Here is a 57,671-nt window from a genome sequence, read left to right as displayed (position 1 = left end):
CCCGAGAAGGACCGCACCCATCACCAGGGCCAGACCCGTGCGGGCGGGTGTTCGGTTGGGCGGGAAGAGGAGTCGCTCGATCCGCTGCGTCACGGCCAGCCCGGCGGCGCCCAACGCCGCCACGGGGGTGGCTAGGGGCGCATGGGGAGATGATGAGGTCGGGGATGGCAAGATCAAAACGAGCAGGGCATCGACCACGGTGTCGGCACTGTGGCGGCGGGCGGCTGCGTCATCGGCGCACATTTCCAGGAGACGGGCAACCTCGGCCGCGCCAGCGGTGAACAGCCGCACGCGGGACAAGACCTTGCTCAATGCCCCGGTCAGAGCCAGAACCAGATGGTGACGTCCGATCAAATGGGCGCGTTCATGGGAGATCACCGCGGCTCGCTGGGCGTCATCGAGAACGTCGAAGGCCGCCCGGGTCATGACGATGGTGTGGGGGCGACTGGCCAGGCAGTACACCCCGCGCCGGTCGCTATCAATGACGAGCGCCCCGCCAGGCCCAAGTGGAGTGTCCCCAGCAGCGAGTCTGACGGCCCGGACGTGATCGACGCCGCCCCGATGGGCCCGGTGTAGAACGTTCACGGCGCGAGCGGCGAGCACCAGCACCGCGACAGAGCCCATCACCGCCAAGACCACAAATGTGACCTGCAGCAGATCGCCGTACCCGCCGCGGGCGATCAATCCAAGACCGGCCACGCAGCCCGTCAGCACGGAACCAATCTGACCCCAAGAAACGACGATCTGATAGGAGAACAACGCCAAAGCGCCCACCCAGGCCACCACGACGGTGGCCATCACCGCGAGCCAAGCGCACACACCAAGGCGGGGTGCGGCACCGTTGCGAGTGGCGCGCGAGAGCAGTCCCGGTCCCAGCACCGTCAGGGACACGGCGTAGACGAGCAGACACACGGCAATGTTCACGTCGTCGTCATACCCTGCCGCGACGACGAAGGACGTCTTCGAGTCCCGCCAATTCCTCCGGGCTCATCTCTCCCACGAAGTGCGTCAGCACAGCTGCTGTTTCGTGTTCGCCGTCACTGAGGGCTTCGCGCATCAGCCCGGCGATGTGTTCGGCGTGGCTCAATACGGTGCGGTAGCGAAACGCCTTGCCCTCACGCTCGCGATGCAAATGACCCTTGCGGTGAAGATTCTCCATCGTCGACAGCACCGTGGTGTACACGATCGCACGGTCGGTGCGCAACAGTTCGAAAACCTCCCTGACCGTGCCCTGCCCGCCCACCGACCACAACCGCGCCATCACCACGGTCTCGAGTTCGCCGAACACCCGCACACCATCACCTACCTAATTGCCTACTGCGACTGAGACATCTCCTTGAAGCGGGGGGGGGCGGAAGAACGGTGCGCTTTCCCTGTCACCGCTCGCCGCAAAGGGACACCGGTTACATCTCCCCGGTGCAACACGGGCACGGTTCCTTCATGTCCATGTCGGCGCAACACGTGCAGTTGTCCATCGGCATCGCCATCATGGCCTCGTCGCAACACCACATCAACGGCTTCGCGCCGCCAGCGGTGTAGGTGACCGCCATGGGGTCGCCGCCGGTGACATCGAAGTAGATCTTGCCTGTTGAGGTCTGGCCTCGTGCCAGCGTTGCGCCGGAAATGCCCTGCGCGCTTGCCACTTGCCAGAGCACCGGGTAGCTGCCCCCGTCATTGGTTGCGTTGAAGTTAGGAATGATGGGTGTAGCGGTCCCGGAGATCGCCGTGACCGCACCGCGACGGCGTCGATCCGCGAGTTTCTCGCCGATACGACTCTCCAGACATATCCGATGGCTAGGCATTACACCGGCAAGAACAAGGAAGGGCTGGAGGTCCTGGCCGCTAACCAGAACGTGGCCAATCCTTTTGACCTCTCTCCTCAGGCGTTCGGTGCCGTGTTCAACCGGGTGCGCCGGTTCTATCAGCTGTCCCTCGTCGACTGCGGACCCGAGATCGAGCATCCCGTCATGCAGTCGGTGCTGAGCCGAGTCGATTCGCTGATCATCGTGGGCACCATGAACTTCGACGGTGCCGCCGCCGCGGAGACCACCATCAAGTGGCTTGCCGCCCGCAGCGAGTACCAGGGGCTGCTACGCCGGTCGGCACTGGTCCTCAACGACGTATACGACAACGCGGACAAGGACATCCTGGCCAAAGTGCGCGAAACGATCGGCCAGGCCGTCGGCGGGACGACGGTGATTCCGTGGGATCCGCACCTGCGTGACAGCGCGCAGCTGGACTTTCCTGCGCTGCGTCGCCGCACCCAGCTTGCCTACATCGAGTTGGCGGCATGGCTGTCGCAGGGCTTTCGTAGTGGGCGAACGGCGCTGCGGTGACTTCGACACGAGACGCCGCGCTCAGCACCGGCACGGCAGAACAAACGGAGCAGCTTCGCCAGGTGCTGGTTGCGTTGATGGTCAACGACATTCAGATCGCGATGCGTCTGGACGCCGCTGCTCCGATTGGAGTCCAGACGCCGGCTCTGGTCGACGTCCTCAATACCCGCCTGGCCGAGCTTGGCCATCAGCGCCTGTCGGTGCGCCCCACCGATACCAAGACCGCACGGGGCCGGTGGGCGCTGTGCTGGGTCGACGGCACACCACTCAAGCCGAAGCGCTCCCTGAGTGAGCAGGGAGTGTTCGATGGGGCCACGCTGTGGCTGCGCTTCATCGACGACACCGAAACGCGGCTTCCGGTCATCGAACACGTGACCAGTGCCATCCCTGCGGAACTGCGCAAGCGCTGGCCATCGGTGACGCCGCCCTGGGCCGCCCGCGTGGGGGTCGTCCTTGTCGCAGTGGCGATGGCGCTGGTTCTCGCACTGTTGCTGCGGTGGCGTTACGGGCACGACGACGCGCTGGCGAGCTTGGCTGCCGGTGTCTGCGCCCTGGTGCTCATGATCGCGGCGACCGTCACTGGTATTCGGTCCTCGCGCAGCCGACGAGCTGCTGGCGATCTGCGCAACGTCGCCCCCGATCGCGCGGAGACGATCAACGCCGAGTCGTTCGTTGCGGACACCCTATTGGTGTTGGCCGCAGTGACGACGACCGTGGCAGCCGCAGCCGCGATCCCTGGGCCACTGGGCGCTGTGCATGCCGGACTCGGCGCAGCGATCCTGCTGGCGGCCGCCATCCTGGTCATGCGGTTCACCGGGCGCCACGTCGCCCTGTGCACTGCGGTGGTGGTCCTTAGCGCCGCGACGTTGACCGCCGGCGTTCTTCGGATGCTGCTGATGACTTCTGCGGTCACGCTGCTGGCGTCGATGCTTCTCGTCTCGCTAATCTGCATCAAACTGGCACCGGGCTTCGCCCGCACGCTGGCCAACCTGCGGTTGCCGGTGTTCCCGTCGTCCACCGGGCGGTGGATCTTCGAAACCCGGCCCGACCTCCCCAGCGCCGTGGTCGTCCCCAGCGGCAGGGCTCCGGCCCTGGACGGCCCGGAGTCAGTCCGCAGTGTCATCATCTCGGTGGACCGCGGTCATAGCTTCCTGACTGGACTGCTCGCGGGCTTCGGCACGCTGCTGCTCATCTGCGCCACCGCGCTGTGTGATCCACATATCGAAAGGCGTTGGCTGCCTCTGGTCGTCGCCGGGACCAGCGCCGCGGCCGTTCTACTGCATGCCCGTTCCTATACCGACCGGCGTCAATCAACGCTGCTGGCGGTCTTGGCGGTCGGTGTGGGGCTTGCGGTCCCGGTACGCTTCGTGATCGAGCTGTGGAACACCCCGGCGCTGCTGATCGGATGCGCCGTGCTGCTGGTGCTCACCGCCGGCGGGCTGATACTGGCGGCGATTATCCCGTCGCACGTCTACAGCCCGATGTTCAAGCAGATCGTGGAATGGGTCGGCTACTTGCTCCTGGTCGCTCCGTTCCCGCTGGCGTTCTGGCTCATGGGCGTGTTCTCCGCGATCCGGTACCGCTCATGAGGGCCGTCAACGTTTTTCGCGCGACATCGTGCACCGTCGGGGCGATGCTGCTGGCGCTTGGGCCCGCGCTGGCCACCGCTCCGTCCGCCGGTGCGGTGAACCCGCCAGTGATCGACCCTGGCGCCCTGCCAGCCGATGGTGATCCCACACCACCGGAGCCCATGAAGCAGGGGGCGTACTGCCCGCGCGTCGGCACGCTCCCCGACACCGATTACCGCGTACAGCCCCGCTACATGGACATGCTCGACCTCGCCGACGCGTGGCAGTTCGGTCGGGGAGCTGGCGTCAAAGTGGCGGTCATCGACACCGGCGTCAACCCACATCCGCGCTTGCCCAACCTCATTGGCGGCGGGGACTACGTAGTCGACGGCGGCGACGGCCTGCAGGACTGCGATGCGCACGGCACGATCGTGGCCGCGCTGATCGGTGCGGCGCCAGCAGACGGCAAGACGCCGTTACCGCCCGCACGTGAGACACGGCGACCCGAATCCGTTCCGACCTCTGAGGCACCGCCGCCACCCCCGCCGCCACCGCCGCCGCAAACGGTGATCGTTCAGGTGCCTCCGCCTCCGCCTCCACCGCCACCACCGCCGCCGCCGAATGCTCCGCCGGCGTCCTGGGAGCAGAGCACCGGTGGCGCGTTGCAGGTGCAGCTGGTGGATTTCCCCTCACCGCTACCTGCCCAGCCACCGCCACCACCGCCCGCACCGGTCATCCCACCGCCGGACGCTTTCAGCGGGATCGCTCCGGACGCGGAAATCATCTCCATCCGGCAGTCCTCACAGGCCTACAGCCCGGAGAACTCGTTCGGCAACGAGGACCCGGTGACCCGCCGCAAGGCCGGCGACATCGAGTCGATGGCGCGGGCGATCGTTCACGCCGCGAACATGGGCGCGCAAATCATCAACATCTCCGAGGTGTCGTGCATGAGCGCCCTCGATGTGATCGACCAGCGCGCACTGGGAGCCGCGATCCGCTACGCGGCGGTGGATAAGGACGTCGTGATCGTCGCTGCCGCGGGCAATACCTCGAACAAGGACTGCAAACAGAACCCGATCTACAACCCGCTGCAACCCGACGATCCCCGCGACTGGGACGGCGTCACCACGGTGGTGACCCCGGCCTGGTTCTCCGACTATGTGCTGACCGTGGGAGCTGTCGACGCCGACGGTAATCCGCTGGCCGACTTGAGCATGGCCGGTCCGTGGGTGTCGATCGCCGCACCGGGGACCAACATCGAGAGCCTCTCCGCTCGAGATGACGGACTGATGAACGGTGTCGAGGGCCAGGACAAGCAGCTCGTCTCGCCGGCAGGGACCTCATTCTCGGCTGCGATCGTGTCCGGTGTGGCCACCCTAGTCCGACAGAAGTATCCCGATCTGACGTCTCATCAGGTGATCAACCGGTTGATTCGCACCGCCCGCCCGCCCGCTCGCGGCGTCGACAACCAGGTGGGTTACGGCATCGTCGATCCCGTCGCGGCCCTGACCTACGACCTTCCCGATGGTGATCCCCGGCCGCCGGAGCGCATCGCCGAATCGCTGGTGCTTCCGCCGCCGCCGACCGAGCGTGACATGTCAGGGGTGTGGATCGCGCTGAGTGCAATCGGAGGCGTCGCCGTGCTGGCGGCGGGGGCTGTGGGAGTGGCAGCAATCGTGCGAGGTAGGGGGGCGCAGTGAGGTCAACGTTTCCGCTGGGATTGAACCTGGCGTGGTGGCGAGTGCTGCTGGCCTTCATGGTGACCGTGGCCCTGCTGGGCATCGGTACGCACCTGTGGCACGGCCCGGTCGCCCTAGCCGCACCGATCACGTTGGCGGTCATCTTCGCATGCCTGCTGTTGCTGACCTGGCGTCACGGCACCCTCGGCGCGCTGCTGGGCCGGCGGCTTACCCGCCGCCGTGCCGACACATCAGTGGCTGAACCGGTGATCTCGCACCGCCTGCGGTGGACCACTGAGGAAGTCGCGATCCGTGGTGACGAGTTTGAAGCGTTGGCGGTCGTGGCTGTCGACGGCCCGTCGCACAGCCCTTCTGTCCTGGATCAACATCAGGTCCAGTCGGCAGTGCTGCTCCCAGTCGAGGTCGTCGCCCATGCGCTGCACCAGTTCGATGTGAACCTCGCCGGCATCGACATTCACAGCGTTGGGCGCCGCCGGGCAGGTGAGGCCCACCATCACTACGCCACCACCTACAGCGGAATCATCTCCGACTACGCCGCGGTGGGTGCCCGCCAGACGTGGTGTGTGCTGCGGCTGCGCAGCGTCGACAATGCCGGCGCGATCGCCACCCGCGATTCGGTGGCGGCCACATTGGCGGCATGCGCGCGACGGCTCGCCGTCGAGCTCAACGCTCATGGATGCCCGTCCCGGCTCGTCGACGCCGCCGAACTCGCCGAGATCGACGAGGCGTTGACGGGGCCGCTGGGCAACGACCCCCAGGCGCACTGGTCCGGGCTGGTGCACTCGGCGGGGGTGGTCTCCAACTACTGGATCTCGCCGCCGGACATCACGACCGCCACCCTGGATCGGTTGTGGTCACCCGATACCGACGCCACCCTGACCTCGATTCAGCTGCGTTCCGCCGCTGATGGCGGCGTCGCCGTAGGCGCTCTGGTCCGCTACGCCACCGCGGGGAAGCTCAAGGAGGCACCGCTACGAGGCCTGAATCCGATGTCCGGACAGCACGACCGCGCCGTGCGCGCGACCGTTCTGGACCCTGCACTGCCCGAGCTACGGCTGCCGCACCGTGTGCTGGGGGACAGCGAGGTTCTTCGCGCGCCGATCGGCGGGACGGGCATTCTGGTGGGCACGACCGCGACCCGTCATCCCATGCTCGTTCCCCTTGGCGATGCTTGCCCCGGCAAGCAGTCCTCGGTGACCGTCGCCGGCGAGCTGGCGCTGCTGATGCAGATCGCGATGCGCTCTGCGGCCATCGGATATCTGGTGGCCGTGGTGTCCGATCAGCCAGCGCGGTGGCGTAACGCGTCTGCGGCGGGGTTGCGCGTGGTGCGAGACCTACCCGACACGCTGCCTGACGGCGGCCGCGCGATGATGGTGGTCTATGACCTCGCGAGCACTCCTGCCGTGCATCCCAGCGCCGCGATCACCGTCCGAGCGGTGGAGCGGGGAACGGCCAGCGTCGCTGACGTCCACCTCGAACAGGACTCCAACAGCACTGCGGTCATTCGCACCGCGGACTTCCGGTACCGGCTGCACATCGACGTCCAAGCGGAGCGCAACCTCATCGCTGCCGTGACCCGTCGAGTGGCGTGACCGGCCCGCCGCCAACACAATTTTCAGAAGGGATCCTCCGGCGATGACGAGCACACAGGCTGCCACCGACGCGGCACGTAATGCGATGGCCAAGGGCTTGCTGGCGTCGGGCATCAGCGTCGATGGCGTCATGGCCGGCAGTAACCCGGCGGTGGCCGCTGAGATGTTCAAGAAGGCCACTGTGCTCGACCCGGGAATCTGCGATGCCTGGCTTGCCCGCATCGTGGCCGGCGACGACAGTGTCGACGTCGTGGCAGCGGCGTGGGAGGCCCGCGAGTCCTACGGCTGGGAGATTCACCGCCTCAATCTGCGCGGAACATCATTTCGGCCGATGGTCTCGGATGGGCTCTTCCTGCGCCTGGAGATCACCTCCCGCGACGCGCTGCGCTCCGCGCTCGCCGTGGCGCTGATACGGGAGAACCGTTTCGCCCAGGCCAATGCGCTGCTCTCCGAAGAGACTCCCAAGGATCCGTTCGACGCCGACGCACACGCCTATGCCCATGGGTTGCTGCACTTCCAAGCCAAGCGGTGGCCCGACGTGCTGGCGGCGTTTTCCCCTGACCGGGTGTGGCGGATGCCCATTTACGGTGCGGCGGCCTCGGCCATGGCCGCAACGGCCCTCGCCTCGCTTGGAGTGTTCGAGGACGCCTACCGGCGTGCGCAAGAGGCCGTTAACAGCGACCTGGCCCCCGGTGCCGCGACCGTGGCGCTCTACACCCAGGCGATGTGCCTGCGGCACCTCGACAAGGCTGACGACGCCAATCAGCTGCTGCGGCGGGTGTATTCAAGGGATTCTCAGTTCGCCCTGGCCCGCCAGGCGCTCGACGACCCGACCATGCGCCTGGTGCTGACCAGCCCGGAGGCGATCGAGTCCCGCACAAATCCGTGGGATCCCGACAGCGCTCCGTCACCGGAAGCTGCTGAGGCGGCCAAGCATTCGGCCGAAGCAAGTGTTCTGCTCGCCGAAGGGGACGCGGAGCTGAACGCCATGCTCGGCATGGACGCGGCCAAACGTGAGGTCAAGCGCATCCGGTCCACCACAAAGGTCAATCAGCTACGCAGCAAGGCGGGCCTTCCCGTACCAGTCAGCTCGCGGCACACCCTACTTCTGGGCCCGCCCGGCACCGGCAAGACGACGGTCGCCCGCTCACTCACCAAGCAGCTCTGCGGACTCGGTGTCCTGCGCCGCCCCACGGTGGTCGAAACTCGACGCTCGAAGCTTCTCGGCCGGCACATGGGCGACGCAGAAAAGAACACCGAAGCCGTGGTGGAGGGCGCGATGGGCGGTGCGCTGTTCATCGACGAGATGCACAACCTCTACGAGACCGGCTACTCCGGCGGAGACGCCTACGGCACAGCGATCCTGGAGACGCTGCTGCCGTACCTGGAGAACGACCGCGCCCAGTTCGTCGTCTTCGGCGCCGGCTACCCCAACGCGATGGACCGCATGCTCACCGCCAACCAGGGCTTACGCCGACGGTTCCCCACGGTGATCCGCTTCGAGTCATACAATCCCGAAGAACTGTGGCAGCTCACGCAGCTGATGGCCGCTGAGTACAAAGACGTCCTCGCCGACGACGTCGAAGCCACACTTCGCCCGGTGTACGAACGGTATTACCTGCAAGAGAACAAGTCACCCGACGGCGACGTGATCCGCGGGACGGACTGGCTGGGTAACGCAGGCTTCGTCCGCAACATCGTGGAAAAGGCACGCGATCACCGCAACAACCGCGTCGACAACGAGGACCTGGACTCCCTCCTGGCCCAAGACGAACTGCTGACCGAGGCACAGCTGCTGCCTTTCCAACAGCTCATCGCCGAAGACATCGCCGAAGGCGTCGCGGCCGCAGTGTCCGATGCCCAAGACGACCAGATCCTGTAGTCGGGCGCGGCCACACGCGCAGGCTCCTGTCAGGGAATCATCGCAGGTCAAAAGCGGTCCGGCCGATTCGCTGCACGGTCGTTTCCTACGGTGAAGCTCATCCGCACGACACCCGCGCGGACCGGATGAGAAGGACCCCAGCCATGGATACGATCACTACCGACCCGAGCATCTTCGTCTTCGACATCGCGCCGAGCCGCCTGATGCCCATGAGCGCGGATTACTACCGCGAGTGCCAGATCGCCGGCGCGGGCAGCGTCGAGGTCGAGCTGCACGACCACAGCGTTGTCATCGTCTCCGCTACTCGCTACCTGCCGGCCGATGCTGATGTGGCGGCAGTCGTTGTCAACGACGTGTTGCAGGTGCTCTGCACCCGCACCGGCCGCGACGCGGTCATCATGCGCGAGTTCACCGACTGGACCGCCTACACCGTGCGGCGGTCGACACGGTGAGGGAAGTGACGTTGTGAGCGACCTCAGTCCCGAGGACATCGCCCTCCTGGAGGCTCAGGTGCCGGTGGGCCTTCTCATGTCGGCCGACGAGACGATGCGCCTCGTGCGCGTGACCCGAGGTGTCGTCGAGGCGCACGTGGGACGTGCGGCCGAGTCGGTCACCACCGCTGACGGGCTGGTCTTCTGGTTCGACACGGCGGCCGACTGCCTGGCGGTGAATCGGATGGCCACGCTCAACCTGCTGGCGGTGTCGGAGTTCTCGCCCCGAACAGTGCCGCTGCTGCGTGGCCAGGTGTTGATTACAGGTCAGCTGGGCGGCCAACCCGATGGCCTGACGCACCCGCAGATGAAGGCGTTGCGTCGGGAGCCCGGCCCCGTGTGGTGGGTGAACTGGGTGATGCACGTGCGGGTGGAACGCGATGAGCAGCGACGCCGTCGGGTTTGACCCACTTGCAGTGTCACAGCAGAGTGTGGTGGCGGGCGTGTGGTCTGCTGGCCGTAGGGCATGTGGTGGGTTATCTTCGAGTCAGCGTGGTCCACGCTGAACCTCTGATGGCCGTTCCCATGCGCGGTCACGACGAGAGGCAAGGGGGCAACTGTCTCGGATCGTTGGTAAAAGTCCCGTCCTTCCCGGGCATCGATGGTCGCTGGGGGCTCGATGCGCCGGGGCAATTGACGAGGACTGACTAATGACTCTCAACAAGGGTTTCAAGAAGCGGGTTCGCGCACGCGCCAGCAAAACCGGCGAATCCTACACCGCTGCACTGCAACACATGCGCAACGAGTCCGCATCGGCGCCGACGTCAGGACCCGGCCCCGACCACCTCGGGCGCATCGATCCGAACTTTCTTGACGCGCTGGCCGCGGAACGGATTCCCACGCCCCAGCCGATTCGAATCGCGGTGGCGCAAGCCAATTCTACGTCCGACCCCCGTGATCGAACCGCGTTACGCGAATCCGGTCGAGTTATCAGGTCCCTGATGGATGAGGCCCATGAGCAGGGAGCGGTGTTGATTCATTTCGGCGAAGGCACCCTTTGCGCTCCGGGTAAGCGAATCATGTCCAGCGACCCGGACCGGCTCACCGATGCTGATTGGTCGCGTTTCGACTGGGTTGCTCAACGACGTGAGCTTGAGCTGATCGTAAAACATGCCGCCAACTTGGGGTTGTGGACGGTCGTTGGTGCAGTCCACCAACTCTCGGCACCTCGCAGGCCGCACAACAGCCTCTACGTGATCGATCGCCATGGGCAGATCGTCACCCGGTACGACGAGCGGATGCTGTCGTTCACAAAGGCCAGCTATATGTACACCCCTGGCTCCGGTCCGGTGACCTTCGATATCAATGGCGTTCGATTCGGGTGCGCACTGGGCATGGAGTCGGTCTATCCGGAAGTCTTCATGGCCTACGAGAAGACCGACGTGGATTGCGTACTGTTTTCCAGTCATGGCCCAAATGCATCATTTTCCGTGCAGGTCCAAGGCCACGCCAGCACCAGCAGCTTCTGGGTCAGCTACGCCACCACATGCTCGACCGAGGAGAGGGACGCTGCTGGCGTCGCCGGCCGCGACGGTTACTGGCTAGCTCGCTGCACCGGAGATCAGCCAGCGATAGCGTTGGCCGAGATCAACGGCGACGAACAGAACTTCGCTCGCCCGTGGCGACGCAAAGCGCGCGGTGACTCGCTTTGGCCGGTTCCAATCTCATCGAGGATGACCCCCTTGCAGCCCGGGACACGTTCTGACTAAGCGTCGGGTTCGACGACGTCCACCTTGACCACCCTCCAGCCATCCCCGCCGTGGGTTCCTTTCCGCGACCCGGGGGGCGGCTCTCAGAAAGCGTCAACACCGGTCATTGCTGGCAAGGATGGTGTCCGCTTCGACGAAGTAGTACTCGGCGTAGCTGCGCTCGATAGCGGTGCTGCCCGGCTCCAGCAGGACGGTGGCGGCGCTGTCTCGCGCTGAGAGCGCGTATTGGGTGCGGCGGTGGCTGGTGTCGGAGTTGACGGCGCTGTGGATGTCTGCGCGAGCCATGGCCAGGGCTTGGCTTGTCGACATCGCGGCGGCATGGACGACAGTGCCGGTCATGAGCGGTTCCTTCCTGACACGGGCGGGGGAGCATCATCGGGGCTGGGACGGCTGGCGGGTTGGCGCTGCGGACGGGGATTAGACGAGACGGGCGCTGCCGGAAGCTGGGTGGTGCCCGACCGCCGCCCGGCCGGCACCTGCTGCTGGGTAGTGCCGTTGGGGCGCTGGCCGTCGGGGGAACCGAAGTTCGGGAACCGCTGGTCTTTCCCGGATTTCGCGCTTCGCCCGCGCACCTTGGAGGCTGCGCCCATCGCGACAGCCGCCGGGATGGCCACTTCGGGAGCTAGCACGGTCGCTCCGGCCTCTGCCGCCCCGGCAACACCGGCTGAGCTGCCCGCAGCCCCTCCGGCTGATGCTGCGCCTCGGGTTGCGGTGGTCGCCCCTAGACCCGGTGGGCGAGTCGCCTGCGTTGGAGCGTTAGGCGGGCGCATGTTCTGACTGGTGGGTCGTCGAGCTGGTCGACCGGCGGCAGGTCGGCCCGACACCGGCGCGTGGGTCGATCTCTGACCCGCTTCGTCGTCGGTGACGGAGGAACCGGAGAACCGTTCCCGCGCCCGACCTCCGAGGTCGCGACCCTGGGTGACGGCGTCCTGGCCGCGCTTGTAGCCGGAACTGCCGAAGTGCACCGCCTGCTGGACGGTGTGAACGAGGTCTTGCCGGGTGGTGTCGTGCAGCAGTTCCCTTTTCAGCCACCAAAACACTCCGGTGGCCACCGCCGACCACAGCGCGACCAGAACGAGCATGGCGACTGGGCTGGTCATTCCGACCTGGGATGCGAGTCCTCCTGGCGTGACGGTCTTGAGGATGAGCAGGGCGGCCACGCAGGTGTAGAGCACGTAGACGAACACCAAGAAGGCGTGGCGGAAGAACTGTTCGAGCCGGCGGCGGGCGCGTCGGCGGGGTGCGCCGTGGATCATTGCCGGGCCGGCCGCGAAGATCGCCATGATCGCGTTCATCAGCGCCGCACCGCACACCATGATGTAGCTGTAGGTGACGTACAGGACGAAGATGGCGAAAAACAGTCCCAGCACACCGAATCCGGCGCCGAGGGCGAAAATACTGCCATCTATGCTCTGTGCATACTGCAGCGCCTGGGGTGCTCCGCAGCCCTCCATGGCGTGAGCGGGTGCGTCGCGGACACCGCTCATGATCGCTGCCGACCAGTCCTGGCCGCAGCTGCCGATGGAGTCGACCGTCATGCCGAAGTTCCAGATTTGCAGGGGCGCACGAAGCAGTGCATCGGCCAGGACATTGGTCAGGTGGCCGAGCTGGGCGGTGGCGCCCCCGCTGGCGATCGGGCCGTTGTTTGCAGCTGCTTGGGCGACACCGAATCCGAGCGTCCTAGCCTGGTTGAGCAGGCCATCGTCGCCGGTCAACTCGCCGAGTGGATCTCTGGTCAGCCACAGACCCAACATGCCAATTGCGAAGGCACTCAGTATGATTGCTGCGCCGTGGCCTCGCCGTCCGTGCCACAGGATGTGGAAGGCACCGACGGCGATGCCCAGCGCTAAACAGATTTCGAAGAACCGGAGATCGACGAGCAACTGCCGCAGAGCTTCGAGGATCGGTGCGAACCAGATCGCCAGCCAGTACAACCAGGTGCTCGACATCGCGAACTTCAACAGCCACAGCACCGCGGCGATCATGAAGATGTACACCGAGGCCTGGGCCTGCATCCAGCTGGCGACGGTTTCATGCGTCAGCCCTGAGGTGATGGCGTGCGCTCCCCAGCGCACCCACGAACCGGGGTCGATGACGCTGACGTCCGGGCCGCCCTTGGTCAAGGCTTCCATGGTTTCGACGGTGGACAGGTAGTAGGCGCCCACGGGCACTCCGTAGCTGTCGGTGATGCCCGTCCAGTTCAGCGCCGCCGACATGGTGGCCGCGGTGGCACGTGGCGCCGCAATCAACGCCCACAGCGCGAGCAGGTGGGTGGTCAGCCAGAAGGTCAACACCTGCCGCAGCCGAGGGTGGACGGCAAGCTCGTATCCCACCCGCTCGGCGAATGCGTGGGTAGGGGCGGGGCGCATGGCGAGCGTGGCGGTGCTCATCACGCTGCGTCCTGATCGGGGGTGGTGTCGTACGCCCTGTGAAGGCGCTCATCGGACTCGCGGGCGATGCGGATGGCGCCGAGCCGGCGGAACTCATCGACCATGAAGGCACGCCCCTCCAGCTCACCACGGTCATGGCGCACTGCGGCCCCGTCGTCGTCGAAGTCTTCGTCGAACGCCGTGGGGTCTCGCATCTGGTCAGGCGGGGGTTTGGCCAGAAAGAAATCCTTGAACTCCGGATACTCGTCGAGCGGCAGTCCGACGCTGTCGGCCACCGCACGGGCAATAGCCTCTTTCTCGAATGGGACGATCAGCTGTTGGGTGATGAACTCGTCACCCATCAGCGCGAGGTCCAAGGGTCAGACTCACGATTTCGAGGAAGGCGGCGGGTCGGCCTTCCTCTACGACGTCGAACACCTCGTCACGAACAATCACGTAGTGCAAGACCTGGTCGACCCCATGTACGTTCAGCTTCCCGGCGCGCAGCAGACCGAGGCGCGGGTCGTCGGGCGCGACCCACTGACCGATCTGGCGGTCCTTCGCGTAGACCCGCAATCTGCTCAGCCACTGACGATTTCGCCTGAGGGAGCTCGACTTGGCGAACTCTGCTTCGCATTCGGCAGCCCACTCGGCGAGTTCCCAGAGAGCATCAGCATTGGCATTGTGAGCGGCCTGAAGCGGAGCCTTCCCACCGGCGACAAGCAAGCGATCTTTGACGTCATCCAGACGGATGCGGCGATCAACCCGGGGAACTCCGGCGGACCGTTGGTGAACGTTGACGGTCAAGTTATCGGCGTGAACACGGCAATAGTCCCCGAGGCTGACGGCATCGGCTTCGCCGTTCCCGCCGACACCGTCGCCGAGGTCGTCCACGAACTCATCACCTACGGAGCGGTCGAACGCGCGTCGCTCGGAGTGAGCGTCGCACGTCGGGTCGTCGACCGCGCACCCGGTGGCCATGCTCTCGTGGTGACCGCTGTTCGCGATAATTCAGCAGGCACCTTCGAACCCGGTGATGCCATAGTCGCTGTCGGCGATCGCGACATCCACTCCCAGAACGATTTACTGCGCGCATTGCGGCGAGACGTCGCCAACAGAAAAGTCACGGTCGTGGTCCTGCGTGGTGACCACGAAGTCTCGATCGAGTGTCGGCCACGCAGCGTGCGAACTTTCGGCTGATCGAAGACAAAGATCATCGACCTCTTCGAAGTGCCACCCCGATCCGGCAATGCATGCACCATCGAACGTTCCATCCCACTTCAAGCATGTCGGAGGTATGTAACAGTTGCTCATGGTCCCCACTGGCGAATGCCCTCATGATTCAATTCGCGCAGAGATCCAACAGATCCTGATCGACCACCCCCGCACCCGCTATGCCAAGGTGCTGCTCGGCATGCTGCGCGGGCTTACCGACGCCGAAATGGCGAAAGAGGCCGCCGAAGCAGGGGAACCGATCAGTGCCGACAGCATTGCCAATGTTCGCAGGTTGGTTCGCTTGTCCATGGACGACAAACTTGTGCCGGCTCCGTCTGATGCCGAGGGGCAAGCTGGACTTTATCGCGAGCTGCTGAACTACCGGCGTTCACCTGAACTGACACAACACATCAAAACCAAGCTGGCGAAGCTGCGGGAGCTAGACCCCAAGATTCTGCTGACGCCTCTCGGTCATGTCCATCTCGGCGCGAACGATCCCTCGAAGCCAGAGAAGCCGGAAAAGGTTTGTCCTTACTGCTTTTTGGTGCATGCAGGAGAGTGCCCATAAGCACCAGACTCGGTGTTACCCCAGCTCACCTCCCGTGTCTCCAACGGGGCGCGGGCTATCCGGCATCAGACGTCGGAGCCACTCGATAAGTGAGTTACTCGGAAAGCACGCCACGCCTCTGCAATCTCAAGAACCCGGCGCACAAGGTCGAAACATGCCGGCGCTGCCAGCGATTGCTCCGCAGTCCGGAAGCTCGCAAAAACCTTCGCGAAAAGAGAAAGGCGGATCGACGCACTGAAAAGGAGTATGACGCGAAGCGCAATCCGATTCGGGTCGTGCAAGGCGGGCTAGGGTCCGGCAACAAGTAAAAGGGCGCGGCGCGAGGTCATGCTGCCGGATACATGCCATCTGATCCGGAGCAGGCAGTCGATGGGATTTCACGGCACGCAGTGCCTGCCATCCCAATTGAGCAGTTCCGCAGTCTAGGTGCCCTTTGGCGCAGGAGCGCATGCAGTCCATCGTGGCGTAGGCGCAAATACTCTTGCCGTCCGCTCTGGGGCCTACAAGCTCGACTTTGATCAGGTCCCGGCCCAGTTCGCGGAACCCTTAAGCACCGGGAATTCGAACGCCCTGGTACTGCCGGAGGATCGAGTTTCGGCTGACCAGACCGAACGAGCTACCACTCCCCGTCAGCGACTACGTCGGGGCTCACCCCACCGATGGTGACCACTGTCTTCGGATCGATGGGAACAAACGGATCCTCCTTGGTGCCGAGCTTTTTGCCGACGCTCTTGACGTTCGACAAGATCTTGGACGGTGCGAGGTCCTGCGCGTCGGCGTCGTAGTAGTCGAACCAAGGCAACCCGGCTTCTACGTAGGCGTCCCGGTCGACCGAGGTCGACGGCGGCACCTCTCCGGTGATCGCGGTCCACTGCGCGGCCGAGCACAGGTGGACGAAGACCCGCCGGGCGCCATCCTCGTCGTAGTCGGCCAGCGGGCGATCGTCGGCGTACACCTCTTGACGCATCCGGCCGCCAGCCCCCAATCCCATACTGCTCCCCGAGGGCGCCGGCAGCGGTCCGCCATCCGCAAGGTCCTCGCAGCACATCACTTGCAGCGCCTGTGTGGCGTACCACGCCGCCAGCGCCTGCTCGGTCAGAGCGACAGCACGGAGTTGCACGCCACCGTGGGTCTCCTCCCCCGTCACCTGTCCTTCGACTGTGGCGCCCGAACCGAGCGGCACGGCAACGAACTGGCGGATGAACCCATCCCCCGAGTTGATGCCGTCCAGCCAGGGCTGCTGGGGCAACGCCACGTAGTTCTGCGGGTCACCGACGAGGTGATCGATCCACGGCAAGCCGCTAACCGCGCACACCTTGCCCACGCCAATCTGCAGCGCTGCGGGCTCGGAAGCGCTGAACGACAGCCACATCGCCTCGCGCTGGTAGACCGGCAGCATCAACCCGCCACGAACTAGCCATTCGGCTGGTGCGGTATTGGGTAGTCCGCGACCCGCCGCAACGGAAACCGGCCCAGACCCGGCGGCAGCGGATGCAACCCCGTCTCGGGGATACGCAGCGTCCTCTGAAAACTCACCGTCACTGGACCCAGCACCAGCTTGTCGCTGACGATCTTTACCGGCGCGCTCTGCGTCATGACTACCTCCATCTAGGCGTACTGCACTATGGATAGCACCAGGCACTGACACCTTGGGGTCGCGCCACAGGCCTGGACCCCCGATACCTCCACCTTGCACCACCTCGACATTCACCCAGGTATCGGACGGTGCGCAAGGCCACCGGTGTCGAATCTTTTCAGATTCGGTCGGATTGCACACTCGCGGTGCGAGTTCGGAGACGCAATTCGGCTGCGCTGCATGGAAAGCGTGTCCTGCACCACCCGCCGTTAACGGGCGTGGCTCAACTCATGGAACCTAACTGCGTCTGCCCGAGCGCGATCAGTATCTGATTAGTCGCGTCCCGCACCTGCGCAACAAACTCGTTCTGACCCTCGATCGCGAAAGCTTCTCCATACGACCAGGTTCTGAGGATCTGGATGCCTGGGCGCACGTGGACCTGAATGCCGGCTTTCTTACTGTCCAGCCACTGGTGAAGGCTTTCCTCTTCGATGGCGGGGGCGTACCGGCGCTCCACCAGCCACTGGAAGAAGCGTGGACCGGCTATCTCATCGCGGGTTCGACCGCCAGCGCGCCCGTCGTGGAAATCGTCGACCCACTGCTGCAAGTAGTCCTCTGCGGACAGCAGTCTGGTCGGAAACCAGCGTTGAAGAGGTTGGGCAAAGCGATGCGCAAGTTGAAAGTTGGGCTCGACAGTGAAACCGTCGTTCTTGTTCAGTTCGAGGAGGGCGTCGGCTCTGGCCGGATCGGAATAGATATATGTGTATTGCGGCTGGAGTTCCGCCGGCCAGACACCCAAATGAACGTACTTGTCGTCAAAGAAAAGAGCTGCGCGGTCGGCACCGCGGACGTGATCGGCGGCGAATTTGATTGTGACGCCGGGCAACAGCGGGTCTCCCCGCGGGATAAGCGTTCCTTCCACCGCGCTGGCTTTCGGGGAAAGCCCCGTCGCCTTCTGGAGAATCGTCTCGAGTCGATGCAGGGCGTTTGCCGGGTCGGCCGGTATTGAGGTCGATGGCAGTGATGGCATTGGAGCGGATCTCCTTGGGGCAATGGTCGCTGGCTCGGGTGGGCGGGCATGCCTGATGCCGCTGTCCCAGCCGATCTCCCATCCCGCGCTGGCGTCGAAGTAGTCGGCGTACGCGATGGGTGGCAACTGGAATTGCTCGACAAGACGCATGAGTTCGGCGAACCAGGAAACGTAGGCGGGATCGTCCTCGGTCGGAACGGTCCTAGGAAATGCGTTCAGGATCAGGTCGGCGACCGATTCGGGTCTGGTTGTCACGGTCACCTCACTCCCGGCGAATTCGGTAAGTCCGCCCGTCGAATACTGCAGTGCGGTGTCGAGGTCGATGACGTGCGGGAAGCTCACATGGTCCATCAGATTGTCAGCGGCGGTGATAGCGACGCGCCAGTACATCCCCGAGGAACTCATTCCCGGCATAATGCGCAGCCGGTGGTAGCCCCGCTGATGCAGGACTCGAACCCCTTGCAAGATGCGGATCGGGGTCTTCGAAGCCAACTGCATCAGTACTTGCTCGTGCACCTCGGTCGAATGCCACCAGTCGCACATCCTCGACACGAGTATTGACGGTGGCAATGGTTTCAACCGCTGCCGCGATGGCGTCCCGCCGCGGCCAGCCGAAGGCGCCTGTACTGATGAGCGGAAAGGCGATAGTTCGAACACCGAGTTCGTCTGCGACCTCCAAGGCCCGGCGGTAGCAGGACTCCAGCAGCGAACGGTCTGTTTGCCCAGTGTTGTAGTTCGGGCCGACCGTGTGAATAACCCACCGGGCAGGCAGGTCGCCTGCTGTCGTCCAGCCGGCGTCACCTGTAGCCAGTCCGTTCGGGAACCGCTCGACGCAGTCGCGCAGGATGGCGGGGCCTCCCGCGCGATGAATCGCGCCATCCGCGCCGCCACCGCCGCGCATAGCAGAGTTCGCGGGATTAACCACGGCATCGACCTCCTGCGCGGTGATGTCGCCACAAACCGCGGTGATTGTCGGCACGCAGAACAGTATGCATCTGGGCACCGACGTCAATGTGGTGGACGGCTACGGCGGCGACTGACTGGCCCCGTACCCGTCCGTGACCAGCCCGGCATCCCTTCGGGATCTTCGGTCACCCCTGGTCGCGGTTAGCTGCAAAATTGGCGCTGAGCGGTTTGCGCTTTATCTCTGCTGTGCACTTCAGCAGATGCCGTCGGCGAGGGGTCAACTGCAAAATGACAAGAGGAGCCGGAATGTCACCCGGTAATCACCACGCCGCGCGACCCGCCAGCCTTCGAATTGAAACTTCAGGGGTTTGGAGACCCTGTAGGGATCTGCGGGTAGCGCAACGGTGATGAACTCGGCGATCGCCGCAGCGACTTTGTGTGGTAGGCGTTGCAGCGCCCAGTCGGCTGCCGGCGAGAGCCGAACCGACCACGAAGCATCCGGGTCGCTCACCGTAGCCCGTAACGACGCCGAATCTCCTCGCCGCTGACCGTGTTACCCGCGGCATAGTCAGCATCGGCCTGGGTCAGTTCCTCGGCCAGGCCCGGAGTCCGCAGCGCGTACAAAGTTTCGTGGAGCGACTCGAGGTCGTCAGCGGACATGATGACCGCGGCCACCCGGCCGTGGCGGGTGATCTGAATGATTTCGTGCGTGGTGTCGGCCTCGTCGACCAGCGCCGACAGCTTGTCCTTGGCTTCCGACAGTGGAACTTGCTTCATGCCGATATACTAGCCGCAACTATAGCCGTATAATAGCCCGTTATTTAGCCGATACGCTCTGTTAAGTACGGTGATCCACTGCATATTGCATCAGATGAATCATGGCCTGACTTCTTTGGCGCCGAAGGCGAGTTGGGCGAGCACGGTGCCGGTGGCCTGGCACAGTCCGCTGAGCAGGTGGACCAGGTTGCCGGCTGCATCGCGCGCCGCCGGCCTCGAAACCCTGCGCCCCGAGCCCAATTCGTCACTGTGACGTTACCGCCGTGGTGCAGCGTCTCCCGTTCGTCCAGCCCACAGCCGTGCAGATAGCAATGATGTGGATAACGTTGGTTTCCATCTCTTCTCTGCGAGGCTGGTGTCGTACCGCAGCAGACAGATCCTGGCTACTCCTTCGCAGAAGGCGCCGTTGAAGCTACCTCCGCGCGCCACCGGCTGTCGATGAGATCCCCGAATGGTTCCAGCAGTTCTCGGACCACCGGCAGGCCAGTAAACCCTCGGCGCACACGGTGAAGGCCTATCGGCGAGACTTTATCGCCATCGCCAAACTGCTCGTAGACGGTGAACCAACCCAGCTCAGTCTAGCTGACATAACCCGCGTTCGATGCGTGCAGCATTCGCGGCATTTGCCGCCGATCACGAAGCTGCGTCGATCCGGCGTTGCTGGCCCACATGGAATGTGTTGTGCACGTTTCTCTACACAAATGAACTGTTGGCGGCCACCCTATGCAGCTCGTTGGGCGCCCGAAGTTGAAGAAGCCGCTGCCGAAGGCGCTCCCCCGGACCCTGGAGGCGCTGCTCTCTGCTGTCGCGCAGGAATCCGATACTTGCCGAACAGACTGCGTCACACCTATGCCACGAGCTCGCCACCTCCAATGTCAGCGTCTATACTTCATGAAGCATCTCGGCCACAAGTCGATGACGACATCGCAGCGCTACGTAACGGCCGCAGTATCGAAACCCGAAGTGCTGCAGCCCAGAATCAGCTGTACTCGCTAATCACCGGGCCCAATGCCGCCGCTGGTCGATCATCGAGCGGAGCGGAAGCTCGACGGTCCTGACGTCTGGATGGCCGCCCGGTCGCTCGCCGGCGCGGTTACGCGGACCACGGCTGGCAGATCCACATGGAACGATGAGTTTCCCACGGTGCTCGCCGCCCACTCTTCAGCGGCGGCCAACTGATCGGCGGACACGCTATGGCCGCTATTCAACGACTACCACGGCCAGAGCTGACCCCCAAGCTGCTCGGTCTGCCCGACAACGAAACCACGAAGGCGACGGTCGCCCAGCCGCCCGCCACCGGCGACGGCCGCGCACTGGTGATCCTGCTCGCAATGGTGCTCGGCCACCACCGAGGGGGCACAGCCAAGGACGCCTGGCGCGCCCCAGGACATCACCAAGACCTACCCCAACGGTGCGCCTACGACAGCCGTCACAGCCCCTACCGTGCTCCGCAGGACACCGCCATCGGACGCCGCGATTCGCACGGCCCAACCGGCGTCGTTGGGCAGGTCGCTCACGCCGAGGTATGCACGTCTATCGCCGGTCAGAACAGACAGCGACTCCAGCTGGGGTGTCAATGCCGTCATCACGGTGTCGAGTTCGGTACCGACCACGTACACGGTCGCGAAAGACGTTGGTGCACGCCGCACGCGAGGCATTGCATCCAGATGCTGCGCGTCCAGTGCCAGCATGGTGCCGTTCGCCCCGGTGATCTCGATAGTCGATTGGTAACCGCCGAACAGGTCGTCGGTGAGTTCGGGATGCAACACCACAGCATCGACGAGAACAGCTCGTCCGCCCGGCATGACGCACATTCGGGTGCGTTGCCGATAGTGAGCGTGCGGTACGAGGATGCGTGGGGCCGCGTCGAGGAGCAGTCGGCTGGTCGCATCGACCTCTAGGTCGGTTTCTTCGATGGCCGCGTCTCCGCCGGGAACCCCGGTCACCATGGTTGCGCCCTGGCCGCGTACCACCGCCGATCCGCCGTTGACCACCTCGATCCGCTGCGCGATGAAGTCGCTAGGAATGATCGTGCCCGCGGCGTTCTGAATGGTGACCGATCCCACCCCCGGCCGGCCAGGGTCGGGGAACACCCTGCCGGTCAGCAGCGGCCACCGATAGCGGCGCCGGGTCAACACCGTGCGACCGCCGACATCGGCGAAGGCGAGGTCCAGGGCGACGCCGACGCTCACCCGAATAGCACGTCCCGCTCGAGCACGTCCATCACCGCGTTCACTCCGTCACCACCACGGGCACTGATGGCCACGACGGGGCGGCCGCTGCGGACCTCGTCGGCTTCCTTGAGCATCAAGGGCAAGTCGACGCCGACGTACGGCGCCAGGTCGACTTTGTTGACCACCAGTAGGTCACACCGCAGGACGCCCGGCCCGCGTTTGCGTGGAATGTCGTCGCCGCCGGCGACGTCGATCACGAACAGCCAGTAGTCCACCAGGTCCCGAGAGAACGTCGAGGCGAGGTTGTCACCCCCGGATTCCAGCAAGATCATCTCGGTGTCGGGAAAGTCGGCCTCCAACGCGTCGGCTGCGGCGATGTTCAGCGACGGGTCCTCGCGGATCACGGTATGCGGGCAGCCGCCAGCTTCGACGGCGCGAACCCGCCGCGGGTCGATCAGGCCAGACCGGCGCACGCGTTCTGCGTCCTCGGCGGTGACCAGATCGTTCGTGATGACCGATACGACGCGGCCGCGGCGGGCGAACCCGGCCAGCAATGCCTCCACGAGCGCTGTCTTGCCGGAGCCGACCGGGCCCCCGATGCCGATGCGGGCCGCCTTCAACGTCATCGCATCATGAACTTCCTCGAGAAGGGCAGGGTGGCAGGTGGTTCAGCGGTGAGCAACTCGCCGTCGGCCCGGACGTCGAACGTCCGCGGGTCGACCTCGACATGTGGCAGAGCACGGTTGCGGACCATGTGTTTCTTGCGCAGTCCTCGAACTGATTTGATCGCCAACACGTTCTTGCGCAGGCCGAGCTGTTCGGGCACACCGGCGTCGACCGCGAGCGAGGACATGAACACGAAACCCGATGCCGCTGCCGCGTCACCCAGCGCGCCCCAGTTCGGGCGCTGGATCACCGGCTCTGATGAGGAGATCGACCCGGCCGCGTCGCCGAGCGCCGCCCAGGCGATGAAGCCGTTCTTGAGCACGGTCTTGGGTTTGACGCCGAAGAACGCAGGCTGCCAAATCACCAGGTCGGCGACCTTGCCAACCTCGACGGACCCGATGTGCGCGTCCGCGCCGACCGAAATAGCCGGATTGACGGTGAGTTTGGCGATATAGCGCTTGACCCGTTCGTTGTCGGCAGCGGCCGTGGCCTCCTCCGGCAGCCGTCCGATCCGCTCCTTCATCACCGCGGCGAGCTGCCAGCAATTGGCGACGTTCTCGGCGACTCGACCCATGCCCTGGGTGTCGCTGCCGAAGATGGAGATTGCCCCCATGTCGTGCAAGAAGTCTTCGGCCACCATGGTCTGCGGGCGAATCCGCGCCTCGGCGAAGGCGATGTCCTCCGGCGCTTCCCAATTCATCAGGTGGGCCAGCATCGTCATCGGCACGCCCTCGTCGAGGCCGCCCAGGGTGTACGGGTTGGTGGGGTTCGTGGTGCCGGGTATGACGTTGTCGTAACCGACGCAGCGGATCAGGTCCGGGGCGTGCCCGCCGCCCGCGCCTTCGACGTGGTAGAGATGAATCGTGCGGTCGCCGATGGTGGCCATCGTGGTCTCGGAGAACCCGAACTCGTTGATCGAATCGGTATGCAGGTGCACTGCGAAGTCGGCGGTATCCGCTGCCACGAGCGTCTTGTCGATGATGGCGGGTGATGCCCCGAAGTCTTCGTGGATCTTCACCGCGCCCGCCCCGGCGGCCACCATCTCCAACACGGCGGCCGGATCGGACGAGCCGCGCCCGAACGGTACATAGTTCATCGGCGTGTACTCGCCTGCCTTGAGGAACATGCCCAGGTTGCGCGGCCCGCCGGTGGCGACCTCGAAGGTGGGACCCAGTGAGCCACCGATGAGCGTGGTGGTGCCAGTCGACAGCGCGTGCTCGGTCTGCTGCGGCGAGATCAGGTGCGCATGTGTCTCGATGGCGCCCGCGGTGACGATCATGCCCTCGGCCGGAATCGGCGTAGTGGCGGTGCCGACCACCATTGCCTCGGTGACTCCTGGCATGACGTCGGGGTTTCCCGCCTTGCCGATACCGACGATGCGGCCGTCGCGGATGCCGATGTCGGCCTTGACGATGCCGCTGACTGCGTCGATGATCACCGCATTCATGATCACGTAGTCGAGGGCACCGTCGGACACCTTGGTCGTCGGCCGGTAGCCTTCGCCGTCGCGTACCGACTTGCCTGCACCACTGAGCAACTCGTAACCGGGCACCGTGTGATCGTGTTCCACCTCGACGAAGAGATCGGAGTCGGCGAGCCGGATTCGGTCCCCCGTCGTGGGTCCGAAGATGCGGGCGTAGGACTCACGGTCGATCGAAGTCACAGTGCGGCCCCGAGTGCGCCGTCGGCATCCAGTGGTCCGTTGACCAAACTTGAGAACCCCTGTGCGACCCGCGCACCGGCCATGGGGACCAACTGCACGTCGACCGGGATGCCAGGTTCGAACCGGACGCCGGCACCCGAGGGCACGTCGAGTTTGTGCCCCCAGGCTGCGCGCCGGTCGAACTCCAGCGCCGGGTTAGTCTCGAAGAAATGCGACTGGCTGCGGACCTGAATGTCGCGGTCGCCGCGGTTGACGACGGTCAACGCCATCCGCTCGGCGCCGGGGAACAGTTCGACGGGCTCATCGCCGACGATAACCTCGCCGGGCCGAAACCCGTTCTCACCAAGAGCTATCGGGTCGATCAGCGTGACCAGTTTGGTGCCGTCGGCGAACGGCGCGTCCACCGCGACGATGCGCACCATGTCCGGCACGCCCGGTTCACACTGATCGGCGCGCAGCAGCGACGCGGCACGGTCGATGACCTCGTCGTACGCCATGTTCTTGCGGGCCGCGAGCATGACCTCGTCGGCAAGCATCGCCACCGCTTCCGGGTGGCTCAACGGGATGCCCTCGCGCAGGTTGCGCCTGGCTATTTCGGCAGCGCTGAACACGGTGAGGCGCTCCATCTCGGTGGGTGTCAGGTTCATGGGGCTCCTATTACTCGCGGAAAACTAGCTGGCGAACAGGCGCGCGCCGTCGCCGCGGCGTTGGGCGGCAATCTCGGCGTAGGCGGTGAATGCGGCGGGGGTGCTGTGGGGCTGACGGCCCAGCAGATCGAGCATCAGTGGAGTCAGGCCGGTGGTGATGCGCTGCGCGCCGAGGTGCCCCACGATCCCGAGACGCAGTGCCGCACCGGTGATGCCCGATACAACCTGCCACGCCACGACGGTTTCCGCGGTCTTCAGCGTCAGGTCCGCCGCCCGCAGGCACACCGCGTGCGCCACCGACAGGTGTCCGAGCGCGGACCCGGCAAGCACCCGGTCCCGGTAGTTGGCCACCGCGTTGTTGGACGCGGGTTCGAGAACCGCCGCGAACGTGGCGAGGGTCGCCGCACCGGCACGCCGGGACGCCTCTCGCAGCACCGACATGGTGGCGATCGCCTCGGCCATGGCGTCGACGACGGACGGATCCTCCGCCGTCCAGGCTCGACGCATCAGCACCCGGTCACACCCGTGCCACCGGCCCTCCAGCTGTTCGGTGGCGAAGGCGCTGACGTCCTCCTCGCCGAGCACCAGGCCGTCGCGGTAGGACCCCTCCAACCCCGCCGAGAACGCGAACCCGCCGGAAGGAAAGCCGGTGTCGCCGAACCTGATGGCAGCCAGCAGCTGGGCGGGCTCAGTCATGGGCCCGCCGTACCCACTCGACCCTGCCGCTCGCCAGTAGGTCGCCGATCCGCGCGGCGTAGGCCGATTCCGGCCCTTCGAGGTGGACGACCAGGATGCCCTCGTGTTGATCGGTCTTCCAGTGCAGGTGCCCTGCAAGGAAGCCCAGCCGCAGTGCCGCCGGCAGGTCGGCGGCCCGTAGCGTCATGGTCCGCGGTGCGCCGGCGCGCACCACCACGGCGCGTTCGGCTTCGAGGAGCAGGACGGCTCCGTCGGCGAGTGCGGCATCTCGTGGCAGCGCCACTGCGTATTCGGTACCTGCGTCCGAGGTGACGCGAAGCCGTCTACGGTCGAGATCCTGGACGTCGAGATGCACGTATTCCACGGCGTGCCGGTGACGCAGTTCGTGCAGCCGGGCGGCGACGGCACCGTCGGAGACCCACCCGACGATGCCGTCGAGGATCTGCGGACCCGTCGCCATCGGCGAGGTCGCACCGCCCACTACGCGGCTCCGGCGAGCACTGGTGCGATCTTGCCGACATTGTCCGAATACTGTTCCAGCGCATAGCCGACCTGCAGGATTTCGGGCTCAGCGAACGGCTTCCCGAGGATCTGCACGCCGAGCGGCAGCCCTTCGGACGTGAAGCCGGCGGGCACCGACAGCGCCGGTAGCCCCGTGATGTTGGCCGGCGCCGAATAGCGGACGTACGCACCCGTGGCACCCTCCACGGTGCCATCGGGCCAGGTGATGAACGGATCGGCACGCAGGGTCGCGGGCCCTACGACGGTCGGTGCCAGCACCACGTCGATCGCGGAGAACATCTGCTTCCACGCCGCCTGCATCGAGGTACGCAGCCGGAGCGCGTTGACGTAATCGGTGGCCAGCTGCGCGGCCCCGGTCTCGAGCAGCGTACGGACTTCGTCGGTGAACTTCTCCGGTGACGTGCGCAGGTAATCCTGATGGTAGGCGGCGGCCTCGGGCATCATGATGGCCCACTCGGTGGCCAAGATGAGGTCGGCCATGGGGATTGTGACCTCGACCAGCTCCGCCCCAAGGCTTTCCAAGAGTGTGGCGGCGGTCGTGGCGGCCGCTGCCGCCTCGGGGTCGAGTTGCTCGGTGTAGAAGTTCACGGGGATGCCGATCTTCTTCCCCGCGACCCCAGCGCCGATCTGGCTCACCATGTCGGGTACGGGCACGTCAACAGTGGCCGGATCGCGCCGGTCGTAGCCCGACATCGCGGCCATCACCAGCGCTGCGTCTACTACGTTGCGGCTCAACGGTCCGACGTGGTCGAGCGACCACGACAGCGAGGCAACCCCGACGCGGGAGGCACGTCCATAGGTCGGCTTCAACCCGACGGTGCCGCACAGCGCCGCCGGTATGCGGATCGAACCGCCGGTGTCGCTGCCCAGCGCGACGGGCACTACGCCCGCCCCGACCGCGGCACCCGAGCCGCCGCTGGAACCGCCCGGTGTGCGGTCCGGCGCCCAGGGATTGCCGGTGGTCGGCGTGGTTGCCCCGTAGGCGAATTCGTGGGTGTGGGTCTTGCCGATCAGGATCATGCCGGCGTCGTAGAGCTTCGCGACGGAGACGGAGTCGACGTCGGGCACGTGCTCCGCGCGTTGCGCCGAACTCGAGGTGGTCTTCACGCCGGCGGTGTCGTAGAGATCCTTGACGCCGAGCGGGATGCCGTGCAGCGGTCCGCGGTAGTTGCCCTCACCGATCACCTTCTCGGCGATGCTTGCCTGCTCGAGCGCGATCTCCGGTGTGGTGGTGACGAATGCGGTCAGGGTGGGCTCAGTCTCCTCGAGCCGCGCCAGCGACGACTTGACGACCTCTACCGGCGAGACCTCCTTGGCCTGGATCTTCGCCGCCACCTCGAGCAACGGCAGTTCGTACAGTTCCATGGGTGTGCCTTTCGTGGTCTTGTAGTCACTGCCAGCGGGCATTGAAGCCGACGGCCGGTACGGTCTCGCCAAGTCCCTCCACGGAGGCCCGTCGTATCAGCGCGAGTGTCGACGAGTAGATCTGGTAGTTCGCCGTCAACCGCTCGGGTGGCACGGTCAGCCCGGCGTAGTCGAAGGCCGCGGCCATGGCTGCCTCCGAGGGGACGAATTCACTGACGGACATGGGTTCTCCCTAATTCGTTGGTTTGGTGATGTGAGGCAGAGCGGGAAGCGGCTTGTCGACGCATCCGGCGAGCGATTCGAAAGCCCGCCCGGCACCCAGTACCGTCGCGTCCGCGCCGGGTGGGCCCATCAACTGCAGACCGATCGGAAGGCCGTCGCTGCCGAATCCCGCCGGTACCGTCAACGTCGGCATCCCCGTCACGTTGGCAGGCACGGTCAGTGCGTTGATGCCGTCCAGGATGGGGACGGTGGTGCCGCCGAAGTCGACTTCGGTCGATCCAAAGGGTGGCGCGGTCATCGCGACGGTCGCCGACACCAGCAGGTCGACACCCCCGTCGAACATCGCGGTCATTCCGGCGATGACAGCGGCGCGGGCGCGTAGACCGGCGAGATAGTCCACGCCTGTGTAGGCCGCCCCGACGGCCAACGCCCTCTGAACGTCCGTACCGAACTCTTCCGGCCTCATCCCCGTCTGAATCGAGTGCCACGCGGCGGCCTCGACCCCGCAGACCACGTGCACCACCTCAGGGCACAGTTCGACGTCGTTGAACCTGACCTGGCGGATGATGGCGCCCGCGGCCTCCAGGGTGCGTACCGCGGCCACGAAGGTGGCGGCCACGTCAGGCGTGAGCCGGTCGCAGAAGTACGGTTCCGCGACGCCTATCGTCAAGCCCTCGAGCCCACGGGCGAATTCGCTGCGGAAATCTGGGATGCGGGCGGTGCTGCTATAGGGGTCGCCTGGATCGTGCCCGGCGATGACTTCCAGTAGTGCCACGGTGTCGTCGACGGTGCGGCCCAGTGGCCCGGTGTGGTCCAGGGTGAAACTCAGCGCACTGACCCCGCGTCGGCTCACCATGCCGAACGTCGGCTTGTGACCGGTGACTCCGCACAGCGCGGCGGGGATGCGGATAGATCCACCGGTATCGGTGCCGAGCCCCGCCGTCGTCACTCCGGCGGCGATAGCGGCACCGGTGCCACCGCTGGAGCCGCCGGGAATACGGTCCAGCGACCACGGATTACGCGTTGGCGGAGTGTTGACCCCGTAGGCGTATTCGTGCGTGGCGGTCTTACCGACGATGATCGCCCCGGCCGCCCGTAGCCTGCGCACCGCCTCGGAATCCGCTGCCGCCAGGTGTTCCGGAGCGCCGAGGGAACCGTTGCCGGTGCGGTAACCGCCGACATCGTAGATGTCCTTCACGACGACGGGAGTGCCCCACAGAGGTCCCGTCGGCCCGGTTTCTCGCTGCTGTTGCGCGACAGCAAGGGCCTCCTCGGCGAAGACGGCGGCGAACGCCTCGATCTTGTCCTCGGTCTGCGAGATCCGCGCCAGGGCTCCGCGGACGGAGTCGACGGGATCGAGATCCTGCAAGGTCTGGCTGCTCGCCGTCCGATCAGTGAAAGTCTCGGTCATCGGTCCCCCATCATGGCTGCTCCGGCCAGTTCTGGTTCGAGTACGGCATCCACGAGCTTGCGGGTGATGTCTGTTTCCGGATTCGTCAGGAGGCGATCGACAGGGCCGGCCTCGACAAGTTTCCCGTGATCGAGCACTCCTGCGTGTTCACACATGTGCTCCACGAGAGCGAGGTTGTGGGTGATCATGAGCATCGTCAGCTTGCGTTCGCGCTGAAGGTCTTTGAGTAGGTTCAGAATCTGTGCCTGCACCGACACGTCCAGGGCTGCGGTCGGTTCGTCGAGGACGACGAAGTCCGGGTCGGTGACCAGGGCACGGGCGATGCCGAGCCGTTGGCGTTGCCCACCCGAGAACTCGTGAATGTAGCGGTCGTAGTGCGACGGCAGCATCCCCACCCGGTCCAGGAGGGCGAGTGTCTTGTTCCTGGCCTCGGCGGGTGATGCGGTGCGGAAAAGCTTGAGCGGATACGAAATCTGCGCTCCGACGCTGCGGCGCGGGTTGAACGCCGATCCAGAGTCCTGGAACACGATCTGGATCTGCCGACGGTAGCGTCGCAAGTCGAGATCGGACAGGCCGACGAGCTCATTGCCATCGAAGGTCACCGACCCCGACGTCGGCGTCTCGAGACCCATCACCATACGGCCCGTGGTCGTCTTGCCAGAGCCGGATTCACCGATCAGACCGAACGTTTCGCCGTGTGTGACGGTGAAGCTGATGGAGTCGACGGCGACGAATTGGGCGCGTTTGCCGTCCTCGCCGCGCACGGAGAACACCTTCTTCAAGTCCTTCACCCGGATCAACCGATTGTCAAGCGACATATTGCTGTTCCTTCGCAGAGTTCGCGCTGGTCTCGCCATGGAACTCGAACAGTCGCCGGTCGGCGCGCGCCACCGAGCGGGTGGCGTCATCGAGGCGCAACCGCGGGACCGCACGCATCAGCCCCTGGGTGTACGGGTGTGCCGGCTTGGTCAGCACCTGGTCGACGGTTCCTGACTCCAGCACGTCACCTCGGCGCATGACGGTCACGTCGGTGCAGACGTGGGCGACGACACCGAAGTCATGGGTCACCAACAGGATCGACGTACCGAGTTCGCGGTTTATGTCGAGCAGCAGATCGAGGATCTGCTTCTGCACTGTGGCGTCCAGCGCGGTGGTCGGTTCGTCGGCGAGGAGCAGTTCCGGCCGGCACGACAGCGCGATGGCGATGACGACGCGCTGGCGCTGACCGCCGGACAACTCGTGCGGATAGGACTTCATCCGTCGCTTGGGGTCGGGCACCGCGACCAGGTCGAGAACCTCTAGCGCCTTGGCCTTGGCTGATGCCTTGTCCACGCCCTGGTGCAGCCGGATGACCTCCATGAGCTGCGCGCCGACCGTGAACGACGGATCCAATGCCGACAGTGCGTTCTGCGAAACCAATCCGATGTGCGGACCACGGATGGCACGCATCTCCTTGTCGGTCTTGTCGAGGAGATTCTCACCGCGGAAGAGGATCTCGCCGCTGGTGATCTCGGCACGGTTGGTGAGCAGTTGCAGCACCGCCAGCGAGGTCACCGACTTCCCCGAGCCCGACTCGCCCACCAGTCCCAGTATTCCGCCCTCCTGGACGCTGATGTTGGCATTCTTGACTGCGTGCACCACACCGCCATCGGTGTGGAAGTCGACGGACAGGTTCTTGACATCGAGTGCGTTGTGAGTGGTCATCAGCTGGTCTGCTTCCTCGGGTCGAGTGCGTCCCGGACACCATCGCCGATGAGGTTGAAGGCCAGCGAGACGCTGAGGATGAGAAGACCCGGGATGGTCGCGACGTGGTAGATCCCTTCGAGGAGCACGTTCTTGCCATCTGCGGTCATGATGCCCCAGTCCGGGGTGGGCGGGACCACGCCGACCCCGAGGAAGCTCAGCCCGGATGCCACCACGATCATCAGGCCGCACAGGGTGGTTGCGTACACCAGCAGTTGAACGACGACGTTCGGCATGAGTTCGCGGAACATCAACAGCAACGGGTTCGCGCCGTAGGCGCGGGCCGCCTCCACATAGTCCTTGGAGGATTCCTGCACAGTGGCTGTGTAGGCGACCCGGGCCATGTACGGCACGAGGGTGATCCCGATGGCGAGCATCACATTGCCAAGGCCCGCACCCAACACCGCCGACAAGGCGATTGCGAGCAGCACGAGCGGGAATGCGAACAACACGTCCAGTACCCGCATCAGGGTTTCCCCGGCGCGGCTGCGCTGGAAGCCGGCGAACAGGCCGATCAACAACGCCAGCGGGAACACCACCAGTACCGGAACCACCGCCACCGTCAGCGAGTTGCGACCGCCGTAGAGCAGCCGGGTCCAGATATCGCGGCCCTGACCGTCCAGGCCAAGGGGGTGGCCGTCGGTGCCGAGGCCCGCGAGCCGGTTCACTGGATCACCCGCGACCGGGCTGTACGGGGTCAGCAGTGGCGCAAAGATGGCTGCCAGCGCAATCAATACCAGGATGATCATCGACGCCACGGCCCACTTGTCGCGGCTGAATGCGCGAACAGCCAACTTCCACGGTGGTTTCGGAGCTTTCCCCTCGGAGGGCGCGTGCCCGCTCGCCGACGTCTTGCCGGCGCCGATCATCGAGCGGCCCATACCGACCACATCCGTCATCGCACTCATTAGTGCGCCGCCCTTCTCGTCCGCGGATCAAGTAGGCCGACCGCCGTGTCGGCAAAGAGGTTGATGATCACGAAGGCCAGCGCGATGAACAGCACACCGGCTTGCACCACGGGGATGTCGCGCTGGGTGATCGAGGTGTACAGCTGCTGGCCCAGACCCGGCCAACCGAAGACGACTTCTACGAACACCACGCCACCGAGCAGGTAGCCCACCTGTAGACCGACGATGTTGACGATCGGCGGCAGCGCGTTGCGCAGGGCATGGCGCCACAGCACTGAGGTGGTCGACAATCCTGAGGCGCGCAGCGTGCGAATGTAGTCCTGCTGGAGGATGTCGACCATCACACTGCGGGTCATCCTGGCAATCACCGCCAGCGGGACCAGTGCCGCCGCGACGGCCGGCAGGATGAGATGTGCCAGTAGATCGCCGAATCCGCCGGGAAAGCGTGGGCTGTACATACCGGAGGTCGGCAACCAGCCCAGGCTGATGGAGAAGACTCCGATCAGCAGCAGCCCGAACCAGTACACCGGGACGCTCGCGCCGGCCAGTGAGATCACCATGGAGGCACGGTCAAAGATGCTGTACTGCTTGTGGGCGGCGATGACACCTAGCGGCACGGCGATCACGATGCACAGCACCAGCGCGGCGCCGGTGAGGATCAGAGTATTCGCGAACCGCGGCACCATGATGTCAGTGACGGGGGCGTTGACCGTCAGGGACCGGCCGAGGTCACCCTGCAGCAGCCCGCCGAGATAGTCGAAGAACTGCACGGGCAGCGCCCGATCCAGCCCCAACTCGGTCCGCAGGGCTGCTGCGGTCTCGGCCGTTGCACCGGTCCCGAGGATGGTCACAGCCGGGTCGCCCGGCACCATCTGCAACAGCAGGAACACGATGAGACTGACCCCGAACAACACGATTAGCGTTGCGCCCAAGCGAGTCCCGACTACCCGGGTCATTGTTCCAGCCTCACTTCGGTCAGGTCGTACCACTCTTCGCTGGCCGAGACGAAACCGGAGACATAGGGGGCCAGCATGTAGGGGGCCTTGTCATTGACGATCGGGGCCAACGCGTGGTCGTCGCTGACGATGTTGTTGGCCTGTCGCCAATACTCGTCGGCTTTGGCGGGATCGAGCGCGGTGATCGCATTGTTCATGGCTTCGTCGAGCTGCGGATTGGAGTAGTAGCCGACATTGGGGCCGTCAGGTGCTTGCAGTTCAGAGGATGTCGCGATGTAGAGCCAGTAGGGGCTGGTCATGCCCCAAGACATCTGAGCCATCCCAACGCCGTCCTGCATCCCGCGCGCCCAGACCCCAAGATACGAGATCCATTCCTGCGTTTGGATGGCCACCTCGATGCCGATCTCCGCGAGGTTCTGCTGAATGAACTCGGCCATCTGCGCAGGCATGATCTGCCCGGAGCCATCGGTGGACGTGATGAGCGTGGTCTGGAATCCATCCTGCAGGTCCACCGACGCCAGTAGCCGCCGGGCCTCGTCCAGATTTCGTTCGTAGGCATCCCTGCGCTCGACGTATCCGCCGGCCGACATTGCTTGGACCCCATAGGCGGGAGTCACCGAGCCGCGCAGCAGATCGCGCGCCATGCCCTCCCGGTCGATGGCCAGGTTGATCGCCTGGCGCACCTCGGGGATCGAGGTGTACTGATCCTTCATGTTGAACGACAGATACCAACTGTGCGGCGGGATGCCCTCCGACAATTGGTATCCCTCGGCCACGAGATTGTCGATGCTGTCGGGGTTCGGTACCGCGATCATGTCGACGTCACCGGACCGCAGCGCCGCCGTCCGCGCCGACGGGTCGGGCAACGGCCGGAACACCACGCCGTCGATGTAGGGCACCTTGCCCCAGTAGTCGTCGTTGCGTACCAGGTCGATGCGCTCGCCCCGGATACGTTCGGCGAACTTGAACGGTCCGGTGCCCACTGGGTGATCAGCGATGTCGTCGCCATAGGCCTCGAGCGCGGTGGGGCTCATGATGGCCGTCGACCCGTTGCCACCCTGGGTGAGCATTCGCAGGAACTCCGAGAAGGGCTGCTTAAGACGAACATTTAGCGTGTACTCGTCGACGCTGGCGACCGACTCCACGAACTTCCAGACGAAGCTGGTCTGACCACCCGCCTTGGCGGAATATATCGGGGACTCCTTATCCCACATCCGACGAATGTTGTACTCGACCGCCTCCGCATTCAGCGGTGTGCCGTCGTGGAACTGGACACCCTGGCGAATGTGGAATATGTAATCGAGGCCGTCCGCGGAGACATCCCATGACGCGGCCAGTCCTGGCTTGAGCGGCGGAATGGTGGCCTCGGCTGAGGGGATGGTCAGATCCTCGTCCACGAGCGGTTCGAAGATCTGCCGGTTGATGCGCCAAGACACCCAGCCGCCGGCAACCTGCGGATCGAGAAGGTCCGCTTCGGATTCGATGGCGACGACGAACGTGTTGCCCGTCTGCACGGGTGGGCGCGAGCACCCTGCGATCACGGTGAAGGCGCACGCGGCGACCACGCACGCCGCGAAGAGACTCCTCATTTTGTGCCGCATCACGTTTCGGGTCCTTGCTCCATCCGTAGTCCTCTGGGTAGGTGAAGCCACCAGCCGTTGTGTGCACTGCACCCCGGTGGTCGGCGATATTCGACGAGAACGAACTCCACGCTAGGGGTTCTGGAGCTTCACTACCATCCGTCAGCCGACGTATTTGGCTGTGTCCGAGGGCATCATGTGGGCGTGCCGACCGCCCGGATGACGAAGAGGGTCACCCAGGCGTCGGACTGATAGGTCAGAGGGCGGCTATGCTCCGCGGCACGGCCGCCGAAGTTATGTCCCGTTGCAGGTCGACAAGGCCGAGTTCCGTAGCGTACACGGCGGCGGCCACCCGGTTGGCCACACCAAGCTTGCGCAGCACCCGCTCGACATGGGTGCTCACCGTGCGCGGCGAAAGGAATAGCCGGTCACTGATCTCGGGGTTGGACATCCCGGCCCTCAGCAGCACAAGGATTTCCTGTTCGCGGGGCGTCAGTCGGGCGCGCGCGCAGGCCCGCAGTCGCGTCACGTACTTGGTGAACAACGGCCTCGCGGCTTCGACCATGCACCGGTTGCGTGCGGAGAACTCGGGTCGTTCCATGTTGGCCTGGCACATGCCGACCACGTCACCGGCGCCGTCGTGCAGCACCATGAGGAAACCGTTGGTGAATCCCTCCGGGCGCAGCACCTCGGCCCCGCTGTACGAGTCGGGAAATTCCGGTACGTCCTCCCAGTCCGTTATGCGGTCGTGGTCGGAGAACTGCTTCCTGAATTCCGGCATCGACTGGATGTCGGAGGAGAGGTGCCGGGCTACGGCCTCGGAATAGCCGACCGACTTGACGAGGCTGAACCCTTTGTCCCGTGGCGTCTTGAAGGCGAGCAGAAAGGTGTCGCACCCCGTCTCGACACGAATGAAGTCGATCGCGCCGCAGATCCGCACCTCAGCGTCCCCGGAGACCATCGCGGCGGCGATGGACGCAAAGTCAGGAGTGTCGATCCCCGCACGGGTCATCTCGTCGTTCTCCGTCCAAACTGACATCTAGTGCTCTGACCACTAGTCGACTACGAAGGGACGTCGGAAAGGTTCGGGATCTGTTTCGATGCCGTTAAGGCCGCCGTGACGTCGCCCACAGTTCGGTGCTGATCGCTGAGGCATCGATCGTCGGTCGGCTGCCCACGGTGCAGTGCCCACACGACGGTACTGCGGGTGTGGCCTGCTGGGCGGCTCAACGCCGCGAAGGTGTCTCCTCCGAAACGCACCATCGCCAGGTTCGGCGGCACGGCGCTCGTCTCGGCGTCTGTGCCAAGCGCCCTGGCTACGGCCAAGGCGGCCCGCTGCGGCGTCGTCACCCAGTTGCCGGGCACCAGCTGCGAGCCCGCCGCCACCGGCACCAGGGTCCCCGGCGCATACGGGTCAGGGATCACCAGCGGTACCGGCTCTTCCAGCGTCACGTTCACGAACAGCAGCGGTCCCCGTTGCGCGAGCGGCATCTCGACGGTTCGGCGCCCATCGCCGACGAACTCGGCTCGTGCGCGTCCGGTGGGGTCGGTGTTGCGGTCAAGCACCCCGGCGTCCGCGCTGAACGCACAGGCCAGGTGGGGACATCTGACGTTGCGGGTGCTGCCGCAGTGCATCGGAATCGACATGCATCCACCGAACGGTCTGGCGTTGAATGCTGCGACCAAGCCGTCGCCGGTCCGTCGCACGTGGGCGGCGTGATGGCCGATCGTCGCGGGCAGTACCGCACCCACCTCGGTGAGCTGCTCGACGAACCCGACGCACACCCACGTCGCGGTCCAATCGGTGGTGTCCGCGCTGACGTGCCTGCCCGTAGACACCGGTTCCAAGAGCATGTTGGGCCGTGCCGCGGCGCGAGTCATCAGTGTGACGACTCCTCGGGCAGGTGAAAGTTAAGCGCCGGGGTCGACTCGAACCTGCCTCGGGGACGAACCTGCGACGCATCGGGCGCGGGCAGCGGTCCGTCGGCCATGAAGTGGTCGAGGACGTTCGAAGTCAGTTTCGAGATGTTGTTGTCGTATCCGTTGTGCGAGAGGCTGCCACAGTATGAGATGGAACTGAACGCCCACACCCCGCCGCCGTTCGGGGTCTCGTGGAACGCCATGTCGGCACGGATGCGCGGGTTCTGGGTACCGGTGTGCCCGGGAGCGTTGGTCAAGATCAACTCCGTGACCGTGAGGTAGGCGTCGGTGTGCAAGCCTGCCGACGTCGCAACGAGCAAGGTGTGCGGCGGCGACCCGAGCGTGGTGTCTACAGTGTCGAGTTCGGCGCCTGCGGCGCCGCCGCCGACCAGCCCGAAGTCGCCGAGTCGGTCGTCGTAATCGATTCCCTCGAACGCCCATGCCACTCGGGGATCGTCACTTTCAGGTGTGCGCTTGAAGTAGGTCGAGATGTCGAATCCCTGCGCCACCATGGATGTTCCGCTGACGGCTGCCATGTCTCGGCCGAGAAAACGCCACATGCCACCCAGCCGGCCGTCGCTCTGGTGGTGGTACTCGCCGGGCTGCGCTTGCCAGGGTCTGATGCCGGACTCGCAGCGTCGCAGCTCGGTGACTTCACCGCGGCCGTAGGCTGGATGGAAGGTGTGCCGCCAGTAGAACCCGTCGCCGCCCATGTACATCAGGCGGCCGCCCCGCTCCTTGTAGGCGTGGACCGCGTCGAGATAATGGGCGTCCTTGTGCTCGGGGTGCGAGCCGGTGAGCAGCACGTTGTAGCCCTCGATCCGCTCGAGCCCGTCGTAGCTGATGTCCTCGTCAGTGATGACGTCGAACTCGTACCCCAGTTCCGTCAGCCAGTCGATGAGGTGCAGATCCGCGTTGAACTGCCACGGCGACTGGGTGAGCCACGAGTCGTACTTGGGCCGCACGTTGAGGACCGGGCGCAGTCGCGACGAGATGTGCACGCCCGAGCCGTCGCTGTGGGTGTCGTACAGCGAGTACCCGTACTCCCGGTGGACAGAAAGAAAGATGTTCTGCGGCTGCAGGATCGGCGTTCGATACAGCAGCGCCTCGACGCTGCCGAAGTTGCTCGCCTGGTGTTCGTTTGCGTACGCCATGTAGTCGATGGTCGACATGATGACGGCGATCTTGGCCCGCGGCTTGCCCAGTGGGGGCCGCACCATGAACGGAACGTAGTCCTCGTCGCCGTCGTCTGTGCTGAGCTTGATGGCGTAGACGGCGCTCGGTAGGTCGTCCGGCACCGCGAGCGTGAAGTCCAGGTCCCAGCGGGCGTCGTCCACGTCGTCGTCGTGGAAGTGGATCGCGCCATATTCGCGATGATCGACTTTCCAGGACGTCTGGGCGCCACTCCAGTCGTGACCCGTCATGCCGCGGGCGGGCATGCCGACGAGTTCGCCGTCGAGCCGATAGGGCCCGCAGTCGACGATCGTCCGGGTGGGGATCTGCAAGCCAAAGTCCCATGCGGCCACCATGGTGGCCCCGAGGTCGGGTCCCGGTCCCACACCGCGCCGTTCGTCCATGCCCGGCGCCGACCCGAGCTTCATGGTCTCGATCTCGAGCCGGGTGAGCACGCGCGAGCACAGTCGCGCCGCGTCGATCTTGCCGTTGTAGTGATCGGTCATCACCCAGCCGTGCGGTTGTCGGCACGCGCCATCTGACTCGGGCCGGGTGGGGTGCGCACCGAACGTGAACGGGGCCGCGCTGTGCGCGATGGAGTCGTCGAACGTGCTCTCGACGGGCTCCGGTCGCGGATCGAGGGCATAGCGGATTTGCGGTTCGTGATGTAGAACCGCGCGTCCCGTCGTAGCGTCGAACGTGGCTGCGATGAAGTGCCAGGCTCGGTCGCGAACCGGTTCGGCAGACGTCAGGAATTGGTCGTTGATCCGTAGGCACACCCGGCCCTCGAGGTCGAGGAACAGGCCATAACCTGTGCCTTCGGCCCATTTGCCGATGATCATCTGCTCGCCCGGAGACCAGTACCCGTCAACCTTGGTCGGCATGGTCGGCCAAATCCAGCACTGCAGGGTGAAGCTGTCGACCCGCAGCGGGCCGCGGTCGAGCACCATGCCGTAAGAGCCGGCGTGAATGGTCTGGGATCGGCCCGGGTAGGTGCCGTTGACCGGTGACTCGATGAGTTCTTCCTTGAAGCCCGGTCCGCTCGGATGGGTGTCGCCGTGAATCAGCTTGACCAGTTCTGCGCGGTAAGCGGTCGACCCGTCGCAGTTGACGAAGAAGTCGACGGTGCCACCCTGCTCGACCGACCACTGGCTGCCATAGCCGGTGAGTCTCAGCATGTCCGGGTAGATGTCGGTGGCCGTCATGCCCAGTTCTCCCCTCGGGCCTTCCAGGCCGGGGTGCAGTGCTCCGGCATCCCGTCCTCGGCGGGGTACTGCTCCAGCCGCTTCGCGAAGATCTCCGCCTGTGCGGCCTGCTCGTCGGTGAAGACCCGGTCGTCGACGAATTTTGGTGGCACACCGCGGATGCCGGAGAGTTTGGCGATCCGCCATTCCCGCTCGGGCTTGGTGCAGATGATCACGAACTTGCCGCCGAAGGCACCTGCAGGTTGCATCCGCATCCGGGTCAGAACTCGGTCGAGTTGCATGTCGTCCTGGATCCCGCCGTGCGCGCCGATGGCGGTACCCGGCCCCTCGGTGCGCACGACCGAGAAGCCCGGTACCCCGTGGAAGTCCTCGACGCTCGCATCGATCGCCTCTCGCATCTTCTGCCGGGTGGCGTCATCCTGAGGAATGGGGATCATGTGGTTTCACGCTATGGGGGCCAGTGGGTGGGCGCCATCGGGTGAATGACGGATCTTTCGGCGGCACGCTGATTGGGGTCTGAGCTACACCTCGGGCGGCGAATTCGACTTTCGACGTTCGATCTCGACCAAGAGGTCCCCGACGTGTGGGGTAACGGAGAGACGAGCACGCTGCGCACTTTCATCGAAGGTGCACGCGGCAAGACGCTCCGGGAGGCCATCGCCACCGTCGACACGCACGCCGGCCTAGTTCGTCGGCTCGCCGGACACCGTCGCGGCGAAGATGGGCGAGGCCATGGAGGAAGTCGGTGGCGACGGGTTCCTCCTGTCTCCGACAGTCACCCGACGAAACATCGCCGAAATCGCCGACGGGCTTGCCCCCGCTCTGCGCAAGCGGGGACTGATTCGAGACGGCTATCACCACAGCACCTTCCGCGAAAATCTACTGGAGTTCTAGTTTGTTCCGTGTCTATCCGGCCGTCCGGTGTTCCCCATCCAACGTCGGCAACCGGCGTAATACACGAGGCACCAACGCGACGCGGATGTGTCACGCAACACCGATTCACTAATATCAGCGAGACGCGCCAGTGAGTTGCCGTGACTCGGTCAAGATGACCCAAGCAGGAGGCATTGGTGTTCCAGAAAACACGCCCGATAGGCAATTCGCACGATCCCACCGGCGGCTGGGATCGCCGCACCTTCCTGAGAGCCAGCGGAATCACCATCGGTGGAGTCAGCCTGGCGGCACTCGCGGCCGCTTGCGGCGCAGGCGGTGGAGCGGGCGGCGGTTCAGGCAGCGGCGACACCCTCACCCTGAAGATGCCGTTCCTGGCCGATATGCAGGTCCCCGACCCCGACATCATGTACGAGGGTGAGGGCGCCCAGCTCATGGAGTTCGCCTACGAGGGATTAGTCCGCTACAAGCCCGGTTCCGCGGAGATCATCCCGGTACTAGCCAAATCGTGGACGCTCTCCCCCGACCAACTGACCTACACGTTCACGTTGGAACCCGGCGTGAAGTTCCACGATGGAACGGCCGCCGACTCCATGTCCTGGGTCAAGGGCTTCGAGCGCCGCGCCGACGTCAACCAGGGACCGGCCTACATGGTGGCCGGTGTCGCCAAGACCGATGCGCCGAATGCCACCACGTTCGTCGTCACGCTCAAGGAGCCCAACAGCGCATTTATGCACTACCTAGCCTGTCCATGGCAACCCTTCGCGGTGAGCCCGACTGCGGTGTCCAAGAACGCAGTTGGTGGCGACCTGGCCCAGGACTGGCTGAAGACTCACGACGCCGGCAGCGGCCCATATACGATCACCGAGTTCGTCCCCGGCAGCCACTACACGCTGGCGGCATTTGCCGACTACCGGCTCGGCAAGCCGCCTTTCGAATCCATCCGGATCAACATCACCCCGGATATCACCACCCAGAAACTGCAGCTCGACTCCGGTGCCTTCGATCTGGTATCGAAGGGCTTCGCCATCCCGGATGTGCTTGCTTATCAGCAGAATCCGCAATTCACCGTCGTCAATGCGATCGGCGGCGTCGGCGAGGCCATCTGGCTCAATCCGAACTCGGGCATCTTCGCCGACTTGGCCCTACGCAAGGCACTGCTTACCGCCCTTGATCGCAAGACGATCGTCGATACCGCCTGGGGCGGGCTTGCGACCGTTCAGGAATCGATGTGGCCAGAGGCCACCCTGCCCCCGGCAATGGCCCCGTTCCCGGCCACAGTCGACACCGGGCCGCTGGAGGCCATGGTGGGGTCACTACCTTCCAAGAAGGTAGATCTGGCTTGGGCGGCCGACGGCGGGGCGCCACGCCAGCAGATGGCTGAGCTGATCCAAAATCAACTTGCGACACTGGGGCTCGACGTGACAGTGCGTGCGTTACCGGTGGCTGAGATGTTCGACCTGTCGAACCAGCCGTCCGAGAAGAGGCCAGATCTGATGGTGACGTTCCTCGGTGGCGACACCTTGCACCTCGACACCACGTTCCGAATCCTGCTGCGGACGGGTGCCGCACCGTTGAACTTCTACCAATACTCCAACCCGCAGCTCGACGGCTTGATGGACCAGGCCGTCCGGGCGCCGAACACCGAACAGATGAATGCCATCTACGAGCAGTGCAGCAAGATAGTCCTGGACGACGCAATCTGGATCCCGCTGTGTCTCCCGCCGAACTCGACAATCACGCGCAAGCACTTGTCCGGCATCGAGAGCAACTCGTTCTACCCGCAAATCTTCTGGCCGCCCGCGCTCAAGCGGGCCTGAACCACGAAAGCGTGCTGCCGGATGATTTGATCCGGCAGCACGCTTTGCATTCAGCTCAGCTGGCGGATACCAGCCCGTGGAAGTTACTGCGGTGGAATATCATCGGCGCGATATCGGGGTAAACCGCCAGCGCGACGATCTGCAGCACCACGATTTCGTGATCGCCGGCCTCGACGAGCTTGAACGGCACGCATTCCAGCCACAGCGTCGAGCCGTGCACGAACACCGCGCCGGTGTCGGTCGATGTCCAGTCGACGCCGCTGAACCGATCACCGGTCCTAGACGCCAAAGACCTTGCCACGGGCGCATGTTCATTGGCCAGCACACTGAGCCCCAGCCGATCGAGCTGGGCCAGCTTCGGCCACGTCGTGGAGGTATTCGCGACGCAGACCGAAACCAACGGGGGGTCGAGGGAGACCGACGTGAACGAGCTGGCCGCCATACCCTCGGGAACCCCCTCGATCAGACCGCAGAACGCCGTGACACCGCTCGGGAACGCACCGAAGGCCTGCCGGAGCAGTGCCTGATCGAAGTTGCCGTCAATTGCCGTGATCATGATGACACCTGCGGAGCGAAGCGACGGGCAATGCCGAGCCACTTCTCCAGCTCCGGTGATGTCTCGTACTCCGAGTCGATCAGATACAGGCTCGGTGCCGGACAGCTCGCGCCGATCTCGACGAGGACGGGGCGCAGCGTCAGCTCGGGGGCCAGAGCGTGCGCCAGCGAGCCGCCGAGCATGATCGGAAACGTGGTGGTCTGACCGAGTTCACCTGCACCGAACTGATCCAAAAACAGTTTCAGAAGACCGGTATAGGTTGCCTTGAACGTCGGAGACGCCACCACCAAAGATTCCGCCGACTTCACAATCTCCTTCGCCTCGGCGACTTTTGGATCTCCCCAACTCAGCAGCCCCGCTCCGAGGTCGACGACATCGATCACCTGCTCGGGGCCGGTGCCGGTCAGCATCTCGGCCACCAGCTCGGCTGCCGCCCGCGTCCGCGACATCGGCTTCGGATTCCCTACCACTACCACTGTCATGTGTGCGCACCTCCATAAGCCAGCTATATCAACCGTTGTAGTCAACGAGTGGCAAATGTCCCCTGCCTCGCCCGGGGGTAAAACTTGGATTGCGCCGCGGCCGGCTCGACTGGCGGCACATCGGCGCAATGGGATGGACATCGACGCGCCCCAAATCCGTCACACGCCAGGGCTTTGCTGTCTCCATACCGATTGGGCAACCCGCGCCAGCGCCGACCGCGGTCCCACCCTCCCCGATTCGGATCATCCCACCGGAAACCGAGGGTCCTGCACCATGAGCATCGACGCAAACCACGTCGAACCCGCGACGACAGCGGGCCTGGAGACACCGCGCGCCCGGGTGTCCGACTTGAACGTCACCTTCCAGCGTCGCGGGATGCCCCTGCAGGCACTGCGGGGTGTCAGCCTCGATGTCCAGCCCGGCGAGGTGCTGGCACTCGTCGGGGAATCCGGGTCCGGTAAGAGCGTCCTAGGGATGGCGCTACTCGGTCTGCTCGCCGGCGAACCCGCGCCGGTGATCTCCGGTCAGGCCGAGGTGTGCGGCATCGACATGGTCGCCGCCAGCCCAGCCGAGCGCCGCCGCGTGCGTAAGGCCCACCTCGGCGCGGTGTTCCAGGACCCCATGACATCACTGGACCCGACCATGCGGGTCGGAAGACAGATTACTGAGCTGACCGATGACCCCGATGAGGCTCGACGGCTGCTGGACCTCGTCGGTGTGCCAGACCCGGTCCGGAGGATGAAAGCGTTTCCACACGAACTGTCCGGCGGCCTGCGACAGCGCGTGATGATCGCGATGGCCGTTGCAGGCAAGCCGGACCTGGTCATCGCCGACGAACCGACGACCGCCCTCGACGTCACCGTGCAGGCGCAGGTGCTCGCACTGCTCCGCGATCTGTGCAGGGAGTTGGGAACGTCGTTCATCGTCGTCACCCACGACATTGGGGTGGCCTCCCAAATTGCGGACCGTGTCGCGGTGCTCTATGGCGGTCGACTGGCCGAGCTGGGCACGATGGGCGACGTGTTGCGGGCTCCGTCGCATCCGTACACCTTCGGACTCCTAAACTCCCGGCTCGATCTGGACCTACCGCTCGGCCGCGCGATCAGCGCCTTGGCGGGTCAGCCGCCGGATCCGCGAAACCATCCGAAGGGTTGCGCCTTCTCGCCGCGCTGCCCGGCGGTGACCGTCGCGTGCTCAGACGTCATACCTGACCCCACGCCTGCCAGGACTCATTCCGGCGTCGCGGCCTGCATTGTGTCGGACGCCACGGCTGAATCGCACGCCCGTCAGGATACCCCGCTGTTCCCGCCGATGATGGAACTCGACGACACGCTGCCCGCCTTGCAGGTCAACGGGGTCGACAAGCACTTCGGAGTGCGGCGCGGACTGTTCGGCAAGGACAGCCTGCACGCGCTGCGTCACGTCATTCTCGACGTGGCCCCCGGCGAATCCGTCGCTGTGGTAGGCGAATCCGGTTCTGGTAAGTCGACCCTGCTGCGCGTGGTGGCCGGTTTGATGGACCCGGACGGCGGCACCGTGAAGTATGTCGGCGAACGTCCGCAGATGGTGTTCCAGGATGCGGGCGCGTCGTTGACCCCCTGGATGTCGGTGGGCGAGATCGTGGGCGAGCGACTGCTGAAGACGACGAACCGGACCGAGCGCCGCGACAAGGTCGATGCCGCGCTGCGCCAAGTCGGGCTGCCACCCGATGTGGCCAGCATCAAGGCGTCCAGCCTCTCCGGTGGTCAACGCCAGCGGGTAGCCTTCGCCCGCGCGATCATCGTGCCGCCCCGCCTGCTGCTGTGCGACGAACCGACCTCAGCGCTCGACGCGTCGCTGGCGGCGTCGGTGTTGAATCTGCTGCAGGTGTTGCGTCGCGAACTCGGCATGGCCGTCATGTTCGTCACCCATGACCTGGCCGCCGCACGATTCATCGCCGACCGGATCGCCGTCATGTACCTCGGTCAGATCGTTGAGCTGGCACCAACCGAGTCACTGATCGACGACCCGAAACATCCCTACACGAAGGCACTATTGGCGGCGGTGCCCAGCCCGGGCAAGGAACCGGTGCGGCTACCGGGAGAGCCGGCGAGTCCGCTGTCGATACCGTCCGGATGCGCATTTCATCCACGCTGTCGGGAGAAGGTGGAGCGCTGCGACAGCAGGGTTCCGAATCTGCTGTCCACCGACGACACCGCGCGGCACCTGGCGTCGTGTCTGCTGACGAACGGCCAGACAGATCAGCTGCTCGCCGGCTAAAGCACGCTTTCCGATCAACCACTGACAGAGGAGATTGCGATGACGAAGATGTTTCACCTCGGCTGGTTCATGAACTTCATTCCCCCGGAGTGGGATTCACCCTGGGCGTCACCGGATGTAGCGACCTGGTCCAACGGCAAGTTCTACGTCGACATGGCACGCAGCATGGAACGGGCCTGCTTCGACTTCATCATGATCGAAGACACCGTGATGGTGGCCGACGCCTACGGAAACTCCATGGAGGGTGCGCTGAAGAACTCAGTCTTCGCGCCCAAACACGATCCGATTCCGCTGGCGGTGCTGATTGCGGCGAAGACCTCGAAGCTGGGCGTGGTGGCGACGATGTCGACGTCGTTCTACCCGCCGTATCTGCTGGCCCGGTTGGCCTCTACGGTGGATTCGATCGCCGAAGGCCGGTTCGGCTGGAACATCGTTTCGTCAGCCGAGGACCGGGCCGCACAGAACTTCGGGTTGGACGGTCTCCCCGAGCACGACGAGCGTTACAACGTCGCAGACGAATACTTCGACGTCGTCACGCAGCTCTGGGACTCCTGGGATGCCGACGCGGTCGTAATGGACCGGGAAACCCACACCTTCGCCGATTTCAGCAAGGTGCGCCCAATCGATTTCGTCGGCAAGTACTTCAAGTCGAGGGGCCCGCTCAACACGGTGCCTTCGCCGCAGCACCGGCCGACTATCCTGCAGGCCGGGGCGTCACCACGAGGTCGGGCATTTGCGGCCCGTGCCGCCGACTCGATCGTCGCCGTCGGCACCGGTGTCGAGGGAATGCGGGAGTACCGCAACGATATCCGCGCTCGTGCCGCAGCGGCAGGGCGCGACCCCGACGACATCAAGCTGATGTTCTGTGTCTCCCCGGTGGTGGCCGCCACCGAGGCGGAGGCACGTGCGGAGATCGAACGTCTGACGTCGGTCGACAGCTACATCGAGAAGCAACTCGTCGGTATCTCGTCCAACACCGAGATCGACTTCAAGCAGTTCGACTGGGACGAACCCCTACCCGCGGATCTGACCACCAACGGAGAGCGGGGCTCACTGGAACATTTCATGCGGGGCGACGGCAGCCCGGGACCAAAGACATTGCGCCAGCTGGCGATCGACTGGGCCACCACCGGTATTGAGTTCGTCGGTACTCCGGAAACGGTTGCTCGCGAGATGGGCGAGGCCATGGAGGAGATCGGTGGCGATGGCTTTTTGATCATGAAGCCGGGCTGGGACCTCAACCGGCAGTATATCTCTTCGATCACCGACGGGCTGGTGCCAGAACTGCAGCGCCGCGGGCTGACTCGGACTCAGTACACCGAGACCACCCTGCGACGGACGCTGCGCGAGTTCTAACCAACACGGCTTCCGGCAAGGGGGCGTAATTCTTCGGCAACGTCGCCGAACCCCCGGTGACATCCAGACCGGGTCTACTCGGATCCAACGTGCGGCGCCGAGCATTCCCCGACAGAGGAGCGTCAATGGCAATCGCGGAGTATTACGTACCGACAGAACTCGTGCGGTACCGCAGTCGCATGGGTCTGGCGACTCGCCAGTATTTTCAGGGCACCTCAATCGCCAGTTACGTCGCCTTTGGTGCACTGGCGCTGATGTTCTTCGTCGCGATCTTCGCCAGGCAGATCGCGCCGTTCGACCCACTCATCGCGGTCGGCAAGCCGATGACCGCACCGAGCGCCGCGAACTTGCTGGGCACTGACACCGTCGGGCGCGACATCCTCAGTCGCGTCCTGTGCGGTATGCAGACCAGCTGGTTCGGCGCGCTGGCCGTGGTCGGGTTCGCCGTCGTGTTCGGCGGCCTCATCGGGCTGATCGCCGGTGCCGCAGGCGGGTGGTTCGACGCGGTCCTGATGCGGATGACCGACGCGTTCCTCGCGCTGCCTGGCCCGATCCTCGCGCTTGCGGTGGTCGCCGCACTCGGGCGGTCCTACACCCACACGCTCATCGGTGTCGCGATCGTCTGGTGGCCGCTCTACACCCGGATCGTGCGGTCCGAGGTCCGGAAGCTGCGGGCGTCGCCCCACACGGAGGCAGCCCGAGTTGGTGGGGTGAGTTGGTGGCGGCTACTGCGTCGCCATCTGCTGCCAGGGGCTGTACCGGTGACCATCGTGACCGCGAGCCTAGATATCGCAGCACTGGTGCTGATGCTGGCCAGCCTGTCCTTCCTTGGGCTCGGGGCACCCCAGCCTGCGCCCGAACTCGGGTCCATGAGTGCCCAGGGCATCACCTACATATTCAGCGCCTGGTGGATCCCGATCATGCCTGCCATCGCGGTTGCCCTCATCGCGATCGTCGCCAACTTCGCCGGCGATGCGCTCCGTGACCGTATCCGGGATCGCTGATGCTGACCGTCTTGCCTCGGCGCCTACTTGGCGCGATCCCCGTGCTGCTCGTTCTCGTCATCGCGGTGTTCACCCTGCAACAGGTGGCACCGGTCGATCCGGTGGCTGCGTTGGTCGGCGCGAAGGCTTCGCCCGAGGTGTATGCCGCCGCGCGGCACGAGCTCGGGTACGACCAACCGCTGCCGATGCAATTCGTGCACTACCTGGTGAATGCGTTGCAAGGAGATCTCGGCCAGTCGAGTCTGACCCGCACCCCGGTGCTCTCCGACATCGCGACGTTCCTGCCGGTCACGCTGGAATTGCTCCTCGTCGCGATGATCTTCACCGTGCTCATCGGTTTCTTCTTAGGGCTGGCGACTGCACAGGGCTGGCGGGGTTCGGGAGTGCTCCGCGTGGTGATGATCTCCGGTGCGTCGGTGCCAGTGTTCCTGGCCTGCTTGCTCGGCATGCTGGTGTTCTATCGCTACCTCAATATCCTGCCGGTCACCGGCACCACCTCCTATTACGATGCCCCCACCGGCCCGACGCATTTCCTGCTGCTCGACAGCGTGCTGGCCGGGCGGCCGGAGGTCTTCTTCGACGACTTGTATCACCTCATCCTTCCGGCCTTCTGCCTGGCGCTGACACCTGCGGTGGCTGTGGGACGGGTCCTGCGCAGCAGCCTCGAGACGACCATGCACGGCGACCATATCCGCACGGTCCGTGCAAAGGGCATGGGCGAGAAACGAATTCTGTTCATGCATACTGCCCGCAATTCTCTCGGGCCGGTACTGGCACTGATGGGTTTGCAGATCGCGGTCATGATCGGCAACTGCATTCTGGTTGAGTTGATCTTCGCCCGTCCGGGCATCGGGCTATACATCGCCAGGGCCATCGATAAGGCGGACTTTAACGCTATAGCGGGAGTGACGCTGGTGGCCGGCGTGTTGTATGTGATGACCAACACCGTGGTGGACGCCCTGCAGTCGATCGCTGATCCCAGGGTCGCACTCTGAAGAATGTGCCTGATTCCCAAGGTGGTTCGTTGCCGTGGCTGTTGGTCAGCTCGTGGATGTGGCATCTGACCCGATGGGACGGGTTGTTCCTCGGGACGTACCTGGTGACTCATTTGGGTGCCCCGCCGATCGCCAACCAGTTCGTCGGCGTCGGCTTGTTCGCCCCCATGCTACTAGGCGCTTACTTCTCCTCCCGGTCCTTCTTGCGCCGTGATACCGCGCTCCAGAGACTGGTGTTGTACACCGAACTCGTACTGCTGCCCGTTTCGGCGCTGATGGCGGTGCTCGTCGGCAGCGGCGTCGTTCACACCTGGATGATCTACCCGTTCATGCTCGCGTACGGCTTCGGCGGGATGGTCAACATGACCACGCAGCGCGAACTGCTGTTCCTGATGAGTGGGCCGCTGCGCTCGACCCGGGTACTCAACACTGAAGTCGCCGCCACGGCGAGCGCCATGATGCTGGGCCCCCTGATCGGCGGGATTACCATCCAAGCCTTCGGTCTCGGTGTGGCGTTCACCGTTCCAGCGGTGCTTCTCGCCTTCTCGGCACCACTGCTCTGGCTCTCGACGCGGCGGGTGCCGGCGCGGTCGCTCCCCATCAGACCGGAGATCGTGGTGGGCGGCGGGCGCAGTACCGACTGGGGCCTGCTAAGACGCTCGAGAGTGCTGGCAGTGATCCTTCTGGTCACCGTCATCTGCAATCTCTTCTACTTTGCGTTCATGCCGCTGGTACCCGTAATCGCCCAGCACCTCGGCGCCGACGCGTTGATGGCAGGGGTGATCGGCTCGACTGCAGGCGTCGTGCAACTCTTGGTTGCCGGGGCGCTGACGGTCCGACCGGCGCGTCGTCCGTTCAGCGGGTATGTGGCCGGGGTGGCATTGTGCCTGTGCTGCCTAGCCATACTCGCCTACACCCCGGTGGTGGTCGTTGCTCTGCTTGCCCTGAGTGTGGCTGGGATCGGCCAGGCGTTGTTCGGCTCCGCACAGGCGACCCTGCCGGTCCAGGCGGTGGGGCCGCATGAACGCGCCGCTGCTCTCGGACTCGTCACCACCACGATCGGTCTGGCGCTGCCGGCGGGCATGGCCATCCTCGGGGTGTTGTCGAGCTTGTTCGGTCCGCAGCTGGCGATGCTGGTGTCGGCCTTGGTCGGCTTGGCTGCACTTGCGGCGACGGTAATCATGAACTGCGGCCTAATAAGGGGGCGCGAAGCCTCCACCACGTCAAGCGGTGCCACGATACGCCGTGGCCGAGAAGGAAACCCGGTCGCCGCGCAGCCGGAGTTGCGATAGCGCCCGCGGCTGCCCTTCGTCGTCTTCGATGACGTCCTCGAGCCAGACCATTGGAGCGCCCACCTCCACACCAAGGAGTTCAGCGCTCTGCTCGTCAGCACCGACGGCACCCACCGTGGTGCTGCTGGTGCCGATGCTTATCCCGAGTTGGCGCTCGAGGATGAGCAGGACGTCCGGTTCGTCTACGTGAAAGTCGGGTGCCTCGTCTTCGCCGAGGGCGATGTAGTTGACCGTCAGCCCGAGTGGTTGCTCGTCCTGCACAACCAGGCTCTCGATCATCACCACGGTCCAGCCAGCGGGCAGGCGCAGGCGATCCCGGACCATCGGCGGACAGCCAAGCGGTTGGCATTCCAGTACTCGAACCTCGATCCTGGTGGACGGTTCGGTGATGTACTCGTCGAAGGGACTGAGTTCGTCGATGCGCAGCAGCAGCGAACCGGTGGCGCGCGTACCGTTCTTTGGTTCTCGAGTGACCATTCCTTCCTTTGCGAGCTGCTGCAGAACGGCCCGAACGGTGTTGCGGCTAGCCGACATGGCGTCGGTGAGCTCCCGTTCACCTAGGCAGATATTCCGGCCAGTGGTGACGAGGGTCGAGCGGAGTAGATCGTAGGTCCGGCGCGCCGAGTTGTTCAATCGGTCCGGACTCTGCCGCTGCCGTTGAAAGATCACTTCCGGCCGGACATCCGTACTGGGGCGGGCCCGCACACGCCAGCCCCCGGGTAGTTCGCGTTCACCTGTTGACAAGGTCCAATCCTTCCATAAAACCCCGCGACCACTTCACCAGATGGTTGTTAACGGGCTCGGGCCTGGGTGATGCGCCTGAGTTACATTGGGGCCATTGGCGCCCCGACGACCCTCGCAAGCTGTGCGCTGGCTAACAGTACGACGGCGATCAGGCCGAATAGTGCGGCAATGCCGACCTCGGCGCCGACTACCGCGCAGCCAACCGACCCCGCCAGCAGCCCGATACCGGCCGAGATCCGGAATCTCGCCAGGCCGGTGGAGGATTCGCCCACCTGGGCCACTATCAACACCGGGAGCGTCGCAGTGGCTCCCGCCAGGCTGACACCGAACAGTGCGGACGCCAGCAGATAGATCGACTGGCTCGGCACAAGAGCAAGCAGCGCCGCGCACACCATACCCAGCGCGAATGAGGCGATCAGAGTGGCGACCATTCCGTCGCTGCGGATGTACCGGTAGGCGATCAGCAGGGCGACGATCTCTACGCCCGACATCAGCGCTATGGCAACGGAGATCGTCATAGTGGAGTACCCCAGGGCGGCGCCAGCCAGCGGAAGCGCGGTGAAGAGCACGCCGCCGCGCAAGAAGTCGCCGCTCATCGCCAACACGAGCGTTGCGCGGCTACCGGGAGTCTTGTCGAGACGCGGCAAACCGATTCGAGGCGGGGATATCCTCGGCGGTGCTGCCAACCTCGGCAGTGCGGCAGTTAGGGCGGTCGCCACGACCAATGCGAATACGCCCGTGCCAACGAACGCGGTCTGGTAGCCGAGCCGACCGTCGATCAACCCCGCCACGAACAATCCGCCTGGCGAGCCGATGGCTCCCCCGAACAGAAACGCGGCGTTGAACCGACCCACCGACTGGGCGACATCGTCGGCGCTCGGTCGGACCCGAACCGCGGCCTGTAACCCGGCGCCGAAAACCAGCCCGCCGCCGATGCCCTGCATCACCCGCGAGGCCATCAGCAAGGCGCCCCCGGTCGCCAAACCGATCCCGATGCACGCGACCCCGAACAACACGAGCCCCACGGCGAGCGCGGCCCTGGCGTCGAGTCCGGGGATGAGCCTGGTGCCGAACACATCGACGACGATCACGCCGATCGACGCGCTGAGCATGAAGATGCCGATGAACAGCCCGGTGTGCCAGAACTCCCGGACGAACACCACTTCCAAAGGCGCGGTTAAGCTCATCACGACCCCACCTGCCGCCATAAGGGGCAGAAACCATCGCATCAGCCGGTGTCAGAGCTGCGCGGTAGGCATTCAGTCGCGGTGACTTCGAGACCATATGCTTCCAGTCCGATCCGCTTCACCGGATTGTTCGTCAACAGCCGCATGCGCCGCACACCGAGGTCGGCGAGAATCTGTGCGCCGACGCCATAGTCCCGCCTGTCGTCGGGCCTGTCCTGCTCTGGGTTCGGCGCCGACGTGGGCAGCAGCCCGCTGCACCGACCACCCTGCCCGCGCAGATACACGACGACGCCGGTGCCCTCGTCAGCGATCATCTCCAGAGAATGATCCAGCTTGGCGCCGCAATCACACAGTCCCGACTTGAACGCATTGCCCAGCAGGCACTCCAACTGCACCCGGACAAGCGTCGGCGACGTGTGCAATCCAGGCATCTCCCCCATCACCAGCGCGATGTGTTCACGGTCGTCGAACACGGATCGGAAGCCATGCGCGCGGAACTCACCGTGTCGGGTGGGCAGTCGACTGGAGGCCTTGAACTCCACCAGGCGCTCGGTGCGGCGGCGGTAAGCAATCAGCTCGGCCATCGTCACGACGGGTAACCTGTGCGTGGCGGCGAACGCATGTAGGCGGTGCCCGCGGGCGACACAACCGTCATCGTCGACCACTTCGCCGATCACCGCGACGGGCGGCAGCCCGGCCATTCGCACCAAATCGACGGCCGCCTCGGTGTGCCCGGCCCGACGCAGCACCCCGCCGTCGACTGCCCGCAATGGGAACACGTGGCCGGGCCTGCGGAGGTCGCTGGGGTGGGTATCGGGGTTGATCAGCAGGGAGATCGTCGTGGCCCGATCGGTCGCGGAGATGCCGGTGGTGATCCCCGTCCTGGCGTTCACTGATACCGCGTATCCCACGCCTCGCGGGTCCTGGCTCATTGCGACCATGGGCGGCAGGTGCAGCCGGTCCAAGTCGGCCGCAGGCATCGGTACACAGAGGATGCCACCTGTGTGACGCATCATGAACGCCAACCGCTGCGGCGTGACATGCGCGGCGGCGATCGTGAGATCGCCGTCGTCGTCGGGATTCTCCGCGTCGACCACGATCACCATGTTGCCGACGCGCAGGGCATCGACTGCAGCGGCGATCGAAGCCGATGCTGCAGTGTCGGCAATGGGCACGCGGCACCGCGTGCTGATGACAGTCATGGTTCAGAACTCGCGCAACGTGTCTCGCAACATGGTGGTGGTGTACTCCGAGCGGGTCAGGCCTAGCTTCTGTAGCTCGGGTACCAGCCCGTCAGTGATCTCGGTGACGTAGCGGCGGTTGAGTCGCATCACCGGGCTGGTGATGAGGAAGCCGTCACCGCCAACCTGCTCCATCAGGTCGCCCATCTCCTTGGCCACCTCGGCAGGTGTGCCGACCAGCGGGATGTTGGCCGTGAGGCCGCTGCCAGTGACGATCTCGCGCAGCGTCTTGCCCTTGCCTCGCGACAGGAAACTCTCCAGCGAGCCCCGCTCGCCGTTGGTCGTCAGCTCTCCCAGCGGCTGATCGAGATCGAACTGTGAAAAGTCGATCTCAGTGATGGAAGAGATCTCCGCCAACATGTATTCGATGTAGGACGGGGTATTGAACCACCGGTCCCGCTTGGCTAGCGCCTCCTCGTGCGTGTCGGCCACGATTGGCGACACCAGGTAAAGCACCTTGCACTCGGAGGGGTCGCGCCCATTGGCCGTCATCCGGTCGTGGATGTCGTCGCGGTAGGCCTTCATCGCCTCGACGCCGTTGGCCGGTGCAACAATCGTGTCGGCGTGCTGTGCGGCCAGCTCGCGTCCAGGGGGCGAGGCGCCGGCCTGGGCGATGGTGGGCCGGTACTGTGGGCAAGGCGCGGTATTCAGCGGACCGCGGCTCTTGTAGTACTTGCCTTCGAAGTCAATGGTGTTGACCTTCTTGAAGTTTGCGTACGTCCCGGTCTCGTAATCGCGCTCGATGGCGTCCGGTTCCCACGACTCCCAAAGCCTGCTGACTACTTCCATGTATTCGCTCGCCATCGCGTAGCGCTCATCGTGCTCATAGAGCTTGTCCATGCCGAAGTTCTGGGCAGAACGGTCTTCGCCGGAGGTCACGACGTTCCAGCCGAACCGTCCCCGGGCGATGTGGTCGATGGTGCTGCACAACCGGGCCAGCAGGAAGGGTGGGTAGAAGCTTGTCGACATCGTTGGGATGACGCCGATATGATTCGTGGCGGAGGCGATCAGGACAGCCAGCGGAACCGGGTCGTGTTTGGGGTTGATCCCGTGTTTGAGGTCGTGCTCCATCGTGCCACCGAAAGCGGTCGACACCATTAGCTTGTCTTCGATCAGGATGTAGTCGAACTTGGCGCGCTCGAAGTCACGGGCCACATCGACGTAGAAATCGCCGGTGAAGTCGCGCCCACCGTCACCCCAATTGCCGTTCCACTCGTCAGCGACGAAGTTCAGGAACCATCCCAGATGGAATTTTTCGGTCAAGGCACACTTCCTCTCTCTGCCTGGGTTCAAGGCAAACAGCGAAGCGTTACTGCGGGGTGTCCTCTTCGTACCACGGACATTGCGCTGGAGGCCCAAGCGTGGGTGGGCGTCGCTTGGGCAAACACCGCCGAGGATGCATACGGACCTCTGCCACTTGGAGACGGTGATCTTGTGCGTACAAGGTAAGCGCCACGGCTTGTAACCCATGTGGGGAACCTTGAGTACTTCGACCGCAAGCAGCTTGCACTATTGGGGCGAAAGAGCGAGTCAGGTCTGGGCGCTCTGATCCGTCGCTGCGGTATCCACTCGACGTCGCTGTCTTCATCTGTCGCCGAAGAGGATAGCCCAGTAAATTCGTGCGGTCCCAGCGTCGGCAGGCATGCTGATTGCAGCCGAAGTACCTCCACGATGTTCGGTTGGACAACACTGACGGGCCTGTCGTTTGCCAGGAGCTTGGGACCAGTGTGACCTGATTTTGCCAGGGTGATGGGACCACCTGGATTGCCAGTTATGGGACCACCGGCGCGTCGCGTCGGTGGTCTCTTCGTTTGTTCGTTCGATCGCTGTGACAGCTCAAGTCACGGAGGGCGGCGGGCATGGTTTTTCGGGAGGTCAGTGTGAACGAGATCAGGGAAGTGCTGCGGGTGTGGCTGGGGGTGGCGGGGCTACCGCCGGAGCCGGGGTACCGCACGATCGCCGCGCATTGCGGCGTGGACCGCAAAACGGTGCGCCGCTACGTGGAGGCCGCGCAGGCAGCCGGGCTGCGCCGCGACGGCGATGTCAGCGCCCTCGATGACGGGTTGATCGGGGGTGGTCGCCGACGCGGTGCGTCCTGCCCGCCCAGATGGTCACGGCGCCGCCTGGGAGCAGCTGTTGGGGTTCGAGGAGCAGATCAAAGTTTGGGTGGCCGGCGATGGTGAGCAGCGGCCGTTGACGATCACCAAGATTGAGACGTTGCTGGCCCGGCAGGGGTGTGTGGTTCCGTATCGGACGTTGCACCGATTCGCCAGTGAGCGTTGCGGTTTCGGCCGCAAGGGCACCACGGTGCGGGTCGCTGATGGTGATCCGGGGGGTGGAATGCCAGATCGATTTCGGCTATCTGGGGATGCTCACCGATGCTGCTGATGGGCGGCGCCGCAAGGTGCACGCGTTGATCTTCACCGCCGTCTATTCCCGGCACATGTTCGTGTGGTTGTCGTATTCGCAGACCCTGGCGGCGGTGATCGCCGGGTGCCAGGCGGCGTGGGGATTCTTCGGCGGCGTGTTCGCGGTGCTGATCCCCGACAATCTCAAGCCGGTGATCGCCGCCGCCGATGCGGTCAACCCGCAGTTCACCCGCGGGTGGCTCGACTACGCCGGTCATGCCGGATTCCTCACCGACCCGGCCCGGGTTCGCTCCCCCAAAGACAAGCCGCGGGTGGAGCGGACTGTGCAGTATGTGCGCCGAAACTTCTGGGACGGTGAAACATTCACCAGTCTCGAACAGGCGCAGCAGGCTGTGATGACTTGGTGTGCGCACTGCCGGTACCCGCATCCACGGCACCACCTGCGCACGTCCCCTGGAGGTGTTCACCGCCGAAGAACAACCGACGCTACTCACGGTGCCGGGGACCTATGACGTGCCGATGTTCAAAGCGGTCAAGGTACACCGCGATTTCCACGCCGAAGTCGCCAAAGCCCTGTATTCGCTGCCCGAGTGCTGGATCGGGCACACGTTGGACGTACGCGCCGACAGTGAGCTGGTGAAGTTCTATCACCGCGCCACGCTGGTGAAAGTCCATCCTCGCCAGCCGGCCGGTGGCCGCAGCACCGACCGTGCTGACCTGCCCGAACACAAAGCGGGTTACGCGCTGCGGGACCTGGCGGCGTTGATCGCCGCGTGCGCGGCGCACGGCCCCAATATCGGGATCTACGCCGAACGCATCCTCGATGACCCGCTGCCCTGGACCCGGATGCGCACCGTCTACCGGCTCCAAGGCCTGGTGCGCCGCGGCGCGCAGCGCGTCGAACAAGCATGCTCCTTATCGCTGGACCTCGACGTCGTCTCGGTCAACAAGATCGCCTCCATGCTGCAACGCGCCACCGAGAACACCGCCCCGACACTACCGCAAGCAGTCGGCCAAACAGCCACCCGGTTCACCCGCAACCCATCCGAATTCAACGTCACCAAAACATCATTGACCGTAGTGCCCGTTACCGATTCCGAGGAGACCTGCTGACATGACCACCCACCGTGCCCCCGCCGACCCGGTCGGCGCTGACCTGACCCGCCTGCTCAAAACCCTCAAACTCGGCGCGCTGGCCGACACCTTGCCCGAACGCGCCGCCCTGGCCCGCCAACACAAACTCAGCCACATCGGTTCCTCGAAACACTGCTCGCCGACGAAGTGTCCCGCCGCGAATCCCGTTCAGCCGCACTACGAGCCACCAAAGCCGGACTCGACCCGGGCATGCGTTTGGACACCTGGACCGCACAACACGACCTGCGCTATGACCGCACCCTACTCGGCGACCTCACCTCACTGAGATTCCTCGACGCCGGCCAGTCAGCGATCATCCTCGGACCCGTCGGCGTCGGCAAGACCCACCTAGCAACAGCCCTGGGACACATAGCAATCCGCCGCAAACACACCGTCCTGTTCGGCCGTGCCGACAAGCTGTTCACCAGGCTGCGCGCCGCCCGCCTCGACAACACCGTCGACACCGAAATCCGCCGACTGGCCGCCACCGACGTCCTCATCATCGACGACTTCGCGCTGCGGCCCCTCGACGCCACCGAGACCAGCGACTTCTACGAAATCGTCGTCGAACGCCACCGCACCAAAACCACCATCGTGACCTCCAACCGCGAACCCGCCGAATGGCTGACCATGACCGCCGACACCCTGCTGGCCCAATCGGCGATCGACCGGCTGACCGCCACCGCCCACACCCTCGTCATCGAAGGACCGTCCTACCGCCAACGGACCCGCGGCGGCCGGCTTGACCCAGACCACCCCGACGAGCATCCTCAATAACGCGCCACGGTGGTCCCATCCCACTGGCAACCAGGTGGTCCCATCACCCTGGCAAGCGACAGGGCCGGCGTTCGAGCACATCACTGTCATGGTCGAAGGAGTCGCGGGGTCGCTGGACTCCAGGCCAGAGAGCACACCGCGGTCACACGTAGCGCGGTGTGCATGAAACCGGGGATGCTTGGAGAGTCCCGCCCGGGCTCCGGCCAGACTGGCCGCGACAATTGTCCATTGACAGACAATCGCCTCAGCGACAACTCCACGGGTCCAGGCATCGGACACCAAGCGTTCTACGTGTCGGGTGTTGCGGGTCACGACAATCTTGCCGGCGGCCTGGGCGACGGCCGCGATCAAAGAATCGTCATAGGGAGCCAGTGTCGCGGCCAGCAGCACCGACATGGGGACATCTTCACCCGCCAATCCCGCGGTGAGGATCGCACGGACTTCGGCTTCGACACAGTGATGATCAACGTGAGTTGGCCGCCTCGGTGCCCCCCAAATAGGCGATCAATCCGACACGCAGCGAGCCGCCACATCGACTCCCGCATTCGCGATCATGTGACTCCGGAATCCATGAGCAAGATCAACAGCGAGCTCGGAAACTTTGCACGAACACGTCCTCGATGCCGCCAATGCCTAGTCAGCCTCGGAATTCAATCACTGCTCGGCCGATGCGGAAAGATATGCCGCGCGGCACCGCTATGTGGTTCGTGCGCTCAGGACAGCGATGAGGAGCGCTGCGCTGGGCGACGCGTTGGATCCTTGTATGTCCATTGACACTTGTAAACGATGACGGATGCACGAGCAGCGGTTGGACGTTCGTCACACGGCAAGTAGATGGACGGTATCGACAGACGTGCCGGAGATCCTCACGCTCACCAAACGCCGTGATAGAGACGATGCGATGCGTGCGGGTTTTCGCGGCGGGAGACGGACCGTCTGACTGGGACGGGCGCGATCACGACATCGCCGATGATTTGGCACTCCCAGCCGGGG

General features: G+C 64.8%; 52 protein-coding genes and 3 pseudogenes (1 of these 55 only partly in view). 19 read left to right on the top strand and 36 right to left on the bottom strand.

Going from position 1 to position 57,671, the window contains the following annotated elements; all coding sequences use genetic code 11:
* The 3 genes from G6N07_RS09050 to G6N07_RS09040 form a co-directional block, all read right to left on the bottom strand.
* Positions 1-798: the 5' portion of a M56 family metallopeptidase gene (locus G6N07_RS09050; protein WP_235849785.1), read on the bottom strand. Its footprint begins 51 nt before the window's first position; only the first 798 of its 849 coding nucleotides appear in the window; its start codon is at positions 796-798; its stop codon lies beyond the left edge, outside the window.
* A gap of 133 nt (positions 799-931) precedes the next feature.
* The gene (locus tag G6N07_RS09045; RefSeq protein ID WP_082947841.1) at positions 932-1,294 is read right to left on the bottom strand and encodes a BlaI/MecI/CopY family transcriptional regulator; all 363 of its coding nucleotides are present in this window, start codon (positions 1,292-1,294) and stop codon (positions 932-934) included.
* Positions 1,295-1,403: 109 nt separating this feature from the next.
* Positions 1,404-1,802: a DUF1942 domain-containing protein gene (locus G6N07_RS09040; RefSeq protein WP_082947842.1), complete on the bottom strand. Its 399-nt coding sequence runs from the start codon at positions 1,800-1,802 to the stop codon at positions 1,404-1,406.
* Here G6N07_RS09040 and G6N07_RS09035 point away from each other — a divergent pair.
* From G6N07_RS09035 to G6N07_RS09000, 8 genes are all read left to right on the top strand, one after another.
* Complete coding sequence (locus G6N07_RS09035; RefSeq protein WP_085191446.1) at positions 1,791-2,336, top strand: MinD/ParA family ATP-binding protein; 546 nt, start codon at positions 1,791-1,793, stop codon at positions 2,334-2,336. The two genes, G6N07_RS09040 and G6N07_RS09035, sit on opposite strands and share 12 nt — an antisense overlap.
* Positions 2,333-3,925 (top strand): type VII secretion integral membrane protein EccD, encoded by a 1,593-nt coding sequence (gene eccD, locus G6N07_RS09030; protein ID WP_064871847.1) that lies wholly within the window; start codon positions 2,333-2,335, stop codon positions 3,923-3,925. The genes G6N07_RS09035 and eccD overlap by 4 nt, the downstream gene beginning before the upstream one ends.
* A complete protein-coding gene (gene mycP / locus G6N07_RS09025) occupies positions 3,922-5,604 on the top strand; it encodes a type VII secretion-associated serine protease mycosin (RefSeq protein WP_163784159.1) in 1,683 nt (560 codons plus the stop codon). The genes eccD and mycP overlap by 4 nt, the downstream gene beginning before the upstream one ends.
* Positions 5,601-7,196 carry a type VII secretion protein EccE gene (gene eccE, locus G6N07_RS09020; protein WP_131810950.1) on the top strand — a complete coding sequence of 532 codons (1,596 nt, stop codon included), beginning with the start codon at positions 5,601-5,603 and terminating at the stop codon, positions 7,194-7,196. The genes mycP and eccE overlap by 4 nt, the downstream gene beginning before the upstream one ends.
* A 43-nt stretch (positions 7,197-7,239) precedes the next feature.
* Positions 7,240-9,078, top strand: a complete 1,839-nt coding sequence (gene eccA / locus G6N07_RS09015) for a type VII secretion AAA-ATPase EccA (protein ID WP_064876116.1) — start codon at positions 7,240-7,242, stop codon at positions 9,076-9,078.
* A 143-nt stretch (positions 9,079-9,221) separates the two neighbouring features.
* On the top strand, positions 9,222-9,530 hold the full coding sequence (locus G6N07_RS09010) for a hypothetical protein (RefSeq protein ID WP_064876114.1): 309 nt from the start codon (positions 9,222-9,224) through the stop codon (positions 9,528-9,530).
* 13 nt (positions 9,531-9,543) lie between these two features.
* Complete coding sequence (locus G6N07_RS09005; RefSeq protein ID WP_064876112.1) at positions 9,544-9,975, top strand: hypothetical protein; 432 nt, start codon at positions 9,544-9,546, stop codon at positions 9,973-9,975.
* A gap of 244 nt (positions 9,976-10,219) precedes the next feature.
* Entirely contained in the window at positions 10,220-11,278 is a 1,059-nt protein-coding gene (locus tag G6N07_RS09000) for a carbon-nitrogen hydrolase family protein (RefSeq protein WP_082947997.1), read from the top strand.
* Positions 11,279-11,371: 93 nt separating this feature from the next.
* Here G6N07_RS09000 and G6N07_RS08995 read toward each other — a convergent pair whose 3' ends face one another.
* From G6N07_RS08995 to G6N07_RS08985, 3 genes are read right to left on the bottom strand one after another with little or no spacing between them, the layout of a single operon-like run.
* Positions 11,372-11,617 (bottom strand): hypothetical protein, encoded by a 246-nt coding sequence (locus tag G6N07_RS08995; protein WP_064876108.1) that lies wholly within the window; start codon positions 11,615-11,617, stop codon positions 11,372-11,374.
* A complete protein-coding gene (locus G6N07_RS08990; protein ID WP_085191442.1) occupies positions 11,614-13,668 on the bottom strand; it encodes a hypothetical protein in 2,055 nt (684 codons plus the stop codon). Before G6N07_RS08990 ends, G6N07_RS08995 begins: the two co-directional genes overlap by 4 nt.
* The gene (locus G6N07_RS08985; protein WP_179959966.1) at positions 13,668-14,009 is read right to left on the bottom strand and encodes a hypothetical protein; all 342 of its coding nucleotides are present in this window, start codon (positions 14,007-14,009) and stop codon (positions 13,668-13,670) included. Before G6N07_RS08985 ends, G6N07_RS08990 begins: the two co-directional genes overlap by 1 nt.
* Between G6N07_RS08985 and G6N07_RS08980 the strand changes: the two genes are divergently transcribed.
* Both G6N07_RS08980 and G6N07_RS08975 read left to right on the top strand, forming a co-directional pair.
* Positions 13,993-14,847, top strand: a complete 855-nt coding sequence (locus G6N07_RS08980) for a S1C family serine protease (RefSeq protein ID WP_163784157.1) — start codon at positions 13,993-13,995, stop codon at positions 14,845-14,847. The two genes, G6N07_RS08985 and G6N07_RS08980, sit on opposite strands and share 17 nt — an antisense overlap.
* A gap of 112 nt (positions 14,848-14,959) precedes the next feature.
* Positions 14,960-15,430, top strand: coding sequence for a hypothetical protein (locus tag G6N07_RS08975; RefSeq protein WP_085192470.1), 471 nt, complete (start codon positions 14,960-14,962; stop codon positions 15,428-15,430).
* Between the two features lie 616 nt (positions 15,431-16,046).
* Here G6N07_RS08975 and G6N07_RS08970 read toward each other — a convergent pair.
* The 23 genes from G6N07_RS08970 to G6N07_RS08865 form a co-directional block, all read right to left on the bottom strand.
* Positions 16,047-16,829, bottom strand: coding sequence for a hypothetical protein (locus tag G6N07_RS08970; RefSeq protein WP_244949054.1), 783 nt, complete (start codon positions 16,827-16,829; stop codon positions 16,047-16,049).
* 14 nt (positions 16,830-16,843) lie between these two features.
* Positions 16,844-17,026, bottom strand: coding sequence for a hypothetical protein (locus G6N07_RS20955; RefSeq protein ID WP_244949053.1), 183 nt, complete (start codon positions 17,024-17,026; stop codon positions 16,844-16,846).
* 263 nt (positions 17,027-17,289) lie between these two features.
* Positions 17,290-18,441, bottom strand: a complete 1,152-nt coding sequence (locus G6N07_RS08965) for a hypothetical protein (RefSeq protein WP_163784155.1) — start codon at positions 18,439-18,441, stop codon at positions 17,290-17,292.
* A complete protein-coding gene (locus G6N07_RS08960; RefSeq protein ID WP_163784153.1) occupies positions 18,395-19,015 on the bottom strand; it encodes an O-acetyl-ADP-ribose deacetylase in 621 nt (206 codons plus the stop codon). Before G6N07_RS08960 ends, G6N07_RS08965 begins: the two co-directional genes overlap by 47 nt.
* 434 nt (positions 19,016-19,449) lie before the next feature.
* Positions 19,450-19,719: a type II toxin-antitoxin system Phd/YefM family antitoxin gene (locus G6N07_RS08955; RefSeq protein ID WP_085188834.1), complete on the bottom strand. Its 270-nt coding sequence runs from the start codon at positions 19,717-19,719 to the stop codon at positions 19,450-19,452.
* 1,400 nt (positions 19,720-21,119) lie between these two features.
* Positions 21,120-21,911, bottom strand: coding sequence for an urease accessory protein UreD (locus tag G6N07_RS08950; protein WP_163784151.1), 792 nt, complete (start codon positions 21,909-21,911; stop codon positions 21,120-21,122).
* Complete coding sequence (gene ureG, locus G6N07_RS08945) at positions 21,908-22,519, bottom strand: urease accessory protein UreG (protein ID WP_085188830.1); 612 nt, start codon at positions 22,517-22,519, stop codon at positions 21,908-21,910. The genes G6N07_RS08950 and ureG overlap by 4 nt, the downstream gene beginning before the upstream one ends.
* Positions 22,516-24,222 (bottom strand): urease subunit alpha, encoded by a 1,707-nt coding sequence (ureC, locus tag G6N07_RS08940; protein ID WP_085188828.1) that lies wholly within the window; start codon positions 24,220-24,222, stop codon positions 22,516-22,518. The genes ureG and ureC overlap by 4 nt, the downstream gene beginning before the upstream one ends.
* Positions 24,219-24,869, bottom strand: a complete 651-nt coding sequence (gene ureB / locus G6N07_RS08935; protein WP_085188826.1) for an urease subunit beta — start codon at positions 24,867-24,869, stop codon at positions 24,219-24,221. The genes ureC and ureB overlap by 4 nt, the downstream gene beginning before the upstream one ends.
* Before the next feature lie 24 nt (positions 24,870-24,893).
* Positions 24,894-25,565, bottom strand: a complete 672-nt coding sequence (locus tag G6N07_RS08930) for an urease accessory protein UreF (protein ID WP_085188824.1) — start codon at positions 25,563-25,565, stop codon at positions 24,894-24,896.
* Complete coding sequence (ureE, locus tag G6N07_RS08925; protein WP_085188852.1) at positions 25,558-26,025, bottom strand: urease accessory protein UreE; 468 nt, start codon at positions 26,023-26,025, stop codon at positions 25,558-25,560. The genes G6N07_RS08930 and ureE overlap by 8 nt, the downstream gene beginning before the upstream one ends.
* 20 nt (positions 26,026-26,045) lie before the next feature.
* On the bottom strand, positions 26,046-27,452 hold the full coding sequence (locus G6N07_RS08920) for an amidase (protein WP_085188850.1): 1,407 nt from the start codon (positions 27,450-27,452) through the stop codon (positions 26,046-26,048).
* 25 nt (positions 27,453-27,477) lie between these two features.
* Positions 27,478-27,675 carry a hypothetical protein gene (locus tag G6N07_RS08915; protein WP_085188822.1) on the bottom strand — a complete coding sequence of 66 codons (198 nt, stop codon included), beginning with the start codon at positions 27,673-27,675 and terminating at the stop codon, positions 27,478-27,480.
* A 9-nt stretch (positions 27,676-27,684) separates the two neighbouring features.
* Positions 27,685-29,085, bottom strand: coding sequence for an amidase (locus tag G6N07_RS08910; RefSeq protein WP_085188820.1), 1,401 nt, complete (start codon positions 29,083-29,085; stop codon positions 27,685-27,687).
* Positions 29,082-29,903 carry an ABC transporter ATP-binding protein gene (locus tag G6N07_RS08905; RefSeq protein WP_085188818.1) on the bottom strand — a complete coding sequence of 274 codons (822 nt, stop codon included), beginning with the start codon at positions 29,901-29,903 and terminating at the stop codon, positions 29,082-29,084. Before G6N07_RS08905 ends, G6N07_RS08910 begins: the two co-directional genes overlap by 4 nt.
* On the bottom strand, positions 29,893-30,789 hold the full coding sequence (locus G6N07_RS08900) for an ABC transporter ATP-binding protein (RefSeq protein ID WP_085188816.1): 897 nt from the start codon (positions 30,787-30,789) through the stop codon (positions 29,893-29,895). Before G6N07_RS08900 ends, G6N07_RS08905 begins: the two co-directional genes overlap by 11 nt.
* Positions 30,789-31,727, bottom strand: coding sequence for an ABC transporter permease (locus tag G6N07_RS08895; RefSeq protein WP_085188848.1), 939 nt, complete (start codon positions 31,725-31,727; stop codon positions 30,789-30,791). The genes G6N07_RS08900 and G6N07_RS08895 overlap by 1 nt, the downstream gene beginning before the upstream one ends.
* An 8-nt stretch (positions 31,728-31,735) precedes the next feature.
* Positions 31,736-32,668 carry an ABC transporter permease gene (locus G6N07_RS08890; RefSeq protein WP_244949052.1) on the bottom strand — a complete coding sequence of 311 codons (933 nt, stop codon included), beginning with the start codon at positions 32,666-32,668 and terminating at the stop codon, positions 31,736-31,738.
* 20 nt (positions 32,669-32,688) lie between these two features.
* Complete coding sequence (locus tag G6N07_RS08885) at positions 32,689-34,281, bottom strand: ABC transporter substrate-binding protein (RefSeq protein WP_163784149.1); 1,593 nt, start codon at positions 34,279-34,281, stop codon at positions 32,689-32,691.
* A gap of 247 nt (positions 34,282-34,528) precedes the next feature.
* Complete coding sequence (locus G6N07_RS08880; protein ID WP_235849598.1) at positions 34,529-35,311, bottom strand: response regulator transcription factor; 783 nt, start codon at positions 35,309-35,311, stop codon at positions 34,529-34,531.
* A gap of 23 nt (positions 35,312-35,334) precedes the next feature.
* Positions 35,335-36,153 carry a Rieske (2Fe-2S) protein gene (locus G6N07_RS08875; RefSeq protein ID WP_099050151.1) on the bottom strand — a complete coding sequence of 273 codons (819 nt, stop codon included), beginning with the start codon at positions 36,151-36,153 and terminating at the stop codon, positions 35,335-35,337.
* The gene (locus G6N07_RS08870) at positions 36,153-38,570 is read right to left on the bottom strand and encodes a N,N-dimethylformamidase beta subunit family domain-containing protein (protein ID WP_099050150.1); all 2,418 of its coding nucleotides are present in this window, start codon (positions 38,568-38,570) and stop codon (positions 36,153-36,155) included. The genes G6N07_RS08875 and G6N07_RS08870 overlap by 1 nt, the downstream gene beginning before the upstream one ends.
* Positions 38,567-39,007, bottom strand: a complete 441-nt coding sequence (locus tag G6N07_RS08865) for a N,N-dimethylformamidase alpha subunit family protein (RefSeq protein ID WP_235849597.1) — start codon at positions 39,005-39,007, stop codon at positions 38,567-38,569. The genes G6N07_RS08870 and G6N07_RS08865 overlap by 4 nt, the downstream gene beginning before the upstream one ends.
* A 295-nt stretch (positions 39,008-39,302) precedes the next feature.
* Between G6N07_RS08865 and G6N07_RS20265 the strand changes: the two genes are divergently transcribed.
* Entirely contained in the window at positions 39,303-39,464 is a 162-nt protein-coding gene (locus G6N07_RS20265; protein WP_235849592.1) for a hypothetical protein, read from the top strand.
* Between the two features lie 176 nt (positions 39,465-39,640).
* Complete coding sequence (locus G6N07_RS08855; RefSeq protein WP_085188810.1) at positions 39,641-41,281, top strand: ABC transporter substrate-binding protein; 1,641 nt, start codon at positions 39,641-39,643, stop codon at positions 41,279-41,281.
* Positions 41,282-41,336: 55 nt separating this feature from the next.
* Here G6N07_RS08855 and G6N07_RS08850 read toward each other — a convergent pair whose 3' ends face one another.
* Together G6N07_RS08850 and G6N07_RS08845 are read right to left on the bottom strand one after the other, a co-directional pair.
* Entirely contained in the window at positions 41,337-41,837 is a 501-nt protein-coding gene (locus G6N07_RS08850) for a flavin reductase family protein (RefSeq protein ID WP_099050149.1), read from the bottom strand.
* Positions 41,834-42,319, bottom strand: coding sequence for an NADPH-dependent FMN reductase (locus G6N07_RS08845; protein WP_085188808.1), 486 nt, complete (start codon positions 42,317-42,319; stop codon positions 41,834-41,836). Before G6N07_RS08845 ends, G6N07_RS08850 begins: the two co-directional genes overlap by 4 nt.
* 274 nt (positions 42,320-42,593) lie before the next feature.
* Here G6N07_RS08845 and G6N07_RS08840 point away from each other — a divergent pair, with 274 nt between their 5' ends.
* The 5 genes from G6N07_RS08840 to G6N07_RS08820 all read left to right on the top strand — a co-directional run bounded on the left by G6N07_RS08840 (position 42,594) and on the right by G6N07_RS08820 (position 49,226).
* Positions 42,594-44,579, top strand: a complete 1,986-nt coding sequence (locus G6N07_RS08840) for a dipeptide ABC transporter ATP-binding protein (protein ID WP_085188806.1) — start codon at positions 42,594-42,596, stop codon at positions 44,577-44,579.
* Between the two features lie 39 nt (positions 44,580-44,618).
* Complete coding sequence (locus tag G6N07_RS08835) at positions 44,619-45,935, top strand: NtaA/DmoA family FMN-dependent monooxygenase (protein WP_085188804.1); 1,317 nt, start codon at positions 44,619-44,621, stop codon at positions 45,933-45,935.
* A 125-nt stretch (positions 45,936-46,060) separates the two neighbouring features.
* Positions 46,061-46,939 (top strand): ABC transporter permease, encoded by an 879-nt coding sequence (locus G6N07_RS08830; protein ID WP_085188802.1) that lies wholly within the window; start codon positions 46,061-46,063, stop codon positions 46,937-46,939.
* Complete coding sequence (locus tag G6N07_RS08825; protein ID WP_085188800.1) at positions 46,939-47,934, top strand: ABC transporter permease; 996 nt, start codon at positions 46,939-46,941, stop codon at positions 47,932-47,934. Before G6N07_RS08830 ends, G6N07_RS08825 begins: the two co-directional genes overlap by 1 nt.
* Before the next feature lie 5 nt (positions 47,935-47,939).
* Complete coding sequence (locus tag G6N07_RS08820) at positions 47,940-49,226, top strand: MFS transporter (protein WP_085188798.1); 1,287 nt, start codon at positions 47,940-47,942, stop codon at positions 49,224-49,226.
* On the opposite strand, the gene G6N07_RS08815 is transcribed toward G6N07_RS08820, so the two are convergent.
* The 4 genes from G6N07_RS08815 to G6N07_RS08800 form a co-directional block, all read right to left on the bottom strand.
* Positions 49,158-49,895: a GntR family transcriptional regulator gene (locus G6N07_RS08815; protein WP_263858057.1), complete on the bottom strand. Its 738-nt coding sequence runs from the start codon at positions 49,893-49,895 to the stop codon at positions 49,158-49,160. The two genes, G6N07_RS08820 and G6N07_RS08815, sit on opposite strands and share 69 nt — an antisense overlap.
* 155 nt (positions 49,896-50,050) lie before the next feature.
* Positions 50,051-51,157: an MFS transporter gene (locus tag G6N07_RS08810; protein WP_235849603.1), complete on the bottom strand. Its 1,107-nt coding sequence runs from the start codon at positions 51,155-51,157 to the stop codon at positions 50,051-50,053.
* A 41-nt stretch (positions 51,158-51,198) separates the two neighbouring features.
* A complete protein-coding gene (ribB, locus tag G6N07_RS08805) occupies positions 51,199-52,332 on the bottom strand; it encodes a 3,4-dihydroxy-2-butanone-4-phosphate synthase (protein WP_235849591.1) in 1,134 nt (377 codons plus the stop codon).
* Positions 52,333-52,362: 30 nt separating this feature from the next.
* Complete coding sequence (locus tag G6N07_RS08800) at positions 52,363-53,661, bottom strand: NtaA/DmoA family FMN-dependent monooxygenase (protein ID WP_085188792.1); 1,299 nt, start codon at positions 53,659-53,661, stop codon at positions 52,363-52,365.
* A gap of 596 nt (positions 53,662-54,257) precedes the next feature.
* Here G6N07_RS08800 and istA point away from each other — a divergent pair.
* Positions 54,258-55,880: pseudogene (gene istA / locus G6N07_RS08795) on the top strand (IS21 family transposase).
* Between the two features lies 1 nt (position 55,881).
* Positions 55,882-56,678 (top strand): annotated as a pseudogene (gene istB / locus G6N07_RS08790) (IS21-like element helper ATPase IstB).
* A gap of 375 nt (positions 56,679-57,053) precedes the next feature.
* Here the strand turns inward: istB and G6N07_RS20255 are convergent.
* Positions 57,054-57,140: pseudogene (locus tag G6N07_RS20255) on the bottom strand (FitA-like ribbon-helix-helix domain-containing protein); the annotation flags it as partial.
* Positions 57,141-57,671 lie beyond the last annotated feature (531 nt).

Origin of the sequence: Mycolicibacterium doricum, assembly GCF_010728155.1 — a bacterium.
In the GTDB taxonomy this organism is placed as follows: domain Bacteria; phylum Actinomycetota; class Actinomycetes; order Mycobacteriales; family Mycobacteriaceae; genus Mycobacterium; species Mycobacterium doricum.
Note: the sequence above shows the minus strand (reverse complement) of the source record. Positions and strands in the feature narration are given on the sequence as shown.

Coding starts and splice junctions, on each gene's coding strand:
- G6N07_RS08955 (WP_085188834.1), bottom strand. CDS start 19,719: ATGAAGCAAGTTCCACTGTCGGAAGCCAAGGACAAGCTGTCGGCGCTG.
- G6N07_RS08810 (WP_235849603.1), bottom strand. CDS start 51,157: ATGAGCTTAACCGCGCCTTTGGAAGTGGTGTTCGTCCGGGAGTTCTGG.
- G6N07_RS08840 (WP_085188806.1), top strand. CDS start 42,594: ATGAGCATCGACGCAAACCACGTCGAACCCGCGACGACAGCGGGCCTG.
- G6N07_RS08990 (WP_085191442.1), bottom strand. CDS start 13,668: ATGAGCACCGCCACGCTCGCCATGCGCCCCGCCCCTACCCACGCATTC.
- G6N07_RS08870 (WP_099050150.1), bottom strand. CDS start 38,570: ATGACGGCCACCGACATCTACCCGGACATGCTGAGACTCACCGGCTAT.
- G6N07_RS08915 (WP_085188822.1), bottom strand. CDS start 27,675: ATGTCCGTCAGTGAATTCGTCCCCTCGGAGGCAGCCATGGCCGCGGCC.
- G6N07_RS09040 (WP_082947842.1), bottom strand. CDS start 1,802: ATGCCTAGCCATCGGATATGTCTGGAGAGTCGTATCGGCGAGAAACTC.
- eccA (WP_064876116.1), top strand. CDS start 7,240: ATGACGAGCACACAGGCTGCCACCGACGCGGCACGTAATGCGATGGCC.
- G6N07_RS08865 (WP_235849597.1), bottom strand. CDS start 39,007: ATGATCCCCATTCCTCAGGATGACGCCACCCGGCAGAAGATGCGAGAG.
- G6N07_RS08900 (WP_085188816.1), bottom strand. CDS start 30,789: ATGACCACTCACAACGCACTCGATGTCAAGAACCTGTCCGTCGACTTC.
- G6N07_RS08980 (WP_163784157.1), top strand. CDS start 13,993: ATGAACTCGTCACCCATCAGCGCGAGGTCCAAGGGTCAGACTCACGAT.
- G6N07_RS08985 (WP_179959966.1), bottom strand. CDS start 14,009: ATGGGTGACGAGTTCATCACCCAACAGCTGATCGTCCCATTCGAGAAA.
- G6N07_RS08885 (WP_163784149.1), bottom strand. CDS start 34,281: ATGAGGAGTCTCTTCGCGGCGTGCGTGGTCGCCGCGTGCGCCTTCACC.
- G6N07_RS08930 (WP_085188824.1), bottom strand. CDS start 25,565: ATGACTGAGCCCGCCCAGCTGCTGGCTGCCATCAGGTTCGGCGACACC.
- G6N07_RS08975 (WP_085192470.1), top strand. CDS start 14,960: ATGGTCCCCACTGGCGAATGCCCTCATGATTCAATTCGCGCAGAGATC.
- G6N07_RS08905 (WP_085188818.1), bottom strand. CDS start 29,903: ATGTCGCTTGACAATCGGTTGATCCGGGTGAAGGACTTGAAGAAGGTG.
- ureE (WP_085188852.1), bottom strand. CDS start 26,025: ATGGCGACGGGTCCGCAGATCCTCGACGGCATCGTCGGGTGGGTCTCC.
- ureB (WP_085188826.1), bottom strand. CDS start 24,869: ATGAACCTGACACCCACCGAGATGGAGCGCCTCACCGTGTTCAGCGCT.
- G6N07_RS08995 (WP_064876108.1), bottom strand. CDS start 11,617: ATGACCGGCACTGTCGTCCATGCCGCCGCGATGTCGACAAGCCAAGCC.
- G6N07_RS20265 (WP_235849592.1), top strand. CDS start 39,303: ATGGAGGAAGTCGGTGGCGACGGGTTCCTCCTGTCTCCGACAGTCACC.
- G6N07_RS08965 (WP_163784155.1), bottom strand. CDS start 18,441: ATGAGTTCCTCGGGGATGTACTGGCGCGTCGCTATCACCGCCGCTGAC.
- G6N07_RS08910 (WP_085188820.1), bottom strand. CDS start 29,085: ATGACCGAGACTTTCACTGATCGGACGGCGAGCAGCCAGACCTTGCAG.
- G6N07_RS08920 (WP_085188850.1), bottom strand. CDS start 27,452: ATGGAACTGTACGAACTGCCGTTGCTCGAGGTGGCGGCGAAGATCCAG.
- G6N07_RS08825 (WP_085188800.1), top strand. CDS start 46,939: ATGCTGACCGTCTTGCCTCGGCGCCTACTTGGCGCGATCCCCGTGCTG.
- G6N07_RS20955 (WP_244949053.1), bottom strand. CDS start 17,026: ATGACGCAGAGCGCGCCGGTAAAGATCGTCAGCGACAAGCTGGTGCTG.
- ureG (WP_085188830.1), bottom strand. CDS start 22,519: ATGACGTTGAAGGCGGCCCGCATCGGCATCGGGGGCCCGGTCGGCTCC.
- mycP (WP_163784159.1), top strand. CDS start 3,922: ATGAGGGCCGTCAACGTTTTTCGCGCGACATCGTGCACCGTCGGGGCG.
- G6N07_RS08835 (WP_085188804.1), top strand. CDS start 44,619: ATGACGAAGATGTTTCACCTCGGCTGGTTCATGAACTTCATTCCCCCG.
- G6N07_RS08880 (WP_235849598.1), bottom strand. CDS start 35,311: ATGTCAGTTTGGACGGAGAACGACGAGATGACCCGTGCGGGGATCGAC.
- G6N07_RS09010 (WP_064876114.1), top strand. CDS start 9,222: ATGGATACGATCACTACCGACCCGAGCATCTTCGTCTTCGACATCGCG.
- G6N07_RS08830 (WP_085188802.1), top strand. CDS start 46,061: ATGGCAATCGCGGAGTATTACGTACCGACAGAACTCGTGCGGTACCGC.
- G6N07_RS08850 (WP_099050149.1), bottom strand. CDS start 41,837: ATGATCACGGCAATTGACGGCAACTTCGATCAGGCACTGCTCCGGCAG.
- G6N07_RS09035 (WP_085191446.1), top strand. CDS start 1,791: ATGGCTAGGCATTACACCGGCAAGAACAAGGAAGGGCTGGAGGTCCTG.
- G6N07_RS08970 (WP_244949054.1), bottom strand. CDS start 16,829: ATGCTGCCGGTCTACCAGCGCGAGGCGATGTGGCTGTCGTTCAGCGCT.
- G6N07_RS08875 (WP_099050151.1), bottom strand. CDS start 36,153: ATGACTCGCGCCGCGGCACGGCCCAACATGCTCTTGGAACCGGTGTCT.
- G6N07_RS08845 (WP_085188808.1), bottom strand. CDS start 42,319: ATGACAGTGGTAGTGGTAGGGAATCCGAAGCCGATGTCGCGGACGCGG.
- G6N07_RS09000 (WP_082947997.1), top strand. CDS start 10,220: ATGACTCTCAACAAGGGTTTCAAGAAGCGGGTTCGCGCACGCGCCAGC.
- G6N07_RS08895 (WP_085188848.1), bottom strand. CDS start 31,727: ATGACGGATGTGGTCGGTATGGGCCGCTCGATGATCGGCGCCGGCAAG.